Source organism: Xanthomonas sp. NCPPB 1132, from assembly GCF_056629235.1.
In genome coordinates this window covers 2,583,972-2,638,491 of sequence record NZ_CM152819.1, presented here as the reverse complement: position 1 = coordinate 2,638,491, position 54,520 = coordinate 2,583,972, and the positions used below count along the sequence as shown (strand labels likewise).

At 70.1% G+C, this 54,520-nt stretch carries 55 protein-coding genes and 1 riboswitch (2 of these 56 only partly in view); of the genes, 26 read left to right on the top strand and 29 right to left on the bottom strand.

What is annotated here, in order from left to right; genetic code table 11:
* Positions 1-200, top strand: the 3' portion of a protein-coding gene (locus AC1G9L_RS11205) for a hypothetical protein (RefSeq protein WP_019799474.1). The gene continues 82 nt to the left of window position 1, outside the view; 200 of the gene's 282 nt are visible here — the last part of the coding sequence; the start codon falls outside the window, past its left edge; the stop codon is at positions 198-200.
* A gap of 196 nt (positions 201-396) precedes the next feature.
* Here the strand turns inward: AC1G9L_RS11205 and AC1G9L_RS11200 are convergent, their stop codons facing one another.
* From AC1G9L_RS11200 to AC1G9L_RS11190, 3 genes are all read right to left on the bottom strand, one after another.
* On the bottom strand, positions 397-1,095 hold the full coding sequence (locus tag AC1G9L_RS11200; RefSeq protein ID WP_481071102.1) for a TraX family protein: 699 nt from the start codon (positions 1,093-1,095) through the stop codon (positions 397-399).
* A 191-nt stretch (positions 1,096-1,286) separates the two neighbouring features.
* Complete coding sequence (locus AC1G9L_RS11195; RefSeq protein ID WP_481069072.1) at positions 1,287-3,008, bottom strand: ATP-binding cassette domain-containing protein; 1,722 nt, start codon at positions 3,006-3,008, stop codon at positions 1,287-1,289.
* Between the two features lie 51 nt (positions 3,009-3,059).
* A complete protein-coding gene (locus AC1G9L_RS11190) occupies positions 3,060-4,121 on the bottom strand; it encodes a phosphoenolpyruvate carboxykinase (ATP) (protein WP_481069070.1) in 1,062 nt (353 codons plus the stop codon).
* A 124-nt stretch (positions 4,122-4,245) separates the two neighbouring features.
* Between AC1G9L_RS11190 and AC1G9L_RS11185 the strand changes: the two genes are divergently transcribed.
* On the top strand, positions 4,246-5,814 hold the full coding sequence (locus AC1G9L_RS11185; protein WP_481071100.1) for a B12-binding domain-containing radical SAM protein: 1,569 nt from the start codon (positions 4,246-4,248) through the stop codon (positions 5,812-5,814).
* Entirely contained in the window at positions 5,811-7,094 is a 1,284-nt protein-coding gene (locus AC1G9L_RS11180; protein WP_481069068.1) for a nucleotidyltransferase family protein, read from the top strand. Before AC1G9L_RS11185 ends, AC1G9L_RS11180 begins: the two co-directional genes overlap by 4 nt.
* A 174-nt stretch (positions 7,095-7,268) precedes the next feature.
* On the opposite strand, the gene AC1G9L_RS11175 is transcribed toward AC1G9L_RS11180, so the two are convergent.
* The 16 genes from AC1G9L_RS11175 to AC1G9L_RS11100 all read right to left on the bottom strand — a co-directional run bounded on the left by AC1G9L_RS11175 (position 7,269) and on the right by AC1G9L_RS11100 (position 23,483).
* The gene (locus AC1G9L_RS11175; protein ID WP_019798968.1) at positions 7,269-8,291 is read right to left on the bottom strand and encodes an IS5 family transposase; all 1,023 of its coding nucleotides are present in this window, start codon (positions 8,289-8,291) and stop codon (positions 7,269-7,271) included.
* A gap of 179 nt (positions 8,292-8,470) precedes the next feature.
* Positions 8,471-9,607, bottom strand: coding sequence for a glycosyltransferase family 4 protein (locus AC1G9L_RS11170; protein WP_481069066.1), 1,137 nt, complete (start codon positions 9,605-9,607; stop codon positions 8,471-8,473).
* Positions 9,604-10,752, bottom strand: coding sequence for a glycosyltransferase family 4 protein (locus tag AC1G9L_RS11165; RefSeq protein ID WP_481069064.1), 1,149 nt, complete (start codon positions 10,750-10,752; stop codon positions 9,604-9,606). The genes AC1G9L_RS11170 and AC1G9L_RS11165 overlap by 4 nt, the downstream gene beginning before the upstream one ends.
* A 2-nt stretch (positions 10,753-10,754) precedes the next feature.
* Positions 10,755-12,266 carry a B12-binding domain-containing radical SAM protein gene (locus tag AC1G9L_RS11160; protein WP_481071098.1) on the bottom strand — a complete coding sequence of 504 codons (1,512 nt, stop codon included), beginning with the start codon at positions 12,264-12,266 and terminating at the stop codon, positions 10,755-10,757.
* Between the two features lie 23 nt (positions 12,267-12,289).
* Positions 12,290-12,985, bottom strand: coding sequence for a methyltransferase domain-containing protein (locus AC1G9L_RS11155; RefSeq protein ID WP_019800743.1), 696 nt, complete (start codon positions 12,983-12,985; stop codon positions 12,290-12,292).
* Positions 12,982-14,214 carry an amidohydrolase family protein gene (locus tag AC1G9L_RS11150; RefSeq protein ID WP_481069062.1) on the bottom strand — a complete coding sequence of 411 codons (1,233 nt, stop codon included), beginning with the start codon at positions 14,212-14,214 and terminating at the stop codon, positions 12,982-12,984. Before AC1G9L_RS11150 ends, AC1G9L_RS11155 begins: the two co-directional genes overlap by 4 nt.
* A 2-nt stretch (positions 14,215-14,216) precedes the next feature.
* The gene (locus AC1G9L_RS11145; protein ID WP_481069060.1) at positions 14,217-15,065 is read right to left on the bottom strand and encodes a class I SAM-dependent methyltransferase; all 849 of its coding nucleotides are present in this window, start codon (positions 15,063-15,065) and stop codon (positions 14,217-14,219) included.
* A 107-nt stretch (positions 15,066-15,172) separates the two neighbouring features.
* Positions 15,173-16,018 (bottom strand): Wzz/FepE/Etk N-terminal domain-containing protein, encoded by an 846-nt coding sequence (locus AC1G9L_RS11140; RefSeq protein WP_481069058.1) that lies wholly within the window; start codon positions 16,016-16,018, stop codon positions 15,173-15,175.
* 11 nt (positions 16,019-16,029) lie between these two features.
* Positions 16,030-17,196, bottom strand: coding sequence for a hypothetical protein (locus AC1G9L_RS11135; protein WP_019800879.1), 1,167 nt, complete (start codon positions 17,194-17,196; stop codon positions 16,030-16,032).
* A complete protein-coding gene (locus AC1G9L_RS11130; protein WP_481069056.1) occupies positions 17,193-18,134 on the bottom strand; it encodes a glycosyltransferase family 2 protein in 942 nt (313 codons plus the stop codon). The genes AC1G9L_RS11135 and AC1G9L_RS11130 overlap by 4 nt, the downstream gene beginning before the upstream one ends.
* Positions 18,134-19,387, bottom strand: a complete 1,254-nt coding sequence (locus AC1G9L_RS11125) for an oligosaccharide flippase family protein (protein ID WP_019800881.1) — start codon at positions 19,385-19,387, stop codon at positions 18,134-18,136. Before AC1G9L_RS11125 ends, AC1G9L_RS11130 begins: the two co-directional genes overlap by 1 nt.
* Positions 19,384-20,514, bottom strand: a complete 1,131-nt coding sequence (locus AC1G9L_RS11120) for an aminotransferase class I/II-fold pyridoxal phosphate-dependent enzyme (protein WP_019800882.1) — start codon at positions 20,512-20,514, stop codon at positions 19,384-19,386. Before AC1G9L_RS11120 ends, AC1G9L_RS11125 begins: the two co-directional genes overlap by 4 nt.
* The gene (locus AC1G9L_RS11115; protein ID WP_481069053.1) at positions 20,511-21,446 is read right to left on the bottom strand and encodes a GNAT family N-acetyltransferase; all 936 of its coding nucleotides are present in this window, start codon (positions 21,444-21,446) and stop codon (positions 20,511-20,513) included. The genes AC1G9L_RS11120 and AC1G9L_RS11115 overlap by 4 nt, the downstream gene beginning before the upstream one ends.
* Entirely contained in the window at positions 21,433-22,392 is a 960-nt protein-coding gene (locus tag AC1G9L_RS11110; RefSeq protein ID WP_019800884.1) for a hypothetical protein, read from the bottom strand. Before AC1G9L_RS11110 ends, AC1G9L_RS11115 begins: the two co-directional genes overlap by 14 nt.
* Positions 22,393-22,397: 5 nt before the next feature.
* Entirely contained in the window at positions 22,398-23,063 is a 666-nt protein-coding gene (locus AC1G9L_RS11105) for a NeuD/PglB/VioB family sugar acetyltransferase (protein ID WP_019800885.1), read from the bottom strand.
* Between the two features lie 3 nt (positions 23,064-23,066).
* Positions 23,067-23,483 (bottom strand): WxcM-like domain-containing protein, encoded by a 417-nt coding sequence (locus tag AC1G9L_RS11100; RefSeq protein WP_019800886.1) that lies wholly within the window; start codon positions 23,481-23,483, stop codon positions 23,067-23,069.
* 140 nt (positions 23,484-23,623) lie between these two features.
* Between AC1G9L_RS11100 and AC1G9L_RS11095 the strand changes: the two genes are divergently transcribed.
* The 17 genes from AC1G9L_RS11095 (at position 23,624) to AC1G9L_RS11015 (ending at position 37,375) form a co-directional block, all read left to right on the top strand.
* The gene (locus AC1G9L_RS11095) at positions 23,624-24,268 is read left to right on the top strand and encodes a cytochrome b (protein ID WP_481069051.1); all 645 of its coding nucleotides are present in this window, start codon (positions 23,624-23,626) and stop codon (positions 24,266-24,268) included.
* A gap of 65 nt (positions 24,269-24,333) precedes the next feature.
* Positions 24,334-25,698, top strand: coding sequence for a hypothetical protein (locus AC1G9L_RS11090; protein ID WP_019800888.1), 1,365 nt, complete (start codon positions 24,334-24,336; stop codon positions 25,696-25,698).
* A gap of 24 nt (positions 25,699-25,722) precedes the next feature.
* The gene (locus AC1G9L_RS11085) at positions 25,723-26,118 is read left to right on the top strand and encodes a c-type cytochrome (RefSeq protein WP_019800889.1); all 396 of its coding nucleotides are present in this window, start codon (positions 25,723-25,725) and stop codon (positions 26,116-26,118) included.
* Between the two features lie 171 nt (positions 26,119-26,289).
* A complete protein-coding gene (locus AC1G9L_RS11080) occupies positions 26,290-27,045 on the top strand; it encodes a TorF family putative porin (RefSeq protein ID WP_481069049.1) in 756 nt (251 codons plus the stop codon).
* A gap of 63 nt (positions 27,046-27,108) precedes the next feature.
* On the top strand, positions 27,109-27,690 hold the full coding sequence (locus tag AC1G9L_RS11075) for a sigma-70 family RNA polymerase sigma factor (RefSeq protein WP_019801145.1): 582 nt from the start codon (positions 27,109-27,111) through the stop codon (positions 27,688-27,690).
* Positions 27,690-28,331 (top strand): zf-HC2 domain-containing protein, encoded by a 642-nt coding sequence (locus AC1G9L_RS11070; protein WP_481069047.1) that lies wholly within the window; start codon positions 27,690-27,692, stop codon positions 28,329-28,331. The genes AC1G9L_RS11075 and AC1G9L_RS11070 overlap by 1 nt, the downstream gene beginning before the upstream one ends.
* Complete coding sequence (locus tag AC1G9L_RS11065) at positions 28,328-29,656, top strand: S8 family serine peptidase (RefSeq protein ID WP_481069045.1); 1,329 nt, start codon at positions 28,328-28,330, stop codon at positions 29,654-29,656. Before AC1G9L_RS11070 ends, AC1G9L_RS11065 begins: the two co-directional genes overlap by 4 nt.
* 8 nt (positions 29,657-29,664) lie before the next feature.
* A complete protein-coding gene (locus tag AC1G9L_RS11060) occupies positions 29,665-30,471 on the top strand; it encodes a heme ABC transporter permease (RefSeq protein ID WP_019799616.1) in 807 nt (268 codons plus the stop codon).
* Entirely contained in the window at positions 30,468-30,680 is a 213-nt protein-coding gene (gene ccmD, locus AC1G9L_RS11055; protein WP_019799615.1) for a heme exporter protein CcmD, read from the top strand. The genes AC1G9L_RS11060 and ccmD overlap by 4 nt, the downstream gene beginning before the upstream one ends.
* On the top strand, positions 30,664-31,146 hold the full coding sequence (ccmE, locus tag AC1G9L_RS11050) for a cytochrome c maturation protein CcmE (protein ID WP_019799614.1): 483 nt from the start codon (positions 30,664-30,666) through the stop codon (positions 31,144-31,146). The genes ccmD and ccmE overlap by 17 nt, the downstream gene beginning before the upstream one ends.
* 37 nt (positions 31,147-31,183) lie before the next feature.
* A complete protein-coding gene (locus tag AC1G9L_RS11045) occupies positions 31,184-33,163 on the top strand; it encodes a heme lyase CcmF/NrfE family subunit (RefSeq protein WP_481069043.1) in 1,980 nt (659 codons plus the stop codon).
* The gene (locus tag AC1G9L_RS11040; protein WP_481069041.1) at positions 33,160-33,702 is read left to right on the top strand and encodes a DsbE family thiol:disulfide interchange protein; all 543 of its coding nucleotides are present in this window, start codon (positions 33,160-33,162) and stop codon (positions 33,700-33,702) included. The genes AC1G9L_RS11045 and AC1G9L_RS11040 overlap by 4 nt, the downstream gene beginning before the upstream one ends.
* Positions 33,699-34,175 (top strand): cytochrome c-type biogenesis protein, encoded by a 477-nt coding sequence (locus AC1G9L_RS11035; protein ID WP_481069039.1) that lies wholly within the window; start codon positions 33,699-33,701, stop codon positions 34,173-34,175. Before AC1G9L_RS11040 ends, AC1G9L_RS11035 begins: the two co-directional genes overlap by 4 nt.
* On the top strand, positions 34,175-34,822 hold the full coding sequence (locus tag AC1G9L_RS11030; RefSeq protein ID WP_481069037.1) for a tetratricopeptide repeat protein: 648 nt from the start codon (positions 34,175-34,177) through the stop codon (positions 34,820-34,822). Before AC1G9L_RS11035 ends, AC1G9L_RS11030 begins: the two co-directional genes overlap by 1 nt.
* A gap of 272 nt (positions 34,823-35,094) precedes the next feature.
* Positions 35,095-35,433, top strand: a complete 339-nt coding sequence (locus AC1G9L_RS11025; protein ID WP_481069035.1) for a DUF3649 domain-containing protein — start codon at positions 35,095-35,097, stop codon at positions 35,431-35,433.
* A complete protein-coding gene (locus AC1G9L_RS11020) occupies positions 35,430-37,046 on the top strand; it encodes a PepSY-associated TM helix domain-containing protein (RefSeq protein WP_481069033.1) in 1,617 nt (538 codons plus the stop codon). Before AC1G9L_RS11025 ends, AC1G9L_RS11020 begins: the two co-directional genes overlap by 4 nt.
* On the top strand, positions 37,043-37,375 hold the full coding sequence (locus AC1G9L_RS11015; RefSeq protein ID WP_481069031.1) for a DUF3325 domain-containing protein: 333 nt from the start codon (positions 37,043-37,045) through the stop codon (positions 37,373-37,375). Before AC1G9L_RS11020 ends, AC1G9L_RS11015 begins: the two co-directional genes overlap by 4 nt.
* Positions 37,376-37,416: 41 nt before the next feature.
* On the opposite strand, the gene AC1G9L_RS11010 is transcribed toward AC1G9L_RS11015, so the two are convergent.
* From AC1G9L_RS11010 to AC1G9L_RS10990, 5 genes are all read right to left on the bottom strand, one after another.
* Positions 37,417-37,740, bottom strand: a complete 324-nt coding sequence (locus AC1G9L_RS11010; RefSeq protein WP_019801485.1) for a DUF190 domain-containing protein — start codon at positions 37,738-37,740, stop codon at positions 37,417-37,419.
* 14 nt (positions 37,741-37,754) lie between these two features.
* Positions 37,755-38,144 (bottom strand): fluoride efflux transporter CrcB, encoded by a 390-nt coding sequence (gene crcB, locus AC1G9L_RS11005; RefSeq protein ID WP_019801484.1) that lies wholly within the window; start codon positions 38,142-38,144, stop codon positions 37,755-37,757.
* Complete coding sequence (locus tag AC1G9L_RS11000; RefSeq protein WP_481069028.1) at positions 38,141-38,548, bottom strand: hypothetical protein; 408 nt, start codon at positions 38,546-38,548, stop codon at positions 38,141-38,143. Before AC1G9L_RS11000 ends, crcB begins: the two co-directional genes overlap by 4 nt.
* Positions 38,545-39,885, bottom strand: coding sequence for a chloride channel protein (locus AC1G9L_RS10995; protein WP_019801482.1), 1,341 nt, complete (start codon positions 39,883-39,885; stop codon positions 38,545-38,547). Before AC1G9L_RS10995 ends, AC1G9L_RS11000 begins: the two co-directional genes overlap by 4 nt.
* 80 nt (positions 39,886-39,965) lie before the next feature.
* Positions 39,966-40,036: riboswitch (Fluoride riboswitch) on the bottom strand.
* 58 nt (positions 40,037-40,094) lie between these two features.
* Positions 40,095-41,465, bottom strand: a complete 1,371-nt coding sequence (locus tag AC1G9L_RS10990) for an AAA family ATPase (RefSeq protein ID WP_019801481.1) — start codon at positions 41,463-41,465, stop codon at positions 40,095-40,097.
* A gap of 104 nt (positions 41,466-41,569) precedes the next feature.
* On the opposite strand from AC1G9L_RS10990, the gene dmeF reads away from it, so the two are divergent.
* Positions 41,570-42,673 (top strand): CDF family Co(II)/Ni(II) efflux transporter DmeF, encoded by a 1,104-nt coding sequence (gene dmeF, locus AC1G9L_RS10985; RefSeq protein ID WP_481069026.1) that lies wholly within the window; start codon positions 41,570-41,572, stop codon positions 42,671-42,673.
* Between the two features lie 46 nt (positions 42,674-42,719).
* Here the strand turns inward: dmeF and lolA are convergent, their stop codons facing one another.
* The 3 genes from lolA to AC1G9L_RS10970 form a co-directional block, all read right to left on the bottom strand.
* On the bottom strand, positions 42,720-43,346 hold the full coding sequence (gene lolA, locus AC1G9L_RS10980; protein WP_010341718.1) for an outer membrane lipoprotein periplasmic chaperone LolA: 627 nt from the start codon (positions 43,344-43,346) through the stop codon (positions 42,720-42,722).
* 84 nt (positions 43,347-43,430) lie between these two features.
* The gene (locus tag AC1G9L_RS10975) at positions 43,431-45,383 is read right to left on the bottom strand and encodes a DUF3857 domain-containing transglutaminase family protein (protein ID WP_244170794.1); all 1,953 of its coding nucleotides are present in this window, start codon (positions 45,381-45,383) and stop codon (positions 43,431-43,433) included.
* A 47-nt stretch (positions 45,384-45,430) separates the two neighbouring features.
* Positions 45,431-47,788: a DNA translocase FtsK gene (locus AC1G9L_RS10970; protein ID WP_010341721.1), complete on the bottom strand. Its 2,358-nt coding sequence runs from the start codon at positions 47,786-47,788 to the stop codon at positions 45,431-45,433.
* A 287-nt stretch (positions 47,789-48,075) separates the two neighbouring features.
* Between AC1G9L_RS10970 and trxB the strand changes: the two genes are divergently transcribed.
* The 4 genes from trxB to infA all read left to right on the top strand — a co-directional run bounded on the left by trxB (position 48,076) and on the right by infA (position 51,354).
* Positions 48,076-49,044, top strand: a complete 969-nt coding sequence (gene trxB, locus AC1G9L_RS10965; RefSeq protein WP_010341722.1) for a thioredoxin-disulfide reductase — start codon at positions 48,076-48,078, stop codon at positions 49,042-49,044.
* 114 nt (positions 49,045-49,158) lie between these two features.
* The gene (locus AC1G9L_RS10960; protein ID WP_481069024.1) at positions 49,159-50,283 is read left to right on the top strand and encodes a GNAT family N-acetyltransferase; all 1,125 of its coding nucleotides are present in this window, start codon (positions 49,159-49,161) and stop codon (positions 50,281-50,283) included.
* Positions 50,284-50,305: 22 nt separating this feature from the next.
* Entirely contained in the window at positions 50,306-51,043 is a 738-nt protein-coding gene (gene aat / locus AC1G9L_RS10955; protein WP_481069022.1) for a leucyl/phenylalanyl-tRNA--protein transferase, read from the top strand.
* 92 nt (positions 51,044-51,135) lie between these two features.
* A complete protein-coding gene (gene infA, locus AC1G9L_RS10950; protein ID WP_004425677.1) occupies positions 51,136-51,354 on the top strand; it encodes a translation initiation factor IF-1 in 219 nt (72 codons plus the stop codon).
* A gap of 130 nt (positions 51,355-51,484) precedes the next feature.
* Here the strand turns inward: infA and clpA are convergent, their stop codons facing one another.
* Both clpA and clpS read right to left on the bottom strand, forming a co-directional pair.
* A complete protein-coding gene (gene clpA, locus AC1G9L_RS10945; RefSeq protein ID WP_010341727.1) occupies positions 51,485-53,767 on the bottom strand; it encodes an ATP-dependent Clp protease ATP-binding subunit ClpA in 2,283 nt (760 codons plus the stop codon).
* A gap of 123 nt (positions 53,768-53,890) precedes the next feature.
* Positions 53,891-54,211, bottom strand: a complete 321-nt coding sequence (gene clpS / locus AC1G9L_RS10940; protein WP_010341728.1) for an ATP-dependent Clp protease adapter ClpS — start codon at positions 54,209-54,211, stop codon at positions 53,891-53,893.
* 76 nt (positions 54,212-54,287) lie between these two features.
* Here clpS and AC1G9L_RS10935 point away from each other — a divergent pair, with 76 nt between their 5' ends.
* Positions 54,288-54,520, top strand: the beginning of a protein-coding gene (locus tag AC1G9L_RS10935) for a hypothetical protein (protein WP_019801425.1). The gene runs 271 nt beyond the window's last position; 233 of the gene's 504 nt are visible here — the first part of the coding sequence; it begins with the start codon at positions 54,288-54,290; the stop codon falls past the right edge of the window.

Sequence of the window (54,520 nt, the reverse complement as noted above, 5' to 3'; positions counted from 1 at the left end):
CCAACAGCGCCGACGGTGCCAACCGCGACGCCGGCATCGCCGCGGTCAAGAAGAAGTTGCAGGACGCCTGCACCGAACGCAAGGGCAAGCCGGACCCCAACTCGTTCGAGGTGGTGTTCGAGAAGACCAGCCAGAATCCGGACGTGCCCAAGCCGTACTACGTGGATGGAAAGATGAAGTGCGATCTTCCGCAGGGGTGAGTTCGACCTACGTGGTGCTATGCGTCGTATCGTTTACGTAAGAACAAGGCCCCGCATTTGCGGGGCCTTGTTCTTGTGCGCTTGACGAACGTCCAATCGTCCGGTGGATGACTGGGATTGGGTCGGACGATGGCCATTCTTTCGGTGTCGTGCCAACGGCGGTAGCCGGCAAGTAAGTCCACCGATTTCCCGACTTCTACGACGGCAACAGCTTCGTCATGACCGCCAGCACCACCAAATGTCCCAGATAGTATCCGTAGAACGCCCAGCGCATACGCGGGACCCGGACGTTGCGCGGCGCAAGCGCTACGAGCAACGGAATCGCGAGCAGTGCCCAGCCGTTGCGGTTGTACCAGCACAACAGGCCGAAGCCGGCGGCGACCAGGACCAGGCGCAGACTCCGTCCGTTCCACGGCCTCGTAGCAGCCGGCACAATCGCCGCGGATGTTGCACTTCGCGCTTCGATTGAGAAACGGAACAGCCACCACGACGACAGCACCAGCGCCAGGCCGAACCACTGGTAATCCACCAGAAACGGTGCGACGACGCTGCACATGCCCAGCAGCACCCACTGCCGCTGCTGGATGCTCCAGATAGCAGCGCTGGCCAGGGCGAAACTCAGCAGGACGTTGAATGGCGCCCAGTAGCCGAAGGCCAGACCGTGCGCAGGTTGCGCCAGGATGCCCCATAGCAGCAGCCGGCGAAACGATTTGAGTGCGTCCACCCCGGGCTGCGCGAGGTTGTAGGCCAGGACGACGGCGAACACCGGGAAGGCGGTGCGACCCAGTTCGGACACCACCGGGACATAACCGCCGTAAAACACCTTGGCGACATGGTCGCCGGTCATCAGGACCAGGGCGATCCACTTCAGCAGTTCACGGGCTCCGCTGGTCATCATGTCGATTCGAGGCTCGCTATTGGCGATCGCATTGCACCTTCCGCCCTCACCCACTCCCTTCGCCGGATCGGGCGCAAGGCGAGGCGCTGCGAACCAAGCCGCGCACTGTAGCCGGTCGGGCGTGCAGATGGAAAAAAAGCAAGATCCCGCCGCGCCGGTGTAGACCGCACAGGCGGCTCCCGAACGACTCAGGACGCGCGGTCGGCGAGCAGCAGCGGCGCCACGGTCCCGCGTTGCACCATCACGCATTGGTCAGCGATGGCAGACAGGCCAAGCCGATGCGAAACCGCCACCAGCGCCGTCTGCGGCAGGCGGCGCCGCAGCATGCTCAGCACCTGCTGTTCGGCGACGGCGTCGAGGGCACTGGTGGCTTCGTCGAGCAGGGCCACGCGCGGTCGGCGCAGCAGCACCTGGGCCAGCAACAGCCGCTGCAGTTCGCCGCCGGACAGGCGCGCACCAGTGCCATGCACGGCGGTGTCCAGGCCGGTGCCGCCCTGCAGGCGCGTGGCCAGGCCGACGTCGCGCAGGGCCTCCCACATCGCCGCCTCGCTTGCGGTCGGTGCGGCCCAGGCCAGGCACTGACGTACCGTGTGCTGCCAGGGCCGCACGCCCTGGGCGACGTAGGCCAGGGGTTGCAGTTCGGCGCGATAGCTGGCGAAGTCGAGCGCGCTGCCGTCGCAGTGGGCCACGAACTGTGGGGGCGCGACCATGCCGGCCAGGGCGTCCATCAGGCTGCTCTTGCCGACCCCGGACGGGCCACTGATCAGGGTCAGCGTGCCTGGTGCCAGCACCAGGTCGGTCAAAGCCACCGCGGCCAGCGGCGGCGCCAGACCGATGCGTTCGATCTGGATCGGCGACGGCGATGTCGCCACGGTCGCTGCAGGGGGCGGCGCCGCTCCCGTGCCCTGCAACGCCGGGGATGGCGTGCCGAGCGCGACGTAGCGCTGCCACAGTTCCAGCGCCGGCGCGGCCGAACGCAGTTGCTGCACGCTCTGTCGGGTCGAGACCAGGTACGGCAGCAGCCGCCCCAGCAGCAGGCCGACGGTGATCAGCGCGCCGCGGTCGATGCCATGCCACACCCCGGCCAGCAGCATGATCGCGGCGATGGCGGCCACCGCCGCCAGTTCCAGCACCAAGCGACCGGAGGCCACCAGCGCCTGCTGCCGCGCATAGCCATGCGCCAGCCGGCCGGCGATCGCCTCGTAGGCTTCCTGCTCGCGCGCCTCGCGTGCGAAGGAGCGCAAGTGGCGCAGGCGCCGCGGGAAGTCCTCGCTGAGCCAGAACAGCCGGGTCATGTCGGCGACGTACTGGCGGCTGACCCGTGCCTGTTCGTGGCCGGCGATGCGGAAGGCGAGCACGCCCAGCGCCAGCAGCGGCGGCAGCGCCAGCACCAGCATGGGCGAGACCAGGAACGCGGCGGCCAGGCTCACCGCCGCGGTGATCGCCGCCACCAGCAACTGCAGCAGCGCGCTGAAGCCCTGCACCACGATCTCGACGTTGTAGGTGAGCAGGTTGGCGATTTCCGCCGAGCTGGCATCGGCCAGCGCCGGTAGCGGCGCCTGCAGCAGGCGCGCATGCACCTGCCTGCGCAGGTCCAGCGCGTGACGGCTGGCCAGGTCCGCGGCCAGCCGCGTGCCCCACCAGCGCAGCAGGGCGAAGCCACTGCTGGCGGCGACGAACAGCAGGGTCTGCGCGAGGAAGCCGTTCGGCAGCGGCAAGGCGTGCCCGGCCAGGGTCAGCACGTGGCCCGGTTGCACCAACGGCACCAGCGCGACCGCGGCGAGCGCGCCGGCGAGCGCGCCGAGCAGCGACAGCAGCACGTACCAGGCGATGCGCAGGCGCTCGCTACGGCCAAGCACGGCGATGAAGGCGCGCAGCAAGTGCGAGACCGGATCCGGGCGCGCGCTCATCGGCACGCCCCAGCGGTGCGCATCGCCGCCTTCGTCGCGCGACGCGGATCGTCAGGCCAGCAGCGTCTGCAGCGCATCGACCGAGGCCTCCGGATGTGGGCCGCGCTGCAGCTCGTACACGCCCAGCCGCTGCAACTGGCGGGCGAACAACGGCCAGTGCGGCTGGCCCGCGGCATAGGGTTGGTCCGCAGCCAGGCGCGTCGCCACGTCGGCGTCGGGCACGGGCTGCAGCAGTCGCTGCGGATCGGCCGCGATGGTGGCCGAGACGAACACGGCGGCGACCAGCCGCAACGGTGCCTGTGCCAGGCGCCCCTCGCCGTGACGGATGTCCACCTCGTGCTTGAGCGCACCGCTGCGCCGGCGAATCATCGGCGCCGCGGCGATCCAGGCGCGGGTGTGCGGGTCGAGCAGGCGCAGCAGTTCCGGCCGCAGGTGCAGGAAGTTGCCGATGCCGGTGGCGAGCAGGGATTGCGGGGCGACGAACAGGGCGTCCTCGGCGAGGAACTCCAGTCCGCGCAGCAGGCTGTGCAGGGCCAGGGTGGATTTGCCGGCGCCGCTGCCACCGAGCAGCAGCACGCCACGGCCGTCGCGACCGACGCAGGCGCCGTGCAGCGGCACCAGCTGCATGCCGCGCGCGGCGAGCACGAACACGGCGAATTCGATCAGTTCGTAACGCACGTGGTAGGCGTGGGCGAGCATGTCCTCGGACACCACCACCAGCGCCCTGCCCTGCTCAGGCACCAGCACCACGTAGTTGTGCGCATCGATCACCCCACTCAGGACGCCGGCGCCGGAATGGGTCCGCACCGGCGGCGGCTCCACCGCCAGCGCGTACGGGGCCTCGCCGCGGTCCACCAGGGTCAGCTCGATGCGGAACGCCGCACTCTCCGGCAGGCGGTGCGCCGGCACCGCGCCGAAGGCGGCTTCCACCAGCACCAGCAGGGCCGGGCTGTTGCTCTCGAAGTGGAAGCGGCCGCCGAGCAGTTGCTTGCTGAGCGTGTGCGGGCGGCGCAGTTGCGTGTGGAACGGATCGCACGCGCCGTCAGCGGCGCCGACAGGTGCGGCGTGGTCGCCTGGTCCCACGTCCAGAACACGCGCGGTCGATCGCTGCATCGGAAAAAGATCGCTTGAATGGATGCAGCGTGGGTGCGCCTGCCGTGGCCAAAGGTTGCGCGGGCGAACGCCGGTCTTTCGCGCAACCAAACGGCACAGCCCCGGCACCTACCGCCACGGCCACCTGCGCGCGGCCATCGCTGCATGCGCCCTCCCCCGCGGCGCCGAACGAGACCTTTCGCCGATGCTCAAGATCCAGGTCAGCCACGCCTACTTCCTGCGCTACGACCCCAAGCAATGGGAGCGTGGAAAACCTTACCCACCGCTGGCCACGCTGCAGGTAGCGGCGCTGCTGCGCCAACACGGGCACGCGGTGACGCTGTTCGACGCGATGCTGGCCGAGGGCGTGGAGGACTACGACCACGCCGTCCGCGCGCAGCGGCCGGACCTGGTGGTGTTCTACGAGGACAACTTCAACTTTCTCACCAAGATGTGCCTGAGCCGGATGCGCGAGGCCGCGTGCCGGATGATCGCCGAGGCGCGCGCCAGCGGCAGCCGGGTGATCGTCGCCGGCTCCGATGCGTCGGATCACCCGGACGCGTTTCTTGCCGCCGGTGCCGACGCGGTGCTGATCGGCGAAGGCATCGCGGCCTTGCTGGAACTGGTGGCGCGCCTGCAGGCGGAACCGGACATCGCGCCGGCGCACTGGGTGGCCGGCATCGCCGAGGTGGCCAGCGCTGTGGCGCCGCAACTCCGGCGCGCGCAGATCGGCGCGCGGCCGCCGGATCCGCGGCTGTCGGTCACCGCCGCCTGGGACATGCTCGACATCGCGCGCTATCGCGCGTTCTGGCAGCAGCGGCACGGCCATTTCAGCCTGAACATGGCCGCCTCGCGCGGTTGCCCGTTTCGCTGCAACTGGTGCGCCAAGCCAATCTGGGGCAATCACTACAAGCGTCGCGAGGCGCAGGACGTGGCCGCGGAGATGATCCAGCTCAAGCGCAGCTTCGCGCCCGACCATGTGTGGATGGCCGACGACATCTTCGGCTTCCACGTCGACTGGGTGGAGGACTTCGCCGACGCACTGGCCGCCGCCGATGGTGCCGTGCCTTTCACGATCCAGACCCGCGCCGACCTGTGCAGCGAGCGCATGGCCGCGGCCCTGGCACGGGCCGGCTGCCGCGAAGCCTGGATCGGCGCGGAGACCGGCAGCCAGCGCATCCTCGACAAGATGACCAAGGGCACCGATGTGGAGGGCGTGATCGCCGCACGCCAGCGGCTGGGCGCGCAGGGCATCCGCGTCGGCTTCTTCCTGCAGTTGGGCTACCTGGACGAGCAACTGGACGACATCCTTGCCACGCGTCGGCTGGTGGCGCAGGCGCGCCCGGACGACATCGGCGTCAGCGTGTCCTACCCGCTGCCCGGCACCGTGTTCTACCAGCAGGTGAAGGACCAGCTCGGGCGCAAGACGCATTGGCAGGACAGCGACGACCTGGCGATGATGTTCCGCGGCGCCTACGACTCGGCGTTCTACCGCCAGGTGCGCGACCTGCTGCACCGGCAGGTGGAGCTGCAATGTCGCGAGGATGCGTGTCCGGCACCGGTGCATGCGCAGGACCGGGCGACGCTGGAAGCGGATTGGGACGCGCTGATCGCACGCGAGGCGCAGCATCGGACCGAGCCACCGCCCGCGCCGTCGGCCAAGGCAGTCGCGGCCGCCGGCAGCCGGCGCATCCCGTTGGTGCAACGCGCATGAACGACCTGGCGACGCCGGCGTCTCCGGCCGTGGCGGCCGATCTTCCGGCAACGGCATCCGCGGCCACGCCGGCGCACCTGCCGTTGCGGCGCATCGGTCGGGGCCTGCGCCTGGCAACCGAGGCATTGGCGCACGAGTTGGCGCGCCCAGGCGCGCCGATGCCGGCGTGGCACGGACTGCATTGGCAACTGGCGGCGGCAGCGGCGGTCGCGCACGGCGTGGCGCCACTGTTGAGCCAGCGCACGCAGTGGCCGGACCGGGCCTGGCGCGCGTTCCTTGACGGACAGCGCGAGCATGTGGCGCAGCGCTACCAGCGCATCGCCGCCCTGCTGCAGCGGATCGATGCCCTGGCGCAGACTGCCGGCCTGGCGATCGTGCCGCTGAAGGGGGCGGCGCTGCATGCGCTGCGCCTGTATCGGCCCGGCGATCGGCCGATGGCGGACATCGACCTGCTGGTGCGCCCCGAGGACGCCGAGCGCGCCGCGACGCTGCTGGGCGCGCTGGGCTATGTGGCCGAGTTCGCGCAGTGGAAGCACCAGACCTTCCGACCGGCACAGGCACAGGCGGTTGGCGGCCTGGGCGAGCACCGCGACACGCCGATCAACATCGAACTGCACGTGCGCATCCAGGAACGCCTGCCATTGCGCACTGCCGATCTCGGCACCGAGCTGCTGCCGCGCGACGGCAAGCCCGGCTTGAACCCCTACCCGAGCAACGGCGCGCTGATGCGCCACCTGCTGCTGCACGCGGCCGGCGGACTGTGCAGCCGCAGCCTGCGGCTGATGCACCTGCACGACCTGGCCCTGCTGGCGCCGCACATGCGCGTCAGCGACTGGCAGGTGCTGATCGGCGCCGATGCCTGGTGGGCGTGGCCACCGCTGCGGTTGATGCTGCGCTACTACCGCACTGCGATTCCATCGGCGGTCCTGCAGCAACTGCGTGCGCAGTGCCCGCCGCTGCTGCGGCTGCGCGTGCGCGGATTGGACCTGACCGCGGCGTCGTGCTCGCAACTGTGGCTGCCGGCGCTGCCGGGCATCGAATGGGCGCGTTCGGGCGGCGAGGTGCTGGACTATCTGCGCCAGCGCCTGCAGCCCTCTGCGGAAAGCCGGCATGAACGGGCCGAGATGATCCGTACCCAGCTGTGGCTGCAGGGCCAGGACTGGGTGCGCCTGCCGCAGCGGCGCCGTGTGCTGCAGCGGCTGCTGCATCCGGTACCGCGAATGGACACGCTGTATGCGGTGCGGACGGCGCTGCAGGGTTACGCGGCTTCGTCGGACTGACGCACGCTGTCACTGGACAGCGCCGTGAACTGCCGTTGTAGGAGCGGCTTCAGGGCACCTCGAACAACCTGCCACGACCTGGAGCCAGGGGCAGCATCTGTCGCAACGGCACCAGAGCGGCGCCTGATCGTGGTGGTTGGGAGGCTGAGGTGGCCGCTCGGCCACCTCAGCCGATCACGCCGGCACCATGGCCCGCTCCTGTAGCCGTGCCAGCCGCATCACGTTATGGCTGGCGACCTTCAGCCCGATCACCACCTTTGCCCGCGCCAAGCCGATGCAGCGTACGAACTTGCCGCCTTGTTGGGCCAAGCGCGCAAACGGGTGCTCGCCGAACACCCGATCCTTGGCAATGCGACGGTTCCGGCGCTTTGCTGCCTCGCTCAAGGGCTTGCGTGCCTGCCCTTGATGTTGGATCGCGGGGCGGTAACCACGCTTTTTCAGGTCTGCTTCTCGCGCTGCATCGGCATACCCGCTATCGGCCCATACCGTGCGGCCGGTGTTGTCCGGGTCCAGCACCTGCTCGAAGTGGCGGCTGTCGTGCACGTTGGCCGCGCTCACGTCGTAGCGGCGGATGAAACCCCAGCGGCGGTCCGTGCTGGCGTGCAGCTTGTAGCCGTAGAACGTCACCCCATGCTTCCTGGTCCAGCGTGCCTGCACGTCTTTCTGCGCACGCTTGGCATCACTCCAGTCCTGGCCGACGTCATCGCCCTGCTTGATCTGCGCGTTCTCCTCGCGCGTGTTGCGCTGGATCGGAGCGCTGACGATGCTGGCGTCGATGATCTGACCGCCGCGGGCAATGAACCCAGCACGTTGCAATTGCTCACCGATCGCCGTGCTGATGTCGCCCATCAGATCCTTGGTCTTGAGCCGTTCGCGCCACACCCAGATCGTCTTGGCGTCGGGCACCTTGCCGCTGTGTTCCAGTCCAAGGAATTGCTGGAAGCTGCGCCGATCCAGCACCTGATACTCCAGCGCATCGTCGGAGAGGTTGTACAACTGCTGCAACAGCAGCAGCTTGATCATCATCTGCGTCGGCCAAGCCGGACGGCCGCCGCGCTTGCCGGTACCCAAGGACAGCTTCGCGTCTACGGCGTGAGCAATCCCGGCAAAGTCGATATGCCGTGACAGCAGAGCCAGAGGATCGCCGATCTGCTGCCGCTTGGCTTCGCGTTCGTGGCCGGCAAACAGGCTGATCATCGTGGCGTCCTCGGCGTGTTCTCCAGACCAATGATGCCAAAGGTGGGGTTTTTAGAGGTGCCCTTCAGCCGCGACACGCGTCAGCTCGAATGGCTGTCGCGGCTGAAGCCGCTCCTACAAGACGAGCCGATACAACGCGATTGTCGCGAAAGCGCGTTGTCCCAATGCCACACTGCGCGTCAGCCATCCTGCGCCACGCGCCGGCCGTCCTCGCTGCGCGGAGCACACAGGCGCTGGTACAACGCAGTGAAGCCACGCACGCTGCAGTCGGCGTCTTCCCGCACGGCGCGGCATTGCGCCGCCCAGGCCAGGCGCAGGCGCAGTTCGTCGTCGCTGAGCACCTGACGCAGCGCATCGGCCAGCCCGGCCCAGTCGCCCACCGGTACCGCCAGCGCCGCCGATGGCGCCCACTCCTGCAGATGCCCGACCGCGGTGCCTACCGTCGGTACCCCGGCCACCGCGGCTTCCAGCAAGACCAGCGGCCCGGCTTCGTGCAACGATGAGAGCACCAGCAGATCCGCCGCTTCCACCAGCGGCCTCAGGTCGCGCTGGGTCTTGAAGCCGAGGAAACGCACCCGCTCGCTCAGCCCCAGCGTGGCCACCAAACGCTGCATCGCGCCGTCGAGGGTGTCCACCCCGACCAGGTCGATGTGGAAGTCGACCCTGGCGCGGGCCAGCGCCGCGAGGGCGCGCAGCAGGGTCGTCTGGTCCTTGACCGGATTGAGGCTGGCCACGTGCAGCAGCCGCGCCGGCCCGTCGCCGCGCGCACGCGGCGCGCGTGGCGGCCAGGCGCGCAGGTCCACGCCCAACGGCACGCGTTCGGCGGCGATGCCCAGCGCACGCAGGCTGTCGAGAATGGGCGCGCTGGCCGCGGTCACCGCGCTCGCCAGGCGCAACACCAGCGCCTCGCGCAGCCGCCCCTGCCATTTGCGTCGGCCGCCGTAACCGATCGCGTGCAGCGCGACGAGTTCGCCGCCGGCGATGTGCACCAGGCTCGGCCGTCGCAGCCAGCGCGCCGCCGCCACCGCAATCAGGCTGCAGTGGCCGGAGAACAGCGACTGCACCAAGTCGAACGGCGCGCGGCGGTGTTCGGCGCGGATCGCCGCGATCGCGCGCCAGCGCGTGCGCACCGCGCCGATGTTGTGAATACGCGCCCCCAGCAGATCCCATTGCGCCGGCAAAGGCTCCTGGTGCAGCACGAACACATGTAGGTCGTGCGCGCGCGCCAGCCGCTCGATCAGGCTCAGAAACGCCGGGATCACCCGGTACTCGCCGCTGCGGTCGACGCCGCCCGGCACCACCAACGCCAGCTTCATGCCGTGCTCCGCGATGCGGCGTCGAGCAGTTGCGCATAGGCGCGCGCCCAGTGCCGCCCGACCGCTGCGAACGACAGCTGCGCATCGAAATGCGCGCGCACCAGCGCCCGCGATGGCCCGTCGCGCGACGCCTGCACCAATGCGGCCGCCAGGCGTTCGGCGTCGCCGCATGGCCAAAGCGCGCCAATCCGGCCGCCGTCGCTGAGCGCGCGGAACGCCGGGATGTCGGTCAGCACCGGCACCGCGCCGCAGGCATAGGCCTCCAGCGCGGCGTAGCCGCAGCTCTCGGCCAGGCTGGCGGACACGAACAGGTCGGCTGCGCGCATCAGGGTCTGGATCTGCGCGTGCTCCACCCGGCCCAGCAGGTGCACGCGGCCGGTGAGCCGCGGATCGGCCTGGATGCGCTGTTGCACCGCCGGCAACAGCGGCGCATCGCCGAACGCGCAGAACAACTGCAGCCCTGGCTGGGTCGCACTAGCGATGGCCACGCCGTCGAGCACGGTGAGCGGATCCTTGCCCTCGCTCAGATGGCCGACCCACAGCACGCAGGGCGCGCCGTGCAGTCCGCTGTCGCGGCGCGCCTGAGTGCGCTCGCCGGGGCTGAAGCGACAACTGGATTCGGGAATGGCGAACAGGCGCGTGGACCCGGCGAACAGCCCTGCGCCGACGAAGCCACGCGCAAGGTCCAGCGAGGTGAAGGCGATGCCGCTGGCGGCCGCGTACCAGCGCCGCCACTGCGGTCGCCGCCACCAGCGCGGCGGGCGGTTGGCGTGGTCCTGCAGCAGGATCGGCCGCGACGGTCGCCAGCGCGCCAGCATCGCCGCCTCGCGCGCGAACTGCAGGCCATGCACGTGCACCACGTCGGCGTCGAGCTCGGCCAGCAACGCGGCGATGCGGCGCAGATGGCGCCGGCGTCCGGCCTCGGCACGGCGCAGGAAGTGATAGTCGACGCCGTTGCGCCGCAGTTGCGCATCGACTGCGGCGGTCTGGATCACCGAGACCCGTGTGCCGACGCTGGCTACCGCCTCGGCGATGTCGGCCAGCGACGGCCACAGCGCGAACGCCTGCTCCGGCGTCACTCCATCCGGCAGCGGCACGAAGTTGAGCTGCACGGCATGCACGGCGCGGGCAACGTTGCCGGCCATGCTCAGATCCCGGACACCTGCGGCCGGTGCAGGCGCACCAGCCGGTTGGCCAGGTTCAGCTCCCATGGCCGGTCGTAGCGCCGGTAGCGGTAGCGCCAGGCGGCCAGCGCGCTGAGCCCGCGCTTGGCCCAGCCCGGCGAACGCTGGTCCTGCGCGGTGGGATAGCGGCAGCCGAGCACGGTGACGAAATCACGGATGCGCTGGCGCAGCGCATCGCTGAGCCAGGGCGCATCGGCGTGGCAGGCGTAGTCCACCCACTGCGGCTGCGCCCATTCCTCCGGCGTGCGCGGGAACTGCACCGGCACGCCGTCGCGATCGAGCAAGGGCATGCCGGCGCGGCGGCCGCGGTCCTTCTCGTGGCGGCTGCTGTCCGGCAGCGGGGTGTACACGTAGACGATGATTTCCGACTGCGGGTTGATCCGCTTCAGCTCGCGGATGAATTCGAAGGTCTGCTCGGTCTCGCGCTCGCTGTCCTGCGGTGGCGCGACCATGAACGACAGCTCGGGGATCACCCCGTTGCGCCGGCACAGCTCGGCCACTTCCAGCGTCTGGTCCGGGCGCGTGCCCTTGCGGATCTCCTTGAGCATCGCCCCGCTCGGCGATTCGGCGCCGATGTAGGCCATGCGCAGGCGGCTCTTGCGCACCAGCTTCCAGGTGCTCTCGGACAGGTTGAGCAGCGCGTCGGCGCGGGCGTAACACCACCACGGCAGTTCCAGCTTGGCCATCACCTCCAGCAGCGGGATCATGTCGGCTTCGCGGTCGAAGAAGTTGTGGTCGAAGAACTGGATCGAATCGGCGCCCAGGCCGTATTTCAAATAGCCCAGCTCGCGCTCCAGGCGCGCCGCGGTGGGCAAGGCGGTGGCGCCGCCGAACATCGCCGCCACCCCGCAGAAGGTGCAGCGGAAGCGGCAACCCAGCGCGGCCTGGTGCGAGGCGGTGCGCTGGCCGAGGAAGGTGCGGCCGAGGTAGCGGCGCGGTTCGCCGAGCTTCTCGTAGGGGAGCGACGGCAGCGCATCGCCGCGCTGAAACGCCCGGTTGCGGTTGTGCACCACCACCCCGTCCTGCTTCCAGGACAGCCCGTCGACCTGCGCCAGCGTCGGCCCCTCGCCGCGCACCGCGGCCAGCAGTTCCGGCAGGGTGTCCTCGCCCTGCGCGCGGATCGCGTAGTCCACGTACGGTGCCGCCAGCGCGGTGTCCGGGTACAGCGTGGGGAAATAGCCGCCCCAGACGATCGGCAGTGCCGGGAAGCGCGCGCGGATGGCCTGCGACAGCGCGATCGACGGCGCCAGTTGCGGCCCGCCCATCACGCTGATGCCGACCGCATCGTAGTGCCGCTCCTGCAGTGCCTGCAGGCTGCGCTCGATGAAGTCGCGGTCGACGTTGCCGTCAATGATGCGGCTGTCGCCGTGGCGGTCCAACGCCGCCGCCAGGTTCAGCAACGACAGCGGAAAGCGGGCGCTGGATGGCTTTGTAATGGTGGGATTGACCAGCAGCGTGTTGGGTGTGGAGGACATACCGGGCGAACGCAGGGCGGAGGTCACGGCAGGCGCCGCAGGCGCAGCACCAGGGCCACCGGCACCTGCAATGCAACGGGATCGAAATGGGCGTCGGCGGGAATGTCCGCCGGGTCGAGCAGCGGTTCGCTGACGGCGTCGATGGCCAGCCCGAGCGCGGCGCAGGCGGCGTGCCAGTGGCTGTACAGGTGCTGGGTGTGGCGCACCGCGTAGCGCTGGCCGCCGGCCTTGAAGTCGCGGCGCCAGCCCAGCGCCGGGCCGATCGGATGCACGTCGCTGCACAGCACCCAGCCGCCGGGCCGGGTGACGCGGCGCAATTCCGCCAGGGCCGGCCCGAGCTGCGGCAGATGCCCCAATGCCAGCGCGCACAGGCTCAGGTCGACGCTGGCGTCGGCCAGCGGCAAGGCCTCCAGGCTGCCTTCGCGCAGCGTGCAGCGGCCGGCCTCGATCTCGGCCAGTTCCTGCGCGGCACGCGCCAGCATCTGCGGCGACAGGTCCACGCCGGTGACATGCCCGGCGCCACGCTGCAACGCATGCAGCAGGTAGCGGCCGCTGCCGCAGCCGGCATCGAGCACCTCCCGGCCACGCAACGAGGGCGGCAGCAAGGCCAGCATGGCGCGCTGTTCGGCCTGCATCACCGGGTTGTGCGCCTGCGCCGGATAGCTGTCCGCCCACAGCGCGTAGGCGGCGAGCGGATCGAGGGTCGGGATGGCGTTCATGCGGGGCATTCCTGCGACAACTGGGTCAGGCGCGAACGCGGCGGCGCAACCTGGACGTCCAGGCCCGGCTCCAGCGCGAGCAGCGCCGGGTCGGCGAGTTCTGCGGCGAGCAACTTCGGCACGCCGTCCAGCACCACCGGCACCGTGTCCACGCCGGACGCGGCGAACCATGGGGCGAAATCGGGATCGGAGATCCGTGGCCTGCCGTCTCGCACCACTGCGCGCAGCGCGCTGCGCGGCAGCCCGACCAGGCTCTGCGCCGGCGCCCCACCACGGTCGGCGACGATCAGCAGATCGGCGTGTGCACCCGGCGCCAGATGCCCGCGATCCGGCAAGCGCAGGATGTCGGCCGCGGCAGTGGTGGCCAGGGCCAGTGCCTGGCTCGCGTCCAGGCCATGGGCAGCGGCCAGGCGCAGATCCTCGAGCAGGTCGCGGCCGCCGCTGACCCGCGCATCGCTGCCCAGCGCCAGGCGTCCGGCCGCGCTCAGGCGCTGCGGATCGAGGGTGCGTCCGAGCAGGGTCAGGTTGCTGCTCGGGCACCACACCACCGCCGCGCCGCAGGCGAGCACGCGTGCGACGTCGGCCGCACTGAGGCCCACACCGTGGATCAACACCGTGTTGTCCGCCAGATAGCCGCGCCGCTCCAGTTCGGCGAGTTCGCCTGCGGCCACCGCGTCGGTGCCTTCGGCCAGGTGGATCATCCACGGCCAGCCAGCGGCCGATGCCGCGGCGAAGCTCTGCGCAAGCGGCGGCCCGTAGTCCGGGCCGTGCAAGGTGTAGCTCCAGCCGAAGTCGCGCAGCAGCGCCACCGGGAAGTCGGCCGCGTCCAGCGCCGGATGCCAGGGATCGTGGTGGGCCACGCAGGTCACCCCGGCCAGCAGGTTCTTCAACCCGCCATGACGCAGCCGCAGCGGCTTGGGCAGGGCCAGCGCCGCGGCCACCGCCGGGGTACGGAAATGCGCGGCGAACGCCTCGATCCAGCCGTAGCTGTTGGCGAACGGCGCGGCCTGCGGCAACGGCGGCACCGCATTGACGTGCAGATGCTCGTGGGCGTTGATCAAGCCGGGCAGCACCAAATGGCCCGCCAAATCGAGGCACAGCGCCGCCGGTGTGGCTGCCGCGGCGACACGGCCGGCGCGCAGTGCCAGCGGGGCGTGCACCGCGCCGCTGGCATGCGCGACACGCGCACCGTCCAGGCAGACGTCGACGGGGGCGGCGGGCGCGGCCATGCTCAGCGCTTGCGCAGCACGATCAGGAAGTGATCGCCCATGTCGCGCAGCAACGGCCAACCGCCGATGCGGTCGTCGAGGCGGCCCAGTGCCTCGCCCAGGCGCGGGTGGCGCAGGTAGTGGTCGACCAGGTACGGCGGCGGCAGGCACAGGCTGAGTGCGCGGTACGATTCAAGGTCGAAATGCGGCGCGAACGCGCGGTAGAACTCGCGCGGGAAGTAGTACCAGGTCCAGATCGTGTGCCCGTTCATGCCCACCGCGGTGGCGCCACGCGCGGCGCGGACCGCGGCACGGCGCAGGCGGCCGCGCAGCAGGTAGTGGCCCAGTTCCCACGGGCACAGCCGGCCGATCACCGAGAACACCAGGCGGCCGTCGCGGCGCAGCAGCCGTGCGCACTGGCTGGCGACCTGCGGCAAGTCCGGCGCGCAGTTGAGCGGGCCGAAGTTGGAATACATGCCGTCGAACTCGCCATCGAGCAGGTCCAACTGCTGGATGCCGACGTGCGCCACGCTGAGCCGTCCGTGCAGGCTGGGATCCTGCGCGCGGGCTCGGGTGCGCTCCACCATCTGCGGCGACCAGTCGGTGGCCAGCACGCGGTAGCCGCGCTGGGCGAAGGCATGTGCGTCCAGGCCGGTGCCGCAGCCCAGGTCGACCAGGCGCGAGCCGACCGGCAACTGGGTGGCTACCGTGTCCCACAGCGTGGTGCGCATGCGCTGGATCAGCGCGTTGTTGCCGCGCGGGCCATCGTAGTCGGCGGCCACGCTGTCGAATGCGCGCTGCGTGTCCAGCAACCGCACCGGATCGAGAGTGGTCGTGTGCGCCGCGGCGCCCGCCTTGCCATTCGCTGTCACCTGCACCTCTCCACTGCCCTGCCCGTGTCGAAATCCGCGCGAGCGCTCGCGCGGGACTGCAGGTAGGTGCGGCGCCAGCGGCGTTTGGTTGAATCGGCGAGTTGCCTTCAGGCGATGGCGTGCGCCCGTGCCGGCCGCGCCTGGCGCCGACGCAGCGCATTGCGCGCCACCGCCGCCAGCACGCCGCCGCCGAGCCCGGCCAGCAGGGCCGCCGCCAGCACCAGCACGGCGTTGGGGAACGCCGCGCGCAGCGGCACGTAGGTGTCCCAGGGCGCCGAGGTGTCGTAGGTGTAGCGCGTGCCGAGCCGGCCGAGCAGGTCCTCGCGCTCGGCCTTGAGGCCGCGCAGCGTGGTGGTCTTCTCCGACAGCAGCATGTTGCCGAGCAATTGCTGCTCCACGCTGCCGCGGCCTTCGCGCTGCTGCTGCAACAGGCGCTCGCGCTCGGCCTGGGTGGCGGCAATGTCCGCGGCCAGCTCCTGCAGTCGCGCACTGGCCTGCTGCAGTGGCCCGGCCTGGATGCGCCGGTGCAGCGCCTGCAACTGCGCGATGGTGGCCGTGGCCAGTTGCCGCGCCTGCTGCGGCGATTGCGCGCGCAGGGTCAGCTGGATCAGGTTGGCGTACGGGTCCGGATCCAGCTTCAGGCTGTCGCGGTACAGCGCGGCCTGGCGACTGTCCGAGGCCACGCCCACGCTGTGCAGCACCTGCTCCTGGAATTGCCGGGTCTTGATCCGGTCGATCACCCGCTGGAACGGCTCCAGCTTGGGGTCGCGCCCGGCCGGGGTCGGGCCGAACTCGCCGACCTGCACCCAGGCGGTCGCTTGCCACTGGCGGGTCGCACTGTGCAGGAACAGCGCCGCCACTGCCAATGCCAGCAGCAGCGGCAGCAGGCACCAGCGCCATTCGCGCCGCAGGATCCGCCACAGGTCGACCAGGTAGATTTCGTCTTGGGGCATGGCGGTATCGGTCATGGCAGCGGGGATCTCGGGGCAACGAAAGGCAGGGCCGTGGATGGCGCGGGGTCGTGGCGGTTCGGCAGCAAGGCGCTGCACGCATGCAGCAGCAGGCACAGCGCGACGAAACCGGCATTGGTCCAGGTGAAGGCCTGCGGCGCGAACGGCGACATCACGCAGGCGTAGGCGATGCGCAGGAACACCAGCAGGTTGAACAGCGCCACGCCGCGGCCGAGCAGGCGCACGCTCCACAGCAGCGCCGCATACAGCGCCAGCATCGCGGCCAGCGCGGCGCCGGGGCCGCCGGCCAGCAGGAACGGCAGGAACTCGGTACCGACATTGATGTTCGGCGCATCCAGTGGGATGCCGGTGCCGGCGGTGGCGATTGAACCGCTGAGCGGCACCAGTTGGTTGACCAGGAAGCTGGCGTTGGCGTAGCCCTTGCTGAGCAGCGCCCCGAAGTTGTACGGGCCGGCGCCGATGTACAGCAGCAGCCACTTGATGCCCTGCGGTGCGGCCCGGTACAGCGCGTCGAACGGCAGCGCCACCGAGTCCAGCGAGCCCGAGCGCAGCGTGCCCAGCAGCGAGAACGCGGCGGCGCCGGCGCACAGCAGCGCCAGCACGCGCTTCCACGGCAGCGGCCGCGCCGGGTCGCGGCGCAGCAAGACCAACAGCCCGACGCTGAACACCGCCGCGAACAGGCGGTTGCGGTCGATCACCAGCACCGGGAAGGCGAAGCCCGCCAGCAGCAGCAAGTTGCGCACGCTGCGCTCGCGCACGCACAGCAGGCCGATCGGCGGCAGGATCCAGCACATGTTCGACACATGCCGCACATGCGATTGCAGTGGGCTCAGATCGGCGTAGGCGGAGGGGTTGTGCAGCAAGGGGATCGGGAACAGCAACAGGTCCAGCAGGCAGAACAGCCCCACCGCGGCGGCCAGGCCGAGCGCGACGAAGGCCTCGCGCGTGCCGGCGTACTCGCGCGACCGGAACGCCGTCAGCGGCGGCAGGCGGATGCCGAGCAGTGCATCCAGGCCCAGCGTCGCCAGTGCCACGGCGGCCAGCAGTGCGATACCGGCCAGGTAGCCTGGCGGCAGGTCGAAGGTGAGCAAGGTCAGCGCGCAGCTCAGCAGCAGCGGCAGGCCGAAATACGCCGACGGCAGGCGCAGCAGGCGGCTCATGCGCGCTCGATCAATGCTGACTGGCCGCCCTGGCGAAGCCGCGCCAACAGCGACAGCCACGCATGCGCCAGCAGATGCCCGCCCAGCGCCAGCGGGCTGCGCCGCAGGAACGCGATCTTGGCGGCGATGTAGTGCGCCTGCGCGTGCAGCAGGGTGCGGCAGGCCGGATCGAACAGGCGCGCGCGGCGCAACGCCACCTGCCGCGACTCGGCCAGGTTGGCCAGGCGGCTGGGCAGATGCCGGGTGCGGCTGGCATTGTGGTCGTGCACGCGATAGGCGCAGACCGCCACATCCAGGAAGCCCAGCGCGTCGCGCGCGACCAGGCGCAGGAAGAAATCCCAGTCCTCGATGCGCAGGCCCTCGTCCCATTCGGCGCCCGGCTGCAGCGCGCTGCGCCTCACCAGCGCCACCGCCCCGCTCACCGCCCAGTGGCGGATCACCGCGCGGCGGATGCCGGCCTCGCTCAGGTACAGCCGTTTGTCCACGCCGTGCAGGTCACGCATGCTGCTCTGGTGCACGGTGCGGCCCTGCGTGTCGACCACGATGGCATCGCCGATCACCGCGGCCTTGTGCGGATGCGCGCCCAGGTACGCCACCTGCACACCCAGCCCGCCGGGCAGCAGGTAGTCGTCGCTCGCCCCCAAGCGCAGGAACTCGCCGCGGGCCATCGCCACCAGGTGGTTGAGCGTGGCGGCGATGCCGAGGTTCTCGCGTGGCCAGAAGCGCACGTGCAGTCTGTCGCCATGCTGCGCGATCCACGCGGCGATGCACTCGGCGGTGCCGTCGCGGGAGCCGTCGTCGGCGATCACCAGCTCCTTGTTCGGATACGGATCCTCCAGCACGCTGTCCAGGCAGCGCTGCACGAAGCGCACGTGGTTGTAGGCCGGGATCAGGATCGAGACCAGCGGGAGCGTCGATGGCGTGTGCATTGCGTCCATCAGCCCAGTCCTCGCAGGTAGCGGCGCACGACCAGTACGTTGAACGCCAGGTACAGCGCGTAGTTGCAGACGAACGCGTAGGCCGCGCCGATCAGCCCCATGCGCGCGGTGAACAACACCACCAGCCCCAGGTAGCTGGCGGCGAACAGGCATTCGGAGAGCACGAACAGCCGCGTCATCGCCTTGGCCAGCATCAGGTAGGACAGCACGAAGGAGGCGATCTTGAGCACGTCGCCGAGCAACTGCGGCGCGTACAGCGGCAACGCGGCGGCGAAATCGGCGGAGAACAGCAGCCGGGTGATCCAGTCGCGGCACAGGTACACCGAAGCCGCAGCCAGGACCACCGCCGGCAGCATATAGCGGTAGGCGCCGCGCAGTTCCTGCCACAGCGCTTCGCGCGTGTGCAGCGCCGCCAGCTTGGGCAGGTAATAGACGTTGATGGCGGTGGTGAAGAACAGCAGATAGGCATCGGACACGCGACTCACCGCCTGCCAGTAGCCGACCTGTTGCCAGCCGAGTTGGCCGGCCAGGTGATCGCGCACGCCGATGTTGACCAGCAGCGGCAGCAGCGCCGAGGCCAGGGTCATCGCCGAGAAGGCCGCCAGCCGCCGCACCATCGCCCGGTCGAAGCGAATGCGCAGCATCTCGCGGCGGAAGTACGGGCTGCGGCGCAGCGCCGGCACGCCCGCGCAGAGCCAGGCCACCTGCCCCAGCACCAGGCCCAGCAACGCGCCGGACAGGCCCATGCGATGCGCCAGCGCGGCCACCAGCAGCACGCTCAGCACCGCGCCGGCGACCTGGATCAAGGCCAGCCGGCGCACGTCCATGAAGCCGTTGACCACCGCCAGGATGTAGTTGGCCAGGGCGATGCCGAGCTGTGCTACGGCCAGCACGCAGATCAGCGGCTGGTACTGCGCGTCACCGAGCAGGCGCTCGGCGATCAGGCGGCTGCACAGCAGTGCGGCCACGCCCATCGCGCAGGCGGCAGCGCAGGCGTAGCCCAGTGCGCTGCCGAGCAATCGGTTCAGCGCAGCCGCATCGTCGCGGTATTCGGCCACGTACTTGACCACGCCGGCGCCGATGCCGCCGCCGGCCAGCACGGCCAGCAGCGACATCAGGCTGGTGAACTGGCCGAGCCGGGCGACCCCGGCCGGGCCGGCGTAGACCGCCACCAGCTTGAGCACCAGCAACGCGGCCAGCAACTTGGCCGCCGTGGCCACGCCGCTGTACACGCCGCTGCGCAGCACGTTCATGCCGCCACACCGGCAAAACGCTGGCAGGCGTCGATCACCTGCGCCACCGCCGCGTCGTCCAGGGTCGGGCCGATCGGCAGGCTGAGCACTTCTGCACCCAGCCGCTCGCACAGCGGCAACTGCAGCGCCGCCAGTTCCGGATAGGCCGGCTGCCGATGCGGCGGCGTCGGGTAATGCACCAGGCACTGCACGCCGTGAGCCTGCAAATGCTGCTGCAGCGCATCGCGCTGCGCGCAGCGCACCACGAACAGGTGCCAGGCGTGCGCTGTCGGCTCGGCTACCTGCGGCAAGGCGATCTGCGGATGCGCGATGCAATGCAGGTAGCGCTCGGCGATCGCGCGGCGCGCGGCAATGTCGGCATCCAGGTAGCGCAGCTTGACCCGCAACAGCGCCGCCTGCAGTTCGTCCAGGCGCGAGTTCACGCCCTGCACGAGATGCCGGTACTTGATGTCCGAGCCGTAGTTGCGCAGCACCCGAATCTGCGCCGCCAGCGCGTCGTCGTCGGTGGTCACCGCGCCGCCATCGCCCAGCGCGCCCAGGTTCTTGCCGGGGAAGAAGCTGAAGCCGGCGGCATCGCCGAAGCTGCCGGCGTGGCGGCCGCCGCCGCGCGCGCCATGCGCCTGCGCCGCGTCCTCGAGCAGCAACAGCCCGTGACGCTCGGCGATGGCGCGCAACGCCGCCATGTCGGCGAGCTGGCCGTACAGGTGCACCGCCAGGATCGCCCTGGTGCGTGGGCTGATCGCCCGTTCCACCTGTGCGGGGTCCAGGTTGAAGCTGGCCGCCTGCGGCTCCAGCGGCACCGGCCGCAACCGGTTCTCGCTGATCGCCAGGAAGCTGGCGATGAAGGTATTGCCCGGAACCAGCACTTCGTCGCCGTCGCCCAGCCGTCCCAGCGCACGGTAGCCGCGCAAGATCAGGGTCAGCGCGTCCATGCCGTTGCCGACGCCGATGGCGTGGGCGGTACCGCAGTAGGCGGCGAACTCGCGCTCAAACGCCTCCAGTTCCTCGCCGAGCACGTACCAACCGGAATCGATCACCCGCGCCGCCGCGGCCTTCAGTTCGTCGGCATAGCGCGCGTTGCTGGCGCGCAGGTCGAGGAACGGCACGCTGGCCGTCGGCAGAGTCATTGCAACTCCCAACGGTAGAAATCGTGGACGATGGCGCGCGCGCCGAAGCGCTCCTTCTGCTCGACCAGGCCGGCATTGAGCACCTGGCCGTGCCGCTCGGTGGAAATGCCCAGGCTGAGGAAGTCGCGCTGCGCGTAGACCTGCTCGATCAGCTCGGCCAGCAGCAGGCTCAGCGCATCGGCACGGCGGCCCTGTTCCGAACAGGCCAGGTACTGGGTGTGGACGACGTGGCCGAAGTCGTACACCAGCGTAGCGGCCAGCAGGTCGGCGCCGTCGCGCACTTCGTAGGGCACGATCTGCGTGGGGAAGCGCGCGCACAGCAGGCGCAGTTCCTCCAGGCTGTGCGTGGGGCGTGCGTCGTGTCGTTGCAGCACCTCGCCCAGCAGCGCATGCAGCGGCGCCGGGTCATCCACACGCTGCACACGCAGCCCGGCGCGGCGCGCCTTGGCCACCGAGCGTTTGCGTGCGGCGGCGAAGCGCGGCGGCGCGCGCAACGGCACCGCCGAAGACAGGTCGCGGCGGTAGAGATGCGCCCCCAGCCGATGCAGCGCGTACAGGTCCTCCTCCGCTGGACTGCGGTGGAACAGATGCGGCACGGCCTTGTACAGCAGCGAGCGCACGCCTGCGGCGCGGTAGTGCGCCGCGATACGCTCGAACGCCTCCAACGTCGCCGTCGCGCGCAGCGCGTGGGTCGACAGCAGCCCGGCATAGCTGAGCCCGGCATGGCTGGTCACCGCGTCGCCGTCGCGGTTGGCCGGGAACACCGCCACCGGCGTGCCGGCGTCCTCGACCAGCAAGGAGGCATCGACGAAGCGCGCCGCGTGATAGTCCATATAGCCGCGCCGGTGCAACAGATTGCCGTTGCGCGAAGCGTCCACCACGGAGTCCCACATCGGCGCGTCGGCGGCGGTGTAGGCTCTAACCGACAGCATCGGCATCCTCCCAGACGGTGCCGGCAGGCAGCACCGCCTCGGCCACGCCGAAGCCGTCGCGGCCCATGTCGTTGCCGTTGTAGAACAGCAGCAGCCGCTCGCCGTGGCGGATCAGTGCCGGGTAGCACAGCGTGCGCGCATCCCAGCCCACGGCCGACAGCGGCAGGCCCAGCGCAGCGTCGCAGCGCTGCCAGTGGCGACCATCGTCGCTGACCGCCATGCCGGGCAGATAGGCGCCGCCGCGGCTGCCGCGGGTGAACATCATCAGGTAGCGGCCATCGTGCCGATACACCCGCGGGCGGCCGATGCGGTATTCGTCGCCCTGCGGCTGCAGGCACACCGTGTCGTGCCGCGGGATCGCCTGCAGGTCGTCGGTCTCCACGCAGCGGATGTGGTAGCGCGGATACGGCGTGCCGCCGATCCATTCCCAGTCGTCGCCGACCGCGTACCACAGCCGCCAGCGGCCATGCGCGTAGTGCGCCGAGTGCACCGCGGCGATGGTGCTGCGACCCGGCGCGCGGTCCAGCAGCGGCGTGTCCTGGCGGCGCTGGAAGGTGTCGCCGCCGTCGGTGGACACCGCCAGGCCGGTGAAGGCCAGGAACTTGGCCCGCTCCACCTGCTGGAAGCCGACGTAGAACATGTACAGGCCATCCGGCCCATGCACCACGTCGCCGAGGATCATGCCGTTGTCGTCGAAACAGCCGGCGCGGCCGATGTCCAGCACTGGGGCTGCACTGACGCCCAGCACCCGGGTCGGATCGTCGGCGCGCACATCGACGTAGCCGATGCGGCTGACCCCGGCGTCGTCGCGGAAGCCGGCGTAGATCCGTAACCGCTCGGCATCCAGGCGCAACGGCGTCGGCGTCAACGCCGAATGCCGCATCCAGCCGCCGACGCCGTCGCGCGCGGTGTCGAAGACAAGACCGCGTTTGTGCCAGGCGAACATGCGCCTCACAGCTCTACGTCGAAGCTGGACTTGCCGGCCACCGCCCGCGCCGGCGCACCGACGTAGATGCGTCCGGGCTCGGTGTCGCGGGTCAGCAGCGCGCCCGCGCCGATCACGTTGTCGGCAGCCACCTTGACCCGGTCGCTGAGTGTGGCGTTGACGCCGACGAAGCTGCTGGCGCCGATCTCGCAGTAGCCGGAAATCACCGCATGCGAGGCCAGGAACACATGGTCGTGGAGGACCGTGCGATGACCGATATGGTTGCCGCTCCACAGGATGCAGTTGGCGCCGATGCGGGTGAACGGCTGCAGCACGTTGTGCTCGAACACGAAGCAGTGTTCGCCCAGTTCCACGTTGCGCCAGACGAAGGCCTGCGAGCTGACGTAGCTGGCCATGCGGTAGCCGCGACGCTTGGCGTCCAGATAGAAACGCGTGCGCAGCCGGTTGAGGCCGCTGGCCGGGATCGCCACGAACACCTCCACCTGCGACGGCGGATAGCGCTGCTCGAGATCCTCATAGGCCACCACAGGAAGACCGGCCAGCGTCGGCGTGGACAGGTAGTCGCGCTCCACGCTGAAGGCCAGCACGGCGTAGTCGCTGTCGTGGGTGAAGTATTCGCAGGCGATCTGCGCCAGTTCGCCGGCGCCGACGATGACCAGGGGGCGTGCCATCGCCTAGGCCTCCTGCCGGCGTACGCCCGCGGCTTCGCGCAGGAATTCGTCGTAGTCGAAGATGTAGTCGGTGGGGTCGTAGGCCTGGTCGGCGAGCACCATCAGCACGCAGTCCTCGCTGAAGTCGTACAGGTCGCGCCAGACCATGCTGCCCAGCAGCAGGCCCTGGCACGGATCGTCCAGCACCACCTGCACCGGCCCGCTGCCGTCGTCGAGCAGGAACGACACCGACCCGTGCAGCGCCACCGCCAATTGGTTGAGATGGCGGTGCGCGTGCTGGCCGCGATGCACGCCGTTGCGGGTGGCGAACAGGTAGTACACGCGGCGGATGTCGAAGGGCACATCGCGCTGCTGCTCCAGCGCCACGAGCTGGCCGCGCGCGTCGCCGTGCGTCCGCAACTGGATTCGTTCGATTGCCATCAGAGTGCCCGACCGGGCTCCGCATCGGAGCGTCCAGGCTGAGTGCCGCCGGTCCACGGAAAGGTTGCGCGAATCGGACGCGCAGCGCAACGCAACCTTTCGCCACAGCGCCGGCACCTATCGACGCAACAGCTGCAGCGATGCCCCGCATTGCGTGGCGCCCCACCTCGTCGCCTCCAAGGACACCGTGTACCGCCATGACCTCGCCAACGCCGGCCGCGCCAACACCGCCCGTTTCCCCTCCTGCTGCAACGGCCGCGTTGCCGCGGCCGATGGTGTGGCTGCACTGGCTGACCGTGATGTGCCTGGTGCTGGCGGCGGGGCTGATCCTGCTGCGCGAAGAAGTCGAAGGCCGCATGTGGCGGCAGTGGCTGCTGGAAGGCCACCGCCACTTCGGCCTGTTCGTGCTCGGCCTGTTCTGCGTGCGCGTCGTGTTGCGCATGCGCCTGGGCAAGCGTGACGACCCGGAGGCCGGCTCGGCGCTGATGCGCTTGCTGGCCGGCGCCACCCACGTGGTGATGTACGCGCTGCTGCTGACCTTGCCGGTGCTGGGCTGGGCGCTGAGCCAGTCGATGGGCAAGCCGGTGCATCTGTTCGGCGCCACCCTGCCCGAGCTGGTCGACGCCGATCCCGATCTCGCCGATCGCCTCGGCGCCTGGCACGTGGATGCCGCCTGGCTGCTGCTGGCCCTGATCCTGCTGCATATCGGCGCAGCGCTCTGGCATCACTTCGTCCGCCGCGATGGCGTGCTGCGCCGGATGCTGCCGTTCCTGCGCCGGCGCTGAGCCGCCCTTCCCTTCCTCGTTCGCGTCCGTCGCCGCACCCACCCGCCTGCCAAAGGACTTTCCGCATGCACCAGTCCCCGTCGTTCCCCTCCACCTCCTCCCGCAGCGACAGGACGCGCGGCGCCGAGCAGGCGCTGCTGTGGTCGGCGCTGGGCTCGCTGCTGCTGGTGCTGAGCCCGCGCGCGGCCGCGGTGCCGGCGTTCGCACGGCAGACCGGCTCGTCCTGCGCCGACTGCCACATCGGCGCCTACGGTCCGGCGCTGACCCCGTACGGCATGCGCTTCAAGCTCGGCGGCTATACCGACAGCGACGGCAACGGCACCAAGATCCCGGCGTCCGCGCAGCTCACCGCCACCCGCAGCGTGCCGGCGCGCGGCGAGAGCCGCACTCGCTTCAGCGAGGCCGACCTGTACCTGGCCGGGCGCATCACCGACAACGTCGGCGGCTACGTCAAGGTCGCCACCAGCAACAACGGCAAGAACGACTACACCACGCGCCTGGACAACGTGGACGTGCGCGCGGTGGTCAAGAGCTTCCAGCTCGGCGGCAAGGACACCCTGCTCGGCGTCAGCGTCAACAACAATCCCGGCAGCCAGGACCCGATCGGCATGCTGCCCAACGCCTCCGGCCTGGGGCCGGCCTCGGCCTATGCCAGCTCGACCACCCTGCTCAACCAGTCGTCGCTGTCCAACCGGGTGATCGGCACCAGCATCTACGGCCTGTACGACCGCAACTGGTACGGCGAACTCGGCACCTATACCGCGCTCCCGGTGTCGACCCAGGACGACCTGGGCTACGCCATCGGCGGCGACCCCGGCAAGCTCAGCGACACCGGCTACCTGCGCCTGAGCTACATGAAGGACCTCAAGCGGCAGTTCTTCTCCGCCGGCGTGGTCGCGCTGACCACGCGGCGGCAGCTGCCGCGCAGCACCGGCCCGCGCGACGACTTCACCGATCTCGGCTACGACCTCAACTACCAGTTCCTGGGCACCCGCGAGCACATCCTCAAGCTCGGCTACCTCAACATCTACGAGCGCCGCCGCTACGGCAGCGCGCTGATCGATCCCATCGATCCGAGCGTGGCCGGCCCACGCCGGGCCAGCGTGCGCGACCAGTCGTTCAGCCTCAACTACACCTACAAGCAGAGCTACAGCCTGCTGCTGGCGCACTTCATCAACACCGGCTCGGACGATCCGTTCCGCTACCGCCCGTACGGTGCGCCGGACACCACCAGCAACCTGATCAGCGCCTCGTGGGCGCCGTTCGGCAAGGACGACAGCTACTCGTCGATCTCCAACCTGCGCCTGTCCGCGACCTGGTTCCGTTTCAGCAAGTTCAACGGCAGCACCGGCAACGTGTTCGGGGCCACCCCGGTCACCCGTCCGCGCGACCTCAACCAGTTCGCGCTGAGCCTGAGCCTCGCTTTCTGATTCCCCCGCACGGAGCTTCCCCCCATGAAACGTACCAACCCCTTGTCCCTGTGCACCCTGCTGGCCGGCCTGCTGCCGCTGGCTGCCGCGGTAGCGCCGTCCGCGCATGCCGCCGGCGGCGCGCCAGGTGCCGGCGTGTTCGCCAGCGAATGCGCCGAATGCCACAGCGCCGCGCCGGCCAAGAACAAGAAGGGCCCGACCCTGTTCGGCGTGGCCGGGCGCCGCGCCGGCAGCGTGCCGGACTACGCCTACTCCGACGCGATGAAGCAGAGCCAGTGGACCTGGAGCGACGACAAACTGTGCAGCTACCTGTCGCAGCCGGCGTCCAAGGCGCTGCCCGGCGGCAAGATGAAGTACGACGGCCTGGACGACGCCAAGCAGTTGCAGGACCTGATCGCCTACCTGCACAGCCTGCATTGAACTGGCTGGCCGATCCGGTCATATTCGGCGCCCCACGGGCCGGCCACCGCGCCGCGCCCGTGTCCGATCCCTGACCTGCGAGCCTCGAGCCACCGTGCGTTTTCTCCCTGCCGTCCGCGGCACCTCGTCGTGGCTTCCCGCCGCATCCCGGCAGCGCGGGGCGGCCCGGGCATGCTGAACATGCGCGTGGGCCGGCTCGCCGCGACAGCCCGGCCGTCAGCGCGTCCAGGCGCCGGTGCGGCGCTGGCCGTGGGCCTGGCGCTCGCCGCCCTGCACGCACCGGCGGCGAGGGCCAGCGATGTCGGCGGCGCCGCCGGAATCAGCTCGCAGCTGGTCGACCGCGGTATCGCGCTGACCCGCGACACTCCGACCCTGCAGGGTGCGCTGTTCTGGCTGCCGGCGCCGGGCTGGTCGCTGAGCGGCTCGGCCAGCGTGGCGCTGGACGCGCCGGGCACGGTGCTGATGAGCAGCCTCGGCCTGTCGCGCAGTTGGACCCTGTCCGACAGCTGGCAACTGCAGGCCGAAGCGCTGCTGTACCGCTACCCCGGCGGGCGTGCCAACCGCCTGTTCAACCGCGACGAAGTCAGCCTCGGCTGGAGCTACCGCGACCGCCTGAGCCTGTCGCTGGCCGCCTTCCGCATGCCCGACAGCGGCCTGCAGCAGCGCTGGTACGGGGCGCTGGACCTGACCGCGCACCAGCCGCTGACCGGCCCGCTGTCGCTGTCGGTGGGCGCCGGCGTCAGCCAGGCGCCGCCGGCGCTGTACGGACTGGAGTACACGGCGCACTATCGCTACGGCCACGCCGGGCTGATCTGGAACGCCGGGCGCTGGAGCCTGGAGGTGGACCGTGTGTTCAGCAACGCCCGCACCGGCTATGCCGACCGCGGCCTGTGGCCCTGGGTGGCCAGCGTCTCCCGCAGCTTCTGAGGCGAGCGCAACCTTTCCGTGCCGCCCCGGCACATACCGGTGCCCGTTGCCACACCTGCTCCCATGAACGACACCGACCTGCTCGGCGATGCCACCGACCGCATGCTGCTCCGGCGCATGGCGGCCAGCGACCGCGAGGCGCTCGCCCGCCTGTACCGCGCCTACCACGGCCGCCTGTGCCGGTTCCTGTCGCGACTGACCCGGCGCCCGGACATCATCGAGGAAGCGATCAACGACTGCTTCTGGATCGTCTGGCAGAAGGCCGGCGACTTCCGTGGCGACTCGCAGGTCTCGACCTGGATCATGGGCATCGCCTACCGCTGCGGGCTCAAGGCGATCCGCCACCACAGCGACGACGCCATCGACGACGGCGTGGCCGCCGAGGACCACGCCGCGGCGGCCGACCCGGACGAGGACCGCGAGCTGCGCGACTGGCTGGGCAAGGGTCTGGACCGCCTGTCGGCCGACCAGCGCCTGGTGGTGGAACTGGTCTACGGCCTCGGCCACAAGCTGGAAGAGGTCGCCACGATCATGCAGTGCCCGGTGGGCACCATCAAAGCCCGGCTGTTCCATGCCCGGGTCAAGCTTCGCAACGTGTTGCCGGGATTGGCCGGCGATGCGTCCACGCTGACGGAGAGCGCGTGATGAAAACGGGCTTCAACGAGCCGGGCAACGAGTGCGCGCATGCCTGGGAACTGATGCCGTGGGTGCTGCAGGACAGCGCCACGGAACAAGAGAACGCATGGCTGGTGGCGCACCTGGCCAAGTGCCGGCACTGCAGCGCCGAGTTCGCCCAGCAGAGCCGCCTGCGCATGGCCATGACCCTGCCCAGCGACGTGCCGGTGGACGCCGAGGCCGGCCTGCAGCGCCTGCTGCAGCGCCTGGACGCGCCGGTTCCGCAGGCGCCGCCGCAGCGCAGCCGCGCCAGCTGGACCACGCGGGCGCTGGTCGCCGCCGCGCTGCTGCAGGCGGTGGGCCTGGGCGTGCTGGGCATGCGCCTGTCCGCCGAGCACGAGCGCAGCACCGCCTACCGCACCCTCAGCGATGCCGCGCAGCCGCTGGTGGCCGACGCGATCCGGGTGGTGCCGGACGCGCGCATGACCCTGGCCGACTGGGATGCGCTGTTGCGCAAGCTGCAGCTGCGGGTGATCGGCGGCCCCAACGCCGCCGGCGCCTACACCGTGGTGCCGACCCAGGCCGGGTCGCCGGCGCAGCCGCAGCGCAGCGTGCAGCAGTTGCGCGCCACCGCCGGCATCCGCCTGGCGGAGCCGATCGCCGCGCCATGAAGCTGCGTCTCGCCAGCCTGCTCCTCGCCTGCGTGGGCCTGGGCGCCTGCGCCCACGCCGCGCCGGCGGCCGTCGCCGATCCGGCGCCCGCAACGGACGCCAAGGCGCCCAGCCTGGATCCGTCGCCGGCGCTGGACAGCCAGCGCCAGATCGTCCTCGCCGTGGCCAACCCGATGGCCGCGCCGAGCCGCCATGCCGGCTCCAACCTGCTCGGCTACGCCTCGGCCCGCTACTACGGCGCCGGCACCCAGGCGGTGGCCACCCTGGACGCGCTGAACAAGCGCTACGGCCTGCGCCAGGTCGCCGGCTGGCCGATCAAGGCGCTGGGGCTGTACTGCGTGGTGCTGGAGCCGGCACCGGGCAGCGACCGCGCCGCGCTGCTGGCGCAACTGGCCACGGACGACCGCGTCGCGCTGTCGCAGCCGCTGCAGGACTTCGGCACGTATTCCGCGGACAGCCAGGCCGCAGCGACGCCGACGCAGCCGCTGCGCTACAACGACCCCTACGTGGACATGCAGCGCGGCTTCGCCGCCACCAACGCGGCCACCGCGCAGGCGCTGAGCCAGGGCCAGGGCGTGGACGTGGCGATCGTCGACACCGGCGTGGACACCGCGCATCCGGACCTGCGCGGGCGCCTGCGCAACACCCGCGACCTGGTCGCCGCCGACCCGGGGGCGTTCAACCGCGACCACCACGGCACCGAGGTCGCCGGCATCATCGCCGCCGGCAGCAACAACCACCTGGGCATCGTCGGCATCGCGCCGAAGGCGATGCTCGACGTGTACAAGGCCTGCTGGTATCCGCAGCATCCCGGCGCCGGTGCCGGCTGCAACTCCTTCACTCTGGCCAAGGCGCTGGCGGCGATCGGCGACACCCGCACCCGCATCATCAACCTCAGCCTCGGCGGCCCGGCCGACCCGCTGCTGCGCAAGCTGCTGGAACAGTTGCTGCGCGAGGGCCGCATCGTGGTCGCGGCGATGCCGCCGAACGGCCGCCTGGACGGATTTCCCGACGGCATCCCCGGGGTGATCGTGGTGCGCAGCAGCGCCGCCACGCCGGCGCCGGCGGGTGTGCTCAGCGCGCCGGGCGAGGACATCCTCACCACCCAGCCCAACGGCGGTTACGACTTCACCTCCGGCTCGTCGATGGCCACCGCCCACGTCAGCGGCGTGGTCGCGCTGCTGCTGGCGCTGGCGCCGCAACTGGATGCGCGCAGCGTGCACGACCTGCTGCTGCGGACCAGCCGCACGCGCGACGGCCTGCTGCAGGTCGATGCCGCCGCCGCGGTACAGGCGTTGCCGCGCAGCGCTCCCCTCGCCCGCTGAAGGCCTCCATGCGTTCCTGGATCCCGCTCTGGTTGCACCGGCTCGGCGCGTCGCCGACCTTCTACCGCGTGGCCGGCGCGGTGCGCCCGTGGAGTCTGGCCGCGGCCGTGCTGCTCGGCGCGGTGGCCTGTTACGGCGGGCTGGTGCTGGCGCCGCCGGATTACCAGCAGCACGATGCCTACCGCATCATCTTCGTGCATGTGCCGTGCGCGTGGATGAGCCTGTTCGTCTACGCCGCGATGGGCGTGGCCGGCCTGGTCGGGCTGGTGTGGCGGGTGAAACTGGCGGAAATCGCCTGCATGGCCTCGGCGCCGATCGGCGCGGCCTTCACCTTCGTCACCCTGTGTACCGGCTCGCTGTGGGGCCGGCCGATGTGGGGTACCTGGTGGACCTGGGACGCGCGGCTGACCTCGGAACTGGTGCTGCTGTTCCTGTACCTGGGCGTCATCGGCCTGCACCGCGCCATCGACGATCCACGCCAGGGCGCGCGCGCCGCGGCGCTGCTGGCGCTGGTCGGGCTGATCAACCTGCCGATCGTGCATTACTCGGTGGTCTGGTGGAACACCTTGCACCAGGGCTCCACGGTGCGCGTGCTCGGCCCGTCGACGATGCCGCTGTCGATGCTGTGGCCGCTGCTGACCGGCGTGGTCGCCAGCAAGTGCTATTACGTCGCCAGCCTGTGCGGGCGCCTGCGCACCGACCTGCTGGCGCTGGAGCGCGGCAAGGCCTGGGTGCGTGCGATCGCCATGCAATCCGTGCCGGTTAAGGCATCGCCAGCGGACACCGTGCCGCTGCCCGCGGAGCACGCGGCATGAGCGGGTTCTGGGCGATGGGCGGCTACGCCGTCTATGTGTGGAGCGCGTACGCACTGGCCTTGCTCGTGCTGCTCCTGGACAGCGCGCTGCCGCGCCGCCGCCAGCGTCGCCTGCTCGCCGACATCCGTGCGCAAGTGACGCGCGAACAGGCACGCCGTGCCCGCGGCAACGTTGCGACCAACGGAGCGCACGATGCATCCCACCCGTAAGCGCCGCCTGCTGCTGGTGCTGCTGTTGCTCGGCGCCGCGGCGCTGGCCACCGACCTGTTCGTGCTGGCCCTGCAGCACAACATCAGCTACCTGTTCACCCCCAGCCAGGTGCAGGCCGGCGCGGCCCGGGACTACCGGGTGTTCCGGCTCGGCGGCATGGTCAAGGCCGGCTCGATCGCACGCAGCGCCGATTCGCTGCAGGTGCAGTTCACCGTGATCGACAAGGCCGGTGCCACCGCCGTGGCCTACACCGGCATCCTGCCCGACCTGTTCCGCGACAACCAGGCGGTGATCGCCACCGGCTCGATGCAGGGCGCGCGCTTCGTCGCCACCGAGGTGCTGGCCAAGCACGACGAGACCTACATGCCGCAGGAACTAAAGGACGCGATGGCGCAGGCGCATGCCGATCGCGCCAAGACCGCTCGCACCGCCGCGGCGGCGGCTGCGGTCACGGCGCGGCCATGAGCCCGATCGCGTCCCGCCGCATCGGGAGCGCCGCGCCATGAGCGCCGAACTCGGCCAGTGCGCGCTGATCCTGGCCTTGCTGCTGGCACTGGTGCAGGGCGTGCTGCCGCTGCTCGGCGCCTGGCGCGGCCAGCGCGCCTGGATGGCGGTGGCGCGGCCGGCCGCCTACGCCCAGGCCGGCTTCGCCTGGCTGGCCTTCGGCCTGCTCGGCTATGTGTTGCTGCAGCTGGATTTCTCGGTGCGCTACGTCGCCGCCAACGCCAACCTGGCGCAGCCCTGGTATTACCGGCTGGCCGCGGTGTGGGGCGCGCACGAAGGCTCGCTGCTGCTGTGGATCGCCATCCTCAACCTGTGGACGGTGGCGCTGGCGCGCAGCGGCCGGCACTTGCCGGAAGCGTTCGCCGCGCGCGTGCTCGGCGTGCTCGGGCTGATCTCCAGCGGCTTCCTGGCCTTCGTCCTGTTCACCTCCAATCCCTTCGTGCGGCTCTCACCGATGCCGCGCGACGGCAGCGAACTCAACCCGGTGCTGCAGGACCCGGGCATGGTGCTGCATCCGCCGGTGCTGTACACCGGCTACGTCGGCTTCTCGGTGGCCTTCGCCTTCGCCATCGCCGCCTTGCTCGGCGGCGAACAGCAGCAGGCCTGGGTACGCTGGGCGCGGCCGTGGACCAACGTCGCCTGGGGCTTCCTCAGCGCCGGCATCGTCGCCGGCAGCTGGTGGGCCTACGCCGAGTTGGGCTGGGGCGGCTGGTGGTTCTGGGACCCGGTGGAGAACGCCAGCTTCATGCCGTGGCTGGTGGGCGCCGCGCTGATCCACACCCAGGCGGTCACCGATAAGCGTGGCGCGCTCGGCGCCTGGACCCTGCTGCTGTCGATCCTGGCGTTCTCGCTGTCGTTGCTGGGCACCTTCCTGGTGCGCTCGGGCGTGCTGACCTCGGTGCACGCCTTCGCCGCCGACCCGCGTCGCGGCCTGTACATCCTCGGCTTCCTGGTACTGGTGGTCGGCGGCTCGCTGCTGCTGTACGCACTGCGCGCGCCACGTCTGGCCGCGGGCAAGCCGTTCGCCGCGCTGTCGCGGGAGACCGCGATCCTGGTCGGCAACCTGATGCTCAGCGTGGCCGCGGCGATGGTGCTGCTGGGCACGCTGTTCCCGCTGCTCGGCGATGCGCTGCGGTTGGGCAAGATTTCGGTGGGGCCGCCCTACTTCGGCCTGCTGTTCCCGTTGCTGATGTTGCCGGTGGTCTTGCTGTTGCCGTTCGGCCCCTACCTGCGCTGGGGACGCACTGAACCCGGCGCACTGCGCGCGGTGGCCGCCCGCGCCGGGCTGGCCGCGCTCGGCTGCGCGCTGCTGGCATGGCTGTTGAGCGCGGGCACGCTGCGTGCGGTGGCCGGCGTCGCCGCCGCGGCCTGGGTCGGCGTCGGCACCGCCCTGTATGCGCTGACCCGCTGGCGCAGCGCGCCGCGTGGCCGCCGCTTCCCCGCCGAGCTGGCCGGCATGCTGCTCGCGCATGCCGGGGTTGCGGTGTTCGTGGCCGGCGTGCTGCTGTCGGAAAGCCTGTCGGTTGAACGCGACGTGCGCCTGGATCCCGGCCAGAGCGCGCAGATCGGCGCGCACAGCTTTCGCTTCGATGGCGTGCAGTTGATCGATGGCCCCAACTGGAAGGCCGAACAAGGCACGGTGAGCGTGCTGCGCGACGGCGCCGTCGTGGCGGTACTGCACCCGCAGAAGCGTCTGTACAGCAGCGAGCGGATACAGACCGAGGCGGCCATTGACGCCGGTGTGCTGCGCGATCTGTACGTCGCCCTGGGCGAGCCGGTCGACGACCAGCACATCGAGTACGGCTGGACCCTGCGCCTGTACGACAAGCCCTTCATCCGCTGGATCTGGGCCGGCGGCCTGCTGATGATGCTCGGCGGTTTCGTCAGCGCCGGCGCGCGCCGCTTGCGTGCGCAGCCGGCTGCGGCGAGCGCTACCGCGCCGGCCGCGCCGGCCGCGCTCGCCGGAGCCGCGCCATGAGCCGGCTGCTGCCGCTGGCCGCGTTCGTGCTGCTGGCCGCGCTGTTCGGGTTCGGGCTGTGGTGGAGCCGCAGCCACGACCCGCGCGAGGTGCCATCGCCGCTGCTGGGCAAGCCGGTGCCGGCGTTCGCGCTGCCGCACCTGGACCGCCCGGACCTGCGCAGCGGCAGCGAGGCGCTGCGCGGCCGCCCGTATCTGCTCAACGTGTTCGGCAGCTGGTGCATGGCATGCAGCGAGGAGCATCCGCTGCTGATGGCGCAGGCCCGGCACCTGGGCGTGATCCTGGTCGGCTACGCCTACCGCGACGAGCCGCACGACACCGCCGCCTGGCTGGCGCAGCGCGGCAATCCGTATGCGCTGGTGCTGGTGGACGCCGACGGCCAGCGCGCCATCGACCTGGGCGTGTACGGCGCCCCGGAAACCTTCCTGATCGATGCCGACGGCGTGGTCCGCTACAAGCACGTCGGCGTGCTGACGCCGCAGGTGCTGGCCGACGAAGTGCGCCCAGCGATTGCCGCGCTCGGCGGAGCGCGGCGATGAGCGTCCTCGTCGCACGGACGCCCCGGCGCATGCTGTGGTGGCGGTTGCTGATGCTGCTGTGGGTGATAGGCGGCGCAGTGCCGGCCTTCGCCCAGGCGGTTGACCCGTTACCCTTCAAGGACCATGCGCAGGAGCAGCGCTTCCAGCAATTGACCGCGCAATTGCGCTGCCTGGTCTGCCAGAACGAGAACCTGGCCGATTCCGACGCCACCCTTGCGCGCGACCTGCGCCACCAGGTGTTCGCGCAACTGCAGGCCGGGCGCAGCGATGCGCAGATCAAGCAGTACATGGTCGATCGCTACTCCGCCTTCGTGCTGTACGACCCGCCGCTGGCGCCGGGCACCTGGCTGCTGTGGTTCGGTCCGGCGCTGTTGCTGCTGAGCGGCGCCGGCGTGATCGTGGCGACGCTGCGCCAGCGCCGTCGCGCCATCGGCGCCGCGACGGCGGAAGCGGACGCGGAGGACGCCTGGTGATGCCCGGCTTTGTCCTGGCCGCCGCCGCGATGCTGAGCATCGCCCTGTTCGCGGTGCTGCGCCCGTTGCTCATGCACCGGAGCGGCGCCCGCGCGCAGCGCGGTATGACGCTGCTGCTTGCGCTGCTCCTGCCATCGCTCGGCGCCGGCCTCTACTGGCACGTCGGCACACCGACGGCCCTGGCCGGTGTGCCGCTGCAGCCGCTGCCGCCGTCCGCCGCGGATCCGAACGTCCAAGGGCTGCAGGACATGTTGCAGCAGGCCTGGGACGCCCAGCAGGCGAAGCGCCCGCAGGACGCGCAGCGCGCCTACGCGCAGGCCCTGCGCCTGGACCCGGACAACGTCGAGGCATTGCTCGGTTGGGCGGAGACCGACATGGCACAACACGCGGATCTGGCCGTCGGCCGCGCCGCCCGCGACATGCTCGACCGGGTCCTGGCGCAGCAACCGGACAACCAGCGGGCGCTGTGGATGCGCGGCATCGCCGCCTTCCAACAGCAGCGCTACGCCGACGCGGCCGGCGACTGGCGCCACCTGTCGACCCTGCTGCCCGCCGCGTCGCCGCTGCGCGAGGCGGTGGCGCAGAAAATTGCTGCCGCCGACGCGATGAAGGCCAATCGCGCGCCTGTGCACGCACCGCGGCGCTGACGCGATCGCAACAACGGTGATGGACGGCGATTCGCTCAGACGGCCTGGTCCAGCAGGTTCTTCAGCGCATCCGCAGCGAACAGCTTGGACGACGCGATCTGACACGCCACGCGGCGCACCGTGGCAGCCGCTCCAACTACACGACGCTCCAGGTGGTGAAGTCCCGCATTTGCGCCAAAGATAGGAATGCGTATCATTAACTGACATCTCAGCCACCGCCGCCACGCGCTGTCCTCCGCTGCCCAGCCGGTGCTTCCTCCCAACGGGCCTGCATGTCTTCTTCTTCCGCTTCGCTCCGCACCCCTGATGCCCCGGCCACGCCGCGGCGCCGCACCGTGCCGCCCTGGCTGGGCGTGCTGGTACGCACCCTGGCCGCCATCGTCGGCGGCTACGCGCTGGCCGCGGCCACCGCAGTGCTGCTGCCGCTGCTGTGGCCGTCGTTGCGTGCGCAGGCGGTGCTGAGCGGCATGATGCTCGGCATCCTGGTCTGCGCCTGCACCGCGCTGTGGGCGTTCGCCGCGCGCAGCGCCGGGCGCGCCTGGCTGGGCATCGCGGCATTGCTGGCACCGATGGCGCTGGCCATCGTCTGGCTGCAGCAGCACGCGCCATGAAGCAGGGATTCCGCCAATCGATGGCCTGGCTGCACACCTGGAGCGGCCTGCTGGTGTCCTGGGTGCTGCTGCTGATCTTCATGGCCGGCACCGCCAGCTATTTCCGCAACGAGATCAGCCGCTGGATGCGTCCGGAGCTGCCGGCCGCACAACCGGGCACCGACGTGGTCGCCGCACGCGCGGTGGCGCTGCTGCAGCGCGAGGCGCCGCAGTCGCCGCAATGGTTCGTGTCGCTGGCCAACCCGCGCGCGCCGTTCACCGACCTGTTCTGGCTCAACCCGCCGCCGGCCGACGGCACCCGCCAGAGCCGCAAGGAGATGTTCGGCAACGCCCTGCTCGACCCGGTCAGCGGCGAGGCCAGCGAGACCCGTGACACCCGCGGCGGCGATTTCTTCTACCGCCTGCACTTCGACCTGCACTACATCCCGGCGCTGTGGGCGCGCTACATCGTCGGCTTCTGCGCGATGTTCATGCTGGTGGCGATCATCAGCGGCGTGATCACCCACAAGAAGATCTTCAAGGACTTCTTCACCTTCCGCCCGGCCAAGGGCCAGCGCTCGTGGCTGGACTTCCACAACGCCAGCGCGGTGCTCGCCCTGCCCTACCACGCGATGATCACCTACACCGGGCTGGTCACGCTGATGCTGATGTACCTGCCCTGGGGCATCAAAACGGCCTATCCCGATGCGGAGCAGGCCTTCTATGCCGAGGCCTTCCAGGAGCCGCAGAACCTGCGCGAGGCCAGCGGCACGCCCGGGCACATGCTGCCGATCGCGCAACTGCTGGACGTGGCGCGCCGCGAATGGGGCGCGCAGGCGCCGATCGCCGGCTTCACCGTGTACAACGCCGGCGACGCCGCCGCGGCCATCCAGATCCGCCAGGGCGACGGCCAGCGGCTGGGCTACACCACGCCCTCGCTGTTGCTGGACGCGGCCAGCGGCCAGATCCTCGGCCGCAGCGGCGCACTGGGCGCCGCCGCGGCAACCCGCAGCACTCTGTACGGCCTGCACCTGGCGCACTTCGCCGGCCCCTGGCTGCGCTGGCTGTTCTTCGGCTGCGGCCTGCTCGGCTGCCTGATGGTGGCCAGCGGCGCGATCCTGTGGGCGGTCAAGGAGCGGCCCAAGCACGCCAAGGCCGGCCGCATCGGCCTGGGCCTGCGCCTGGTCGATGCGCTCAACATCGGTACCGTGGCCGGGCTGCCGATCGCCTTCGCCGCCTATTTCTGGGGCAACCGGCTATTGCCGCTGCAGCTGGAGGCACGTCCGGAGCGCGAAGCGGCGGTGTTCTTCCTGGCCTGGGTCGCGGCCCTGCTCGCCGCGCAGGTGTGGCCGAAGCGCGCCATGTGGGCCTGGCAACTGTATGCAGGGGCGGCGCTGTTCGGCTTGCTGCCGCTGCTCAACGCCATGACCACCAATGCGCACCTGGGCGTGAGTCTGCTGGCCGGCGACTGGGCGTTGGCCGGGTTCGACCTGGTCTGCCTGTTCCTCGGCCTGGCCCTGGCGCTGGCCGCGCGGCGCATGCAGCGCTGGCAACCGCCACTGTCGGCGGCCGAACGCCGCGCCCGCGAACGCGGCGGATCGGCCAAGCCGGTCCTGGCCACGGAGGGCGCATGACCGTGCTCGGCCTGTGCCTGGCCTTCTCCGGTTTCGTCGCGCTGTGCCTGGGCATGGAGAAACACCAGCTTGAGCTTTACGGCGCACAGCGCGCATCCGCGCCGCGCCTGCGGCAACTGCAGGCCGCCGGCTGGCCGTTGCTCGGCGCGGCGTTCGCCTGCTGCGTGGCCGCGCGCGGCTGGGGCATCGGCCCGGTGCTGTGGGTGGGCTCGCTCAGCGCCAGCGCGGCGCTGCTGACCCTGGGCCTGCTGCCGTACCGGCCGCGGCTGATCGTGCCGCTGGCGCTGCTGGCGCCGCCGCTGGGCGTGGGCGCCGCCCTGCTGGGCTGATCTCGACCATGCACCGCCGACGGTGATGCGCCGCAGGTCGTTTAGGCGGCGGCCTTACCCACGCGTCCATACTCGACCGGCACTTTCACGTAGCTCAGATCGAGCTCTTCCTCTGCCAAGGCCTGCATCAGCCGCTGGCAGGCGGCCTCATCCACCGACACGGTGACCGCGAGTGGCTGTTCGGCCAGCTCGAAAAAGTGCGTGGCATGCAGGTGGCCGCCGTGATCGAAGCCTTCGAGCCCGCCGACCACCGTGCCGCCGCAGGCGCCATGCGCCTTGGCGAACTGCAGCAACCATTCGCCGAGCGGCGCATGTCGGTGCCGCCGTTCCTGTTCGGTGAAGAACGTCAGTTGATAGCCTTGCATCGTCCTCGCCTCGCTCATGCATTTCGGACCAGTGAGATGGTGAACATGCCCAGCAACGTCATCAGCAGCGAGCCGCCCACATGCATCGCCAGCATTGCCGCCGACCAGCCCAGACGGCCGTCGCGCAACAGCAGTAACAGTTCGGCCGAGAACGTCGAGAACGTCGACAACCCCCCGGCCAGCCCGGTGATCACGAACAGGCGCCACGCCGGCGACAGCGTCGGCATCGCCGCGAAGAAGGCGATGCCGGCCCCGACGATGTAGGCCGCGATCAGGTTGGACGCCAGCGTTCCCATCGGGATCTGTGGCACCACGCCGTTCATCGCCAGGCTCAACGCGTAGCGCGCCAAGGCGCCGATCATCGCGCCGATCCCGATCGCGACAATGGTCTGGAGCGTGTTCATGGGGCGGCACCCTGGGCGCGAAAGGCGGAGTGAGAGCCCCCATTGTGCGCAAGCGGCAGTTCGCAGAGGAAGAGCACCGCGTGGACCTTGCGCAACTCCTCGGCATGGTCGGCCACAAAATCGCGCAGGCGCTGCTCGGTGTCCAGCAGTTCCAGGCAATGCGGATGGCGCATGCCGTTCAACTCCGGATGCCGATGCGACAGGCCAGCGCCGGGCAGATAGCCGCGCTCGACCGGATGCAGCATCGCCTGGGCAATGCGGCTGCGGCGCGCCATCGCCAGCAGGTGGTCGGCGAGCGCCGGCGCGGTCAGCCGGTGCCAGAAGCGCGTGGATCGCCCGGTCTTGGTGGAGAACGGAAAATACAGGCGCAAGGCCACCAGTTGCGCGGGAAGCGGCCGGCTCACGGCAGCCGCTCGGCGTCGACGTCCACCGCCGTGTGCTGCACGGGCAGCGGCCGGCGCCGCAACGGCCGCAGGTCGGCGATGCGCAGCGCCTCCGGCATCGGCCCTGCGGCGCGGCGATGCTTACCGTGCCCGAGGCGTTGTGCGTGATAGATGCCGGTGTGGCCCGAAAACAGGAACGCGGTGACGCAGCCGATCGCCGCCAGCGGTCCGATATCGGCCCCGAACAGTTCCATCGCCATCAATGTGGTGGCGATCGGCGTGTTGGCTGCCCCCGCGAAGACCGCCACGAAGCCGATGCCGGCAAGCAAGGGGAACGGCAGATGCAGCAGCGGCGCCAGCGCGTTGCCGAGGGTCGCGCCGATGTAGAACAAGGGCGTCACTTCCCCACCCTTGAACCCGCTGCCCAGCGAGGCGACGGTGAACGCGAACTTGCCCAGGAAATCCCACGGCGCCATCGGCTGGCGAAAGGACCGCACGATGTCGGGGATGCCCAGCCCGACATAGCGGTAGGCATCCAGCGCCCACGCGGCCGTGGCGATCACGATGCCGCCAAGGGCCGGTCGCAGGGGCGCATAGGCGACCGTCCGCTTGACCAGTCCACCGACGTGGTGCGTCGCGGTCGCGAACAGCATGCCGACCAGCCCGAACACGATGCCCGCGGCGACCACGGCCGTCACGCTGGCGGCGCTCACCGGCACGACCTGGCCGATCGCATAGGCGGTGTGCTGGATGCCCCAGGCGCGGCACACCTGGTCGGCGACGATCGCGGCGACGACGCAAGGGAACAGCGCGTCGTAGCGCATACGACCGATTGCCAGCACTTCCAGGCCGAACACCGCGCCCGCCAGTGGCGTGCCGAACACCGAGGCGAAACCGGCGCTCATGCCGGCCATCAACAGCATGCGCCGGTCCGGACGCTGCAGACGCAGCACATGGGTGAGCTGGTCCGCCAAGGCCCCGCCCATCTGCACCGCCGTCCCTTCACGGCCCACCGATGCGCCGAACACGTGCGACACCACCGTGCCGCCCAGCACCAGCGGCACCATCCGCAGCGGCACGACCTTCTTCGGATCGTGGATCTCGTCGATGATGAGGTTGTTGCCGCCATCGACCGCCTTGCCGAGCAGGTGGTAGACCAGGCCGACGCCGAATCCGGCAACGGGCAGCAACCAGATCGCCCAGCGATGCGCTTCGCGCCAGGCCGTGGCGCCGTCGAGCGAGAACAGGAACAGCGCCGACGCACTGCCTGCCAGCGTGCCGACGATCAGGGCAATCACCAACCATTTGCCCAGGTAGGGCAGCAATTCGAACTGTTCCAGGCGTTGCAACTTGGGCATCGGTCCTCTCCTCCGCCACGGATTGGGCCGACCGGAGCGAGGGATGCGGACGCGCGCGCCTACAGCCCCGACCTGGTCGGGCGACTGTAGGCGTCATCAACCACGCCGAGCGCGTGGTGGTTAGAGGAGGAACGCCATCTCCTGCCGCGAGTATGCGGGGCGTTGCGCGCGGGTGTCCAGCGGCATCGCGCGCCGCGGTTAGGTGGCCGTCAGCCGCGCCGCCCGGCCTTGTCAGCCCGCGCCTGCTCGCGCGCGGCGCGCAGGCGGTCCAGCTTGTCCTTGAGCTTGATCTCCAGGCCGCGCTCCACCGGCCGGTAGTAAACCCGCTCGCCCATCGCATCGGGGAAGCCGGTCTGGTCCAGGGCGATGCCGCCCTCGGCGTCGTGGTCGTACTGGTAGTCGGCGCCGTAGCCCAGCGTCTTCATCAGCTTGGTCGGCGCGTTGCGCAGGTGCAGCGGCACCTCCTGGGTGCCGGTCTCGCGCACTTCGGCCTTGGCCTGGTTGAACGCGGCATAGCCGGCGTTGGACTTGGCGGTGCTGGCCAGGTACAGCACCAATTGCGCGAAGGCCAGCTCGCCTTCGGGGCTGCCCAGGCGCTCGTAGATGTCCCAGGCTTCCAGCGCCATCGACTGCGCGCGCGGGTCGGCCAGGCCGATGTCCTCGATCGCCATGCGGGTCAGGCGCCGCGCCAGGTAGGACGGATCGCAGCCGCCGTCGAGCATGCGCGTGAGCCAGTACAGCGCCGCGTCCGGATTGGAGCTGCGCACCGACTTGTGCAACGCCGAGATCTGGTCGTAGAACTGCTCGCCGCCCTTGTCGAAGCGGCGGGTGCGGTCGGCCAGCACCTGCTGCAAGGTGTGCGCGGTGATCTCACCGCCCTCGTCCTGTGCAAGCTCGGCGGCGATCTCCAGCAGGGTCAGCGCGCGCCGCACGTCGCCATCGGCGGCGCCGGCGATCTCCAGCAGCGCCGCGTCGGAGACCTGCAGCTGCTCGGCGCCGAGGCCGCGTTCGGGATCGTGCAGCGCCCGCTGCAGCGCCTCGGCGATGTCCTGCGGCGACACCGCCTCCAGCACGTGCACGCGGCAGCGCGACAGCAGCGCCGAATTCAGTTCGAACGAGGGATTCTCGGTGGTGGCGCCGACGAACAGGATGGTGCCGCGCTCGATGTGCGGCAGGAACGCGTCCTGCTGCGCCTTGTTGAAGCGATGCACCTCGTCGACGAACAGCACCGTGCGGCGCCCGTCGGCGAAACGCTGCGCGGCCTCGGCCAGCACCCCCCGCACCTCCGGCAGGCCGGACAGCACCGCCGAGATCGCCTTGAACTCGGCCTCGGCGTACTGCGCCAGCAGCAGCGCCAGGGTGGTCTTGCCGCAGCCCGGCGGCCCCCACAGGATCATCGAGTGCACCCGGCCGGACGCCACCGCGCGGCGCAGCGCACTGGTCGGCGCCAGCAGGCGCTTCTGCCCGACCATCTCGTCGAGCGTGCGCGGGCGCATGCGCTCGGCCAGCGGGCGCATGGCCTCGCGGTCCACGCTCAGCAGGTCGGGGGCATCGGAAGCGAAGGGTCTGCGTTTGGCCATGCGCCCATTCTATCGCCGTGACCCGCGGACGCCGTGCCGCAGGCCTGCGCGACACCGACGCCAGCGCTAGAATCGCGGCGCCTCCGCTGCCCGGCCACCCCGCCATGAGCCACCACGACACCCTGGACGCGTTCACCCATCAGCACGACTTCCTCGGCACGCGCCACGAGCGCAATGCGCGCCGCACCTGGTCGGTGGTGGCGCTGACCGCCGCGATGATGTTCGTGGAGATCGTCGCCGGCTGGTGGACCGGCTCGATGGCGCTGCTGGCCGATGGCCTGCACATGGCCACCCATGCCGGCGCGCTGTCGCTGGCCGGCTTTGCCTACTGGTTCGCGCGCCGACACCGGCACAACCCGCGCTTCACCTTCGGCACCGGCAAGGTCGGCGACCTGGCGGGCTTTTCCAGTGCGCTGATCCTGGCGCTGATCGCCCTGGGCATCGGCGTGGAGTCGGCACTGCGCCTGGCGCAGCCGGTGCACATCGCCTACGACGAGGCGCTGTGGATCGCGGCGCTGGGGCTGCTGGTGAACCTGCTCAGCGCCTGGATGCTCGGCGCCGATCACCACCACGATCATGGCCATGGCCATGGGCACGGGCACGGGCATCATCATGACCACGCCGATGCCGCGCACCGGCATGACGACCACGCGCACCACGATGGGCATGATCACGATCACGATCACGATCACGCGCACGGTCACGGCCATCACCATCCTCACGATCACCACGGGCATGCGCACGCCCATGCCGCGCCCGCGCACAGCCACGATCGCCACGCGCACGCCGACCACAACCTGCGCTCGGCCTACATGCACGTGCTGGCCGACGCGCTGACCTCGGTGATGGCGATCGTCGCCCTGTTGCTGGCCAAGTACCTGGGCTGGACCTGGACCGATGCGTTGATGGGCATCGTCGGCGCCATCGTCATCGCACGCTGGTCGTTGGCGCTGCTGCGCGACACCGGCGCGGTGCTGCTCGACGCCTCGGCGCCGGCGGCGCTGCAGGCGCAGATCCGCGACCGCCTGCAGCAGGACGACGAGCGCATCGCCGACCTGCACGTGTGGCGGGTCGGCCCCGGCCAGCACGCGGCGATCGTGTCGCTGGTGACGCACAAGCCGCGGCCGGCGGCGTTCTACCACGCACGCCTGCAGGGCGTGGTCACGCTGGGCCACGTCAGCATCGAAGTGCAGACCTGCCCGGACTGACCGGGCAAACCGCCGCGCACCGACAACGTGCGCGGCGGCAGCCGGCTCAGCGATCGCCGACCACGTCCACGTCCTTGTCCGGGACGTAGCGGAAGGTGCCGGTGGCGAAGGCCGGATTGCGCTTCCAGTCGCTGAAGCTGATCTCGGTGCGCTGGCCGACCGGGTCGACCACTTCCATGCGCGCCAGGCCATTGCGGTCGAAGCCGAGCTTGGCCATCTGGAAGCTGGCCTCGGTGTCCACCTTCGGGGTCATGGTCAGCCACTGCAGCCCGTCGCGGGCCACGGCCTCCTCGCTGACGTCGTACTGGCGGTCGAGCTTGCCCGGGTCGATCAGCGCGGTCAGCGGGCTGTTCTGCTCCTCGCTGCCCTGCGCGCGCACCGTGGCCTGCTTCAGGTCCGGGTCGTACACCCACACCTTGCTGCCGTCGGCGACGATCAGCTGGGTATAGGGCTTGCGGTATTCCCAGCGGAACAGGCGCGGCGCCGACAGCGCGACGCGACCGCTGGAGCTTTCCTTCAGCGTGCCCTTGCCGTCGTAGACCTTCTGCGCGAACTGGCCGTCCAGGCCCTTCAGCCCGCGGGTGAAGGCGGTGAGGTCCTCGCGGGCGCCGGCGAAGGCGGAGCCGGCCAGCAGCGCGGTGGCGAGGACGGTGTAACGGAGTGTGCGAAGCATGCGGATGGATTTCCGGATGGAGTGTGGGAAGTGTGACGCGGCGCGCCTGAATAGGCGATCAGAGGGTGGACTGCCGCACCGCGGCTACGGCCCGGTCTGCATCCGGCGCAGGTCGCCGTACAGGATCTGCCCGCGGAAGCCGCGCCGCACCTGCTGATACAGCTCGCGGAAAGCGGCGTAGTCCTGCGGCTGGCACAGCGCCGCCGGGCCGTGGATCGCGCGCCGGTGCAGCGTGTGCGTGGCGGTCACGGTCTGTCCGTCGCGCACCCAGGTGGCGGCGTACTCGCCGGCGGCGTTGCGGAAATGGGTGTCGGCCGGGATCGCGATGATCGGCACGCTGTCCGGGAAGGTCAGCCGGTAGGTCTCGCTGCGCGCGTTGTCGTTGCAGTAGAACGGGGTCAGATTGCGCTCGGCCGAGGCGGTGCTGTAGACCCCGCGCACCGAGTCGGCGCCCGGCATCAGCGGCAGGCTCATGCCGCCGACCACGCCGAAGTCCACATAGTCGTGGGCGCGGAAGCGGTAGGCGTAGCCGAACGGCCGGCTCAGGTCCTGCGGTGCCCCCTGCAGCAGCAGCTCGCCGCTGCCGTCGAAGCCGGAGGCGGCGACGATCGACTCCTCGATGCGGGTGCGGTTCTGCGCATTGAGCTGCACGAACATGGTGCGCAGGCCGATCTCGCCGACGTCGCCGCTGTCCAGGCGGGTGATGCCGCTGACGCTGCCATCGGCGGCGAAACGGTAGTCGGTCTCGGCCAGGTAGCGGTTGACCTTGGCGTCGTCCGGCGGCGTGCGCGCCACGGTGCCGTCGGCGGTATGCAGCACCGGCACGCCGAGGTCGCCGGCCGGCAACTGGCCGAAGCGCGCATAGGGGCTGGTCGAGTCCACGTACAGCTTGAATTCGGGCAGATAGGTGATGGCGTGGTTGAACCGGCCCAGCACCGGCACCTCGGGCAGGGTCGGCCCGCCCTGCGCACCGAGCAGCACCGGCGTGCTGGCGATGCCCTTGGCCGCCAGCAGCGCTTCCAGCACCACGGTGTGGTCCTTGCAGTCGCCGTAGTGGTTGTCGAGGATGCTGTCGGCGCTGTTCGGCTGCAGCCCGCCGTTGCCCAGGTACACCGCCACGTAGCGGATATTGCGCGCCACCCACTCGTACAGCGCGGCGGCCTGCGCGCGGCGGTCGCCGATGCCGGCGGTGATCTGCTCGGCGCGGGCGCGCACCTTGGGCGTGACCTGCGCGGCAGCGGCGCTGCTGTGCTGGTAGGCCTGGGCCATCTGCGACCAGCGGCGGAAGCTGCTGGCCATGATGGTCGGGCTGAATTCCCAGGTGGCCGCCGACCAGTTCTGGCTCTTCATCGGTTCGCGGCGGCTGTAGCGCCATTCCCAGCGGGCCTGTTCGCCGTCGATCGTCGGCGTGTTGCTGCCCTGCACGCCGCGGGTGTACAGGTGCATCTGCAGGCGTCGCGGCGCCACCAGGGTCACCGTGGCGTCGTCGTACTGGGAGAACACGCTGAAGGTCTCCCACAGGCTGAAGTAACCGGGGAAGTACGGCACGTTCTGGGTGCGGCGCACCCGGTACACCAGGCGCGCGCCGGGCATCAGGTTGGGGAACACCACCACCTTGACCTTGCGGTCGGCGTACATCGCCGCCGTCGCGCTGGAATAGCTCTCCTGGGTGTAGATCTTGTCGGCCGGCACGTCGTGGCGCAGCCCGTCCGGGGTCAGCGTGTAGGCGGCCAGCACCTCCAGCGTCTCCAGCTTCTCGCTGTAGCCCAGCCGCACCTGGCTGAACTGGTCGACGCCGGCCTTGGTCTTGAGCAGCAGTTCGTACTCGTCGGTCTCCACGCTGGTGGCGTCCTCGCGTACCTCGTAGTCGGCGCGGTAGCGCACGTAGCTGTAGTTGTTGCTGACCACCGGTGCGGCCGCGGTGGCCGTGGCCTGGTCGTTGTCGCGGTGCGTGGCCGGTGCCGGCTGCGCGGCGGCGGCGCCGGCCAGCGCCAGCAGCGCCGAGCCGAGCAGCCAGCGCGCGGCGCGCAGCGGCATAGGTCCTCGCAGGCGCCGGCCATGGCCGGCGAATGGCGCGGAGCGCCTCACTTCGGCGGCGGCGGCGCCAGCACGCTGCGGTCGCCGTTGTGTTCGGGCGGGCTGACCACGCCGGCGGCTTCCATCGCCTCGATCAGCCGCGCGGCGCGGTTGTAGCCGATCTTCAGCCGCCGCTGCACGCCGGAGATCGAGGCGCGGCGGGTTTCGGTGACGATGCGCAGGGCCTCGTCGTACAGCGGGTCGGATTCGTCGCCGCCACCGCCGCCGGCTTCCGGCAGGCCGGTGGCGCCGATCACGGTGCCGTCGCCCATGGTCTGCACTTCGTCCAGCACGCCCTCGATGTAGTCAGCCGGGCCGCTGGCCTTGAGGTGCTCGACCACCCGGTGCACTTCCTCGTCGCTGACGAAGGCGCCGTGCACGCGGTCCGGCATCGCCGTGCCGGGCGGCAGGTACAGCATGTCGCCGTGGCCGAGCAGGGTCTCGGCGCCGGACTGGTCGAGGATGGTGCGCGAATCGATCTTGGAGCTGACCTGGAACGCGATGCGGGTCGGGATGTTGGCCTTGATCAGGCCGGTGATCACGTCCACCGACGGGCGCTGGGTGGCCAGGATCAGGTGGATGCCGGCGGCGCGGGCCTTCTGCGCCAGACGCGCGATCAGCTCTTCGACCTTCTTGCCGACGATCATCATCATGTCGGCGAATTCGTCGATGAAGATGACGATGAACGGCAGCGTGTCCAGCGGCCGCGGCGCCTCGGCCAGGTCCGGGTTGGGCTTGAACAGCGGGTCCATCAGCGGCTGCCCGGCGTCCTGCGCGTCCTTGACCTTCTTGTTGAAGCCGGCCAGGTTGCGCACGCCGACCGCGCTCATCAGCTTGTAGCGGCGCTCCATTTCCGCCACGCACCAGCGCAGGCCGTTGGCGGCCTCCTTCATATCGGTGACCACCGGCGCCAGCAGGTGCGGGATGCCCTGGTAGACGCTCAGTTCGAGCATCTTCGGGTCGATCATCAGCATCCGCAGGTCCTTGGCCGAGGCCTTGTACAGCAGGCTCAGCACCATCGCGTTGACCGCCACCGACTTGCCCGAGCCGGTGGTACCGGCGACCAGCAGGTGCGGCATGCGCGCCAGGTCGGCCACAGTCGGGCGCCCGGCGATGTCCTTGCCCAGGGCCAGGGTCAGCGGGCTGGCCGACTTGTCGTATTCCTTGGAGCGCAGCAGCTCGCTGAGATAGATCATCTCGCGGCTGACGTTGGGGATCTCCAGGCCGATCACCGACTTGCCCGGGATCACGTCGACCACGCGCACCGACTTCACCGACAGGCCGCGGGCAATGTCCTTGTCCAGCGAGCTGATCTGGCTGACCTTGATGCCCGGCGCCGGCTCGATCTCGAAGCGGGTGATCACCGGGCCCGGATAGGCCCCGACCACCTGCGCCTCGATGCGGAAGTCCTTGAGCTTGAACTCGATCTGCCGCGACAGGGTTTCCAGGGTCTCCTCGGAATAGCCCTTGGCCTGCGGCTTGGGATCGTCAAGCAGGGCCAGCGGCGGCACGCCGGACGGGTCGCTGCCGGTGCCGTGGAACAGCGGGATCTGCTGCTCACGCTTGGCGCGCTCGCTCTTCTCCACCACCGGCGCCGGCGGCGGCTCGATCTTGACCGGCTCGCGCTTGGCGCGCTGCACCGCGTCGACCTTGCGCACTTCCTCACGTTCCTCGCGCATGGCGCGGGTCTGCTGCCATTCGTTGGCCTGCTGGGTGCCGCGGCGGGCCAGCGCCGGCAAGGTCATCACCACCTTGCCGATGCGCTCCATCACCGCGAACCAGGACAGCCCGGTGGCCAGGGTCACCGACACCAGCAGCAGTACCAGCACGAACAGATTGGCGCCGAGCGCGCCGAAGCCCGCGCCCAACGAATTGCCGACCAGCTTGCCGAGGATGCCGCCGGCGCCGGCCACGTCGCCGGCGAACAGGCGCAGGTGCAGCAGCCCGGTGGCGGCGATCAAAAAGCCGACGATGCCGACCAGGCGCAGCGCCGGGCCGAGGTCGGCCTCGCCGTCGCCGTCCTGGTCCATGCCGAACAGCGCGATCCAGGAGATCGCGCCGATCACCACCGGCAGCAGGAAGGCCACGTAGCCGAACAGTTGCAGCAGCACGTCGGCGATCCAGGCGCCGAACTTGCCGCCCATGTTGTGCACCGGCGCGACCACACTGCCGGTGTGCGACCAGCCCGGATCGGTCGCCGAGTACGTGGCCAGGCTGGCCAGCAGGTACAGCAACAGCGGCGCGATCGCGATCAGCGCCAGATCGCGCCACAGCTTCTGCCGGCGTGGGTTGGGCGCGGCGCCCTGCTTGCGTGCCGCCGCATTGGCGCCCTGGGATTTGCCGCGTTCCGGAACCTGCTTCGCCACGCTATGACCAGACCTTAGAAATGCATCGTTAGTGATTGATAATAAACGACTCGCCCTCGCATTTCAGCAGGCGCTACCTGAATCGTCCGGTCTCGCGTCGCTGTGCCGCGGCGGCGCCTGCTGGCAGCATGCACTGGCGCGCCGCGGAGGCCGTCGGTCGCGACGGGCCGCAGCGTTTCCGCCACGCGGCTTGATTCGTTCCAGGCCGGCCGCCACTCTATGCGCCTTCGCCGGAACCCGCGCAATGCCGCGTTTCCGCCGCCATTTCACCCTGTTCGCGAGTATACATGAGCCCCTCTGCCGCCAATTCCGCCAAGCATTCCCGCCTGCTGATCCTGGGTTCCGGCCCGGCCGGCTGGACCGCCGCGGTCTACGCCGCGCGCGCCAACCTCAAGCCGGTGGTGATCACCGGCCTGCAGCAGGGCGGCCAGCTGATGACCACCACCGAGGTCGACAACTGGCCCGGCGACCCGCACGGCCTGATGGGCCCGGACCTGATGGCGCGCATGCAGGCGCATGCCGAGCGCTTCGAGACCGAGGTGATCTTCGACCACATCCACACCGCCGACCTGTCGCAGCGCCCGTTCCGGCTCAGCGGCGACAGCGGCGACTACACCTGCGACGCGCTGATCATCGCCACCGGCGCCACCGCCAAGTACCTGGGCATTCCCTCGGAAGAGGCGTTCAAGGGCCGCGGCGTGTCCGCCTGCGCCACCTGCGACGGCTTCTTCTACAAGGACCAGGACGTGGTCGTGGTCGGCGGCGGCAACACCGCCGTGGAAGAGGCGCTGTACCTGTCCAACATCGCCCGCAAGGTCTACCTGGTGCATCGCCGCGACACCCTGCGCGCGGAAAAGATCATGCAGGACAAGCTGTTCGCCAAGGTCGCCGCCGGCAAGATCGAGACCGTCTGGCATCACCAGGTGGACGAGGTGCTGGGCAACGAGGCCGGCGTCACCGGCGTGCGGGTCAAGTCGGTGCAGGACGGCAGCACCCGCGACCTGGAGGCGCACGGCTTCTTCGTCGCCATCGGCCATCACCCGAACACCCAGTTGTTCGACGGCCAGTTGGCCATGCACAACGGCTACCTGGAGATCCGCTCCGGCCTCGGCGGCGCCGCCACCGAGACCTCGGTGCCGGGCGTGTTCGCCGCCGGCGACGTCGCCGACCAGCACTACCGCCAGGCGATCACCTCGGCCGGCTTCGGCTGCATGGCCGCGCTGGATGCCGAGCGTTACCTGGACAAGGGTGCCTGAGTCCATTCTCGACCTGAGCTGCCGGCGCATGGCCGGCAGTCGGCGCGCGCCCGCAAGCGCGCGCGCCGACACAACCGGCGGTCGGGTCGCCTTTCTGCTGCGGCGGCCGGGGCGATGAGCCGGATCCGCTGGCTGCGCCAGCTCGACACGGTCGCCGCCGCCGACTGGGACGCCCTGCACGACGGCCACAATCCGTTCGTGGCCCACGCCTTCCTGGCCGGCCTGGAGCAGCACGGCTGCCTGCGCCCGGCCTGGGGCTGGAGTCCGCTGCATCTCACCGTGTGGGATGGCGAGGCCCTGGTCGCGGCGGCGCCCGGCTACGTCAAAAGCAACTCGCACGGCGAATTCGTGTTCGACCACGCCTGGGCGCATGCCTACGCGCGCTATGGCCAGGACTATTTCCCCAAGTGGCTGTGCGCGGTGCCGTACTCGCCGGTCACCGGACCGCGGCTGCTGGCGCGCGATCCGGCGGCGCAGCAGGAACTGCTCGCGGCCATGCAGGCGCTGACCGAGCGCACCGGCCTGTCCTCGGCCCACGTCAACTTCCACCGTGCCGACGAGGACGCCGCGTTCGGCGCCGACTGGCTGGAACGCAACGACGTGCAGTACCAGTGGCACAACGAGGCCGGCTGGACCGGCTTCGACGACTACCTGGGCGCGATGGACCACAAGCACCGCAAGAACATCCGCCAGGAGCGGGCCAAGGTGCAGCGCGCCGGCATCGGCTTCCGCGTGCTGCACGGCGACGAGGCCAGCGCCGCCGACCTGCAGGCGATGTACGGGTTCTACCTGCGCACCTTCGACGACTACGGCAATTCCCCGGCGTTGACCCTGGACTTCTTCTCGCATCTTGCGCAAACGATGCCGCGCAACCTGCTGATCTTCCTCGCAATGCATGAGGGCCTGCCGGTGGCCGGGGCATTCTGCCTGCGCGGCGGCGACACCCTGTACGGCCGTTACTGGGGCGGCGATGCCCTGCCCGGCTTGCACTTCGAGACCTGCTACTACCAGGGCATCGAGTACTGCCTGCGCGAGGGCCTGACCCGCTTCGAGCCGGGCGCGCAGGGCCAGCACAAGATCGCCCGTGGGTTCCTGCCGCGGCTGGTGCGCAGCCGCCACTGGATCGCCGATCCCGGCTTCCGCGTGCCGCTGGCCGAGTGGTGCGCGCAGGAGCGCGCCGAGGTGCGTCAGCACGCCGCGGCACTGCAGCGCCACTCGCCGTTCCGCCACGACGCCTGAGGCATCGGCTACGCTGCCGGCGATGCTTCGTCTCCCCGCCCTGCTCGCGGCCGATCCCGCCGCCCCGTTCCCGCCGCCGTCCAGCGCCCTGCGCGAGCCGGACGGGCTGCTCGCGATCGGCGGCGACCTGTCGCCGACCCGCCTGCTCGCCGCCTATGCGCAGGGCATCTTCCCCTGGTACTCCGACGGCGAGCCGATCCTGTGGTGGAGCCCGGACCCGCGTACTGTGTTCCGCAGCGACGGCGTGCGCCTGTCCTCGCGCTTCCGCCGCAGCCTGCGGCGCTCGCCGTGGACGGTGCGCGCCGACACCGCCTTCGCCGCCGTCATCTACGCCTGCGCGCAACTCCCGCGCCGCGGTCAGGACGGCACCTGGATCACCGCAGCGATGCGCGCCGCCTACCTGGCACTGCACCAGGCCGGCCACGCGCATTCGGTGGAAGTGTTCGACGGCGACGAGCTGGTCGGTGGCATCTACGGCGTGGCGCGCGGGCGCGTGTTCTTCGGCGAGAGCATGTTCAGCGCCCGCAGCGGCGGCTCCAAGGTGGCGCTGGCGGCGCTGGCGCGGCGCCTGCACGGCTGGGGCTGGCCGCTGATCGACGCGCAGGTGGAGAACGACCATCTGCTGAGCCTGGGCGCCGAGCGCTGGCCGCGCCCGCGCTTCCTGGAGGCCATCGCCCCGCTGGTGGCGGCACCGGCCGAGATCGGGCCTTGGACGTCGCAGTTCGGCACCCTGGCGGCCGCGGAACTGGCCCAGGGCTGAGCGGGATTAACGCAAACTTTGCATGGCGCGGCGCAGGCGAGTAAAATCCTCGCTCTTCAGGCCTTTGGCCGTTCCGAATCGCACAGGATTACATGTCGAAAGACGACTCCATCGAATTCGAAGGCACCGTCAGCGAGACGTTGCCCAATACCACGTTCCGGGTCAAGCTGGAAAACGGGCACGAAATCATCGCCCACATCTCCGGCCGCATGCGCAAGAACTACATCCGCATCCTGACCGGCGACCGGGTGAAGGTCGAAATGACTCCGTACGACCTGACCAAGGGTCGCATCACCTACCGCATGAAGTAATCCGCCACGGGCGGACATGAAGAAGGCGGCCACTGGCCGCCTTTCGCGTCTGCAACGGTGGAACGACGGTGACCTCGCCAGGCGGCTGCAGCCTCTGCAGCCGCCTTTCGTCCTGCCTGTCGGCCCGGCCTCAGTCCACCGTGGCCGGCAGCAGGCGCTCCGGCTCGGCCTGGGTCTCCACCACCAGCTCGCCGTCGCGCACGTCGATGGTGACGCGGCCGCCGTTGACCAGCTTGCCGAACAGCAGTTCGTCGGCCAGCGGGCGCTTGACCTTGTCCTGGATCACCCGCGCCATCGGCCGCGCGCCCATCAGCGGGTCGAAGCCGTGCTGGGCCAGCCAGTCGCGCGCGGTCGGGGTCGCCGACAGCGACACGTGCTTCTCCTGCAGCAACATCTCCAGCTCGATCACGAACTTGTCGACCACGCGCAGGATGTGGCTGAAGGCCAGCGGCTGGAACTGCACCACCGCGTCCAGGCGGTTGCGGAACTCCGGGGTGAAGCTGCGACGGATGATCTCCATCGCGTCGGTGGAGTGGTCCTGCTGGGTGAAACCGATCGAGCGCCGCGAGGCCTGGGTGGCACCGGCATTGGTGGTCATCACCAGGATCACGTTCTTGAAGTTGGCCTCGCGCCCGTTGGTGTCGGTGAGCACGCCGCGGTCCATGACCTGCAGCAGGATGTTGAAGATGTCCGGATGCGCCTTCTCCACCTCGTCCAGCAGCAGCACACAGTGCGGCGTCTTGACGATCTTCTCGGTCAACAGGCCGCCCTGGTCGAAGCCGACGTAGCCCGGGGGCGCACCGATCAGGCGGCTGATCGAATGCGGCTCCATGTACTCGGACATGTCGAAACGCACCAGTTCGATGCCCAGCTGCAGCGCCAGCTGCTTGGTGACCTCGGTCTTGCCCACGCCGGTGGGGCCGGCAAACAGGAAGTTGCCGATCGGCTTTTCCGGATTGCCCAGGCCCGAGCGCGCCAGCTTGATCGACGAGGACAGCGTCTCGATCGCCGGATCCTGGCCGAAGATCACCATCTTCAGGTTGCGCTCCAGGTGCTGCAGCACGTCCTTGTCGGTGGCGCTGACCTGCTTGGCCGGGATCCGCGCCATCTTGGCGACGATGGTCTCGATCTCCTCGATGTCGATCAGTTCCTTGCGCTGGCCTTCCGGCAGCAGCCGCTGGCGCGCGCCGGCCTCGTCGATCACGTCGATCGCCTTGTCCGGCAGAAGCCGGTCGCCGATGTGCTTGACCGACAGGTCCACCGCCGCCTGCAGCGCGTCGTCGGCGTAGGTCACGCCGTGGTGCGCCTCGTACTTGGGCTTGAGGCCCTGCAGGATCTCGAAGGTCTCGCCCACGGTCGGCTCGACGATGTCGATCTTCTGGAAGCGCCGCGCCAGGGCGCGGTCCTTCTCGAAGATGCCGCGGTACTCCTGGAACGTGGTCGAGCCGATGCAGCGCAGCTCGCCCGAGGACAGCGCCGGCTTGATCAGGTTGGACGCGTCCATGGTGCCGCCGGAGGCGGAACCGGCACCGATGATGGTGTGGATCTCGTCGATGAACAGCACTGCGTTGGGCACCTTCTTCAGCGAGGTCAGCACGCCCTTCAGGCGCTTCTCGAAGTCGCCGCGGTACTTGGTGCCGGCGACCAGCGCGCCCAGGTCGAGCGAGAAGATCACCGCGTCGGCCAGCACCTCGGGCACGCTGCCCTCGACGATGCGCTTGGCCAGGCCCTCGGCGATGGCGGTCTTGCCGACGCCGGCCTCGCCCACGTACAGCGGGTTGTTCTTGCGGCGGCGGCACAGCACCTGGATGGTGCGCTCGATCTCGTCGGCGCGGCCCACCAGCGGGTCGATGCGGCCGTTGCGGGCCTGTTCGTTCAGGTTGGTGGCGTACTCGGCCAGGGCATCGCCCTTCGGTTCGCCCTCACCTGCCTCGCCCTTGGGCTCGCCATCGCTCGGCGCGGCCTGCTCGCCGTCCTCGCCCATCTTGGCGATGCCATGGGACAGGTAATTGACGATGTCCAGGCGGGTGATGTCCTGCTGATTCAGGAAATACACCGCATGCGAGTCCTTCTCGCCGAAGATCGCCACCAGCACGTTGGCGCCGCTGACCTCCTTCTTGCCCGAGGACTGAACGTGGTAGACCGCCCGCTGCAGCACCCGCTGGAAGCCAAGGGTGGGCTGGGTGTCGCGGCCGTCGTCCTCGGCCAACCGGGCCACCGAGGCTTCGATGGCCTGTTCCAGGTCGCTGCGCAGGCGGTCGACGTCGGCGCCGCAGGCCTTGAGCACGGCCTGGGCGGAGGGATTGTCGAGCAGCGCCAACAGCAGGTGCTCCACCGTCATGAACTCATGACGTGCTTCCCTGGCGCGCTTGTAGCACTGGCCGATGGTCTGCTCGAGATCTTTGCTGAACATGGTGTACTCCGACGTCTGTTGCCGACAATATGTGGCTTGAGTTGCGAATTTCCACAACCCTATCGGATCAGTGTGTTCACACCGCGTTAGTCCGGGCAAACCGGTGACCGACGCCTCCCACTATCAGGCTTTTTCCATCGTGCACAACAGGGGGTGCTGGTTCATCCGCGAGAACTCGTTCACCTGAGCCACCTTGGATTCAGCCACCTCGCGGGTATAGACCCCGCAGACGCCGCGGCCGCGGGTATGCACGTGCAGCATCACCTGGGTGGCGCGCTCCAGGTCCAGGGAGAAGAACTGCTGCAACACGGTCACCACGAAGTCCATCGGGGTGTAGTCATCGTTCAGCAGCAGCACCTGATACATGGGCGGGCGGGCGACTTCCGGCTTGCCGGTCTCCACCATGACGCCATGATCGTGCTCGGGGGAATTCTTGCGGGGCATCCGCCCATTATATACGGGGCCCGCCGGCCGGGATTGGACGATCGCCGGCCCTGCCCGCACAATTCCCCTCCTTTCGATGGCGCTGCGCATGCATTCGACGATGTTCCCCAAGGTTCCGCTGCTCGCCGCACTGCTCGCCGCCGCCCTGCCGGCGGCCGCCGAGCCGCCGGATGCGGCGCTGGGCAAGCGGCTGCAGGCGCTGGGCTACGACGTGCAGGCCGACCAGGACGGCGACTACCAGGTGCTGTTCGGCCTGCGCGACCACGGGCAGGAGCGCAAGCAGCTCACCTACGTGCGCTCGCCGGTCGA

Coding starts and splice junctions, on each gene's coding strand:
- dmeF (WP_481069026.1), top strand. CDS start 41,570: ATGAGCCACCACGACACCCTGGACGCGTTCACCCATCAGCACGACTTC.
- AC1G9L_RS11065 (WP_481069045.1), top strand. CDS start 28,328: ATGAAGCTGCGTCTCGCCAGCCTGCTCCTCGCCTGCGTGGGCCTGGGC.
- AC1G9L_RS11200 (WP_481071102.1), bottom strand. CDS start 1,095: ATGACCAGCGGAGCCCGTGAACTGCTGAAGTGGATCGCCCTGGTCCTG.
- AC1G9L_RS11060 (WP_019799616.1), top strand. CDS start 29,665: ATGCGTTCCTGGATCCCGCTCTGGTTGCACCGGCTCGGCGCGTCGCCG.
- lolA (WP_010341718.1), bottom strand. CDS start 43,346: ATGCTTCGCACACTCCGTTACACCGTCCTCGCCACCGCGCTGCTGGCC.
- AC1G9L_RS11165 (WP_481069064.1), bottom strand. CDS start 10,752: ATGGCCGGCAACGTTGCCCGCGCCGTGCATGCCGTGCAGCTCAACTTC.
- AC1G9L_RS11135 (WP_019800879.1), bottom strand. CDS start 17,196: ATGAGCCGCCTGCTGCGCCTGCCGTCGGCGTATTTCGGCCTGCCGCTG.
- ccmE (WP_019799614.1), top strand. CDS start 30,664: ATGCATCCCACCCGTAAGCGCCGCCTGCTGCTGGTGCTGCTGTTGCTC.
- aat (WP_481069022.1), top strand. CDS start 50,306: ATGCTTCGTCTCCCCGCCCTGCTCGCGGCCGATCCCGCCGCCCCGTTC.
- AC1G9L_RS11085 (WP_019800889.1), top strand. CDS start 25,723: ATGAAACGTACCAACCCCTTGTCCCTGTGCACCCTGCTGGCCGGCCTG.
- infA (WP_004425677.1), top strand. CDS start 51,136: ATGTCGAAAGACGACTCCATCGAATTCGAAGGCACCGTCAGCGAGACG.
- AC1G9L_RS11080 (WP_481069049.1), top strand. CDS start 26,290: ATGCTGAACATGCGCGTGGGCCGGCTCGCCGCGACAGCCCGGCCGTCA.
- AC1G9L_RS11110 (WP_019800884.1), bottom strand. CDS start 22,392: ATGTTCGCCTGGCACAAACGCGGTCTTGTCTTCGACACCGCGCGCGAC.
- clpS (WP_010341728.1), bottom strand. CDS start 54,211: ATGCCCCGCAAGAATTCCCCCGAGCACGATCATGGCGTCATGGTGGAG.
- AC1G9L_RS11045 (WP_481069043.1), top strand. CDS start 31,184: ATGAGCGCCGAACTCGGCCAGTGCGCGCTGATCCTGGCCTTGCTGCTG.
- AC1G9L_RS11100 (WP_019800886.1), bottom strand. CDS start 23,483: ATGGCAATCGAACGAATCCAGTTGCGGACGCACGGCGACGCGCGCGGC.
- AC1G9L_RS11195 (WP_481069072.1), bottom strand. CDS start 3,008: ATGAGCGCGCGCCCGGATCCGGTCTCGCACTTGCTGCGCGCCTTCATC.
- AC1G9L_RS11070 (WP_481069047.1), top strand. CDS start 27,690: ATGAAAACGGGCTTCAACGAGCCGGGCAACGAGTGCGCGCATGCCTGG.
- AC1G9L_RS10995 (WP_019801482.1), bottom strand. CDS start 39,885: ATGCCCAAGTTGCAACGCCTGGAACAGTTCGAATTGCTGCCCTACCTG.
- AC1G9L_RS11040 (WP_481069041.1), top strand. CDS start 33,160: ATGAGCCGGCTGCTGCCGCTGGCCGCGTTCGTGCTGCTGGCCGCGCTG.
- AC1G9L_RS11030 (WP_481069037.1), top strand. CDS start 34,175: ATGCCCGGCTTTGTCCTGGCCGCCGCCGCGATGCTGAGCATCGCCCTG.
- AC1G9L_RS10960 (WP_481069024.1), top strand. CDS start 49,159: ATGAGCCGGATCCGCTGGCTGCGCCAGCTCGACACGGTCGCCGCCGCC.
- AC1G9L_RS11175 (WP_019798968.1), bottom strand. CDS start 8,291: ATGATCAGCCTGTTTGCCGGCCACGAACGCGAAGCCAAGCGGCAGCAG.
- AC1G9L_RS11150 (WP_481069062.1), bottom strand. CDS start 14,214: ATGGCCGCGCCCGCCGCCCCCGTCGACGTCTGCCTGGACGGTGCGCGT.
- AC1G9L_RS11180 (WP_481069068.1), top strand. CDS start 5,811: ATGAACGACCTGGCGACGCCGGCGTCTCCGGCCGTGGCGGCCGATCTT.
- crcB (WP_019801484.1), bottom strand. CDS start 38,144: ATGAACACGCTCCAGACCATTGTCGCGATCGGGATCGGCGCGATGATC.
- AC1G9L_RS11095 (WP_481069051.1), top strand. CDS start 23,624: ATGCCCCGCATTGCGTGGCGCCCCACCTCGTCGCCTCCAAGGACACCG.
- ccmD (WP_019799615.1), top strand. CDS start 30,468: ATGAGCGGGTTCTGGGCGATGGGCGGCTACGCCGTCTATGTGTGGAGC.
- AC1G9L_RS11120 (WP_019800882.1), bottom strand. CDS start 20,514: ATGACTCTGCCGACGGCCAGCGTGCCGTTCCTCGACCTGCGCGCCAGC.
- AC1G9L_RS10990 (WP_019801481.1), bottom strand. CDS start 41,465: ATGGCCAAACGCAGACCCTTCGCTTCCGATGCCCCCGACCTGCTGAGC.
- AC1G9L_RS11075 (WP_019801145.1), top strand. CDS start 27,109: ATGAACGACACCGACCTGCTCGGCGATGCCACCGACCGCATGCTGCTC.
- AC1G9L_RS11170 (WP_481069066.1), bottom strand. CDS start 9,607: ATGAAGCTGGCGTTGGTGGTGCCGGGCGGCGTCGACCGCAGCGGCGAG.
- AC1G9L_RS11140 (WP_481069058.1), bottom strand. CDS start 16,018: ATGCCCCAAGACGAAATCTACCTGGTCGACCTGTGGCGGATCCTGCGG.
- AC1G9L_RS11010 (WP_019801485.1), bottom strand. CDS start 37,740: ATGCAAGGCTATCAACTGACGTTCTTCACCGAACAGGAACGGCGGCAC.
- trxB (WP_010341722.1), top strand. CDS start 48,076: ATGAGCCCCTCTGCCGCCAATTCCGCCAAGCATTCCCGCCTGCTGATC.
- AC1G9L_RS11130 (WP_481069056.1), bottom strand. CDS start 18,134: ATGGACGCAATGCACACGCCATCGACGCTCCCGCTGGTCTCGATCCTG.
- AC1G9L_RS11105 (WP_019800885.1), bottom strand. CDS start 23,063: ATGGCACGCCCCCTGGTCATCGTCGGCGCCGGCGAACTGGCGCAGATC.
- AC1G9L_RS11155 (WP_019800743.1), bottom strand. CDS start 12,985: ATGAACGCCATCCCGACCCTCGATCCGCTCGCCGCCTACGCGCTGTGG.
- AC1G9L_RS11115 (WP_481069053.1), bottom strand. CDS start 21,446: ATGCTGTCGGTTAGAGCCTACACCGCCGCCGACGCGCCGATGTGGGAC.
- AC1G9L_RS10975 (WP_244170794.1), bottom strand. CDS start 45,383: ATGCCGCTGCGCGCCGCGCGCTGGCTGCTCGGCTCGGCGCTGCTGGCG.
- AC1G9L_RS11015 (WP_481069031.1), top strand. CDS start 37,043: ATGACCGTGCTCGGCCTGTGCCTGGCCTTCTCCGGTTTCGTCGCGCTG.
- AC1G9L_RS11190 (WP_481069070.1), bottom strand. CDS start 4,121: ATGCAGCGATCGACCGCGCGTGTTCTGGACGTGGGACCAGGCGACCAC.
- AC1G9L_RS11090 (WP_019800888.1), top strand. CDS start 24,334: ATGCACCAGTCCCCGTCGTTCCCCTCCACCTCCTCCCGCAGCGACAGG.
- AC1G9L_RS11025 (WP_481069035.1), top strand. CDS start 35,095: ATGTCTTCTTCTTCCGCTTCGCTCCGCACCCCTGATGCCCCGGCCACG.
- AC1G9L_RS11035 (WP_481069039.1), top strand. CDS start 33,699: ATGAGCGTCCTCGTCGCACGGACGCCCCGGCGCATGCTGTGGTGGCGG.
- AC1G9L_RS11160 (WP_481071098.1), bottom strand. CDS start 12,266: ATGTCCTCCACACCCAACACGCTGCTGGTCAATCCCACCATTACAAAG.
- clpA (WP_010341727.1), bottom strand. CDS start 53,767: ATGTTCAGCAAAGATCTCGAGCAGACCATCGGCCAGTGCTACAAGCGC.
- AC1G9L_RS11020 (WP_481069033.1), top strand. CDS start 35,430: ATGAAGCAGGGATTCCGCCAATCGATGGCCTGGCTGCACACCTGGAGC.
- AC1G9L_RS11125 (WP_019800881.1), bottom strand. CDS start 19,387: ATGAACGTGCTGCGCAGCGGCGTGTACAGCGGCGTGGCCACGGCGGCC.